Genomic DNA, 57,037 nt, shown 5'->3' with positions numbered 1-57,037 from the left:
CACGGGTGATGCTGTACAGCGCCAGCAGGCTGTCCTGGCGCGGCTCGGCCAGGCGCAGCAGCGCGTAAGTCTGCTGGTCATCCGAGCCGGTCAGGGTGGCGTTGTCGAACACCGCGTTGGCCCACAGGCTGCTTGAGCCGCACTCGCGGCCCACACACCAGTAGAGCAATTCGGCATCCTCGGCTTGCAGGGTTTCACGGGCGCTGGCGAATACCTCATTGGCCGAATGAGTACGCGGCAACTCATAGGTCACCGCAGTGACACGGCCCTGAGCTGCTACTTCGCGCTCATATCGCAGGGTGCCGCTGATGCGCCGAATCGTCCCTTGCGGGTAGATGCGCTCCTGCTCGGCAACATCCTTGAAGCTGACAATCTTGCTCCCGGCAAAGCGCGGCAGCACGTCGAGGTCCTGGCTGCCGACCACGTCGGCCCAGACAACGGAGCTGGCCAGCAGCAGGCTCAGAGCGAGGCAGTAACGATTAAGGCGGCTCATTTGATCAACATTCCTTGGGCAGCTTTAACAATTTTCTCGCTGTCTTCCTCGCGCTGCGGCACCAGCAAACCGCGCTGCACCGCAGGGCGTTCAGCCAGCTCAGCCATCCAGCGCTGCAGATGCTCAAGGCCATCAACCGAGACGCCGGCCCAGTCATGGATGCGCACCCACGGGTAGGTGGCGATATCGGCGATGCTGTAGTCATCAGCCAGGTACTGCGACTCGCCGAGGCGCGTGTCGAGCACTTCATAAAGACGGCGGGTTTCATGCTGATAACGGTCGATCGGGCCCTGCAGCTTCTCCGGGAAATAACGGAAAAACACATTGGCCTGGCCCTGCATCGGGCCGACTCCGCCCATCTGGAACATCAGCCACTGGATTACCCGCGAGCGGCCCTTGGCGTCGCTGGGCAGCAGCTGGCCGGTTTTCTCGGCGAGATACAGCAGAATGGCGCCGGATTCGAACACGGCGAAATCATCATTAGCGCGGTCGACAATCGCCGGAATACGGCCATTGGGATTGATCTTGAGAAAGGCCGCAGCCTTCTGCTCCTGCTTGTCGAAACTCAAAGCCTGCACGCTGTACGGCAGTTGCAACTCTTCCAGTGCGATGGACGCTTTATGGCCGTTAGGGGTGGCGGCGGTATACAGGTCGATCATGCGAATCTCCGTGGGTATCGCCGACACCTTTCCCCAGTTGCCTTTAGCAAGTCAAGGCGCGCCCAGGAAAGCTTTGAAACAGTCTGCTACCAAGCCCGCGCCCGCATCGTCATCCAGGTGCAGATGGTGGCCGCCAGGCAGTTGCGCCACCTCGATGGCCAGGCCTTCGACCAGCTGAGTGATACTCGGCTGCGCGAGCAGCATGCCCTGCTGCGCCATCACCAGTTTGGCCGGGCAGTGCAGGTTGCGCACAAACGCCAGCGCATGGGCCTGGGTCAGACGCAGCGGCGACGGCAGGGTCAGGCGGCTGTCGGTACGCCAGGTGTAGCCACCGGGTACTGGCATTAGGCCGCGTTGGGCGAGCAACTCGGCGGCTTCACGGCTGACTGCACCGACGCCACGCATCCGTGCTTCCACGGCGCGAGCAAACTCGGCATACACCGGCTTGCTCTTGCCGGCCAGCGCCAGCTGCGCCTTGAGCGCTTCGCCGAGTTTCTGCGGCGCCGTGTCCGGCTCACCGGTATAGGGAATCAGCCCGTCAATCAGTGCCAGGCGCTCGATACGCTCCGGCATGGCCGCCGCCAACAGCACGGAGACAATCGCGCCCATGGAATGCCCGAGCAGGGAAAAGCGCTGCCAGCCGAACTGCTCGGCGACCTGCAGCACGTCGTGGGCATAGTCCCAGATGGCGTAACTGCTGCCCGGCGGGCGGTGATCGGAATGGCCGTGGCCGGCAAAGTCCAGGGCGACGATACGCAGCCCCGGCAACAGCGGCGCCAGGCGGGAAAAGCTGGCGGCATTGTCCAGCCAGCCGTGCAGGGCAATCACCGGCACGCCGTCTTCGGGGCCATACAGGTGGGCGGCCAGCTCGATATGCGGCAGGCGCAGACGGACTTCTTCGAAATTCAGGCTCATGCGCTTTGCTCGCTTGCAGGTTGTCCGGCCCAGCGCTGGAACAGCTTTTTCAGCAGCTCGGCGGTATCTTGCGGGCGTTCCAAGGGAAACATATGGCCGCCGGGTAACGTCAGGTATTCGCCCTTCGGCACGCGTCGTACCAGATGGGCGTGGTGCGGCAGTACCACCCGGCTGTGCCGGCCACGCACCATGGCCAGCGGCACTTTCAGCTGCTGCGGCCGCCCCGGACTGGTGTGCGGCACGCTGCGGTAGATGCTGATTTCCGTGGCGGGATCAAAACGCAGGCGCAGGTTATTGCCCGCCGCTTGCAGGCCGTGTTGCACATAGGCGTCCAGGCATTCGGGATCAAAGCGGCGGAACAGGCCTTTACCGGCGAAATAGCCGCGCGCCTCGGCCAGGTCGACAAACTCCTCACGCCGACCCAGGGTGCGCCCGGCCGGGGTGATGCGGTCGATAAAGCCGAAGCGTTTGGCCGCGCGAATCACCATCTTGTCGGCCAGGGTCAGCACTGGCGAATCGAGCATCACCACGCCCAGGTACAGCTCGGGGCGCAGCAAAGCGGCGTGGTAATGCAGCACGCCGCCAAGGGAATGGCCCACACCCCATACCGGCTGCTGGTTGGCTTCAAGGTGATGGATCAGCTCATCGACCAGGTTGCTCCAGTTGTCATTCACCGGAAAACGCGGGTCATGGCCGTGCTGCTCCAGGTGCTGCACCGAATAGTCAGGCGCCAGCGCGGCAAACAGCTTGCCGTAGGTGGCCGAGGGAAAGCCGTTGGCATGGGCGAAGAACACGGACTGGGTCATGGCGGCGGGCTTATCTGGAAAGTTGCCGATGATTGTCCGGCAGCACCAGCGATGCAGCAATGACAAAACGGCCAGTGAATGACGGCACTATAGCCAAAGCTGATGGGAGGCCCGCCAGCCGGAGCGGCAATGGCGGGTTTTACGGATTAACGCAGCGCCGGGCCATTTTCACCCAACGGCACAATGGCCATGGTCAGCCGGGAAATACAGCTGGCCTTACCATCCTCGCCACTCAGGCGGATATCCCAGACGTGGGTGGTGCGCCCCAGGTGCACGGCGCGCGCGACAGCCTTGACCCGACCGCTGCGCAAACCGCGCAGGTGGTTGGCGTTCACTTCCAGGCCGACGCAGTAGAACTTGTTGCTGTCGATGCACAGATGGCTGGCGGTGGAGCCGAGGGTTTCCGCCAGTACCACTGAGGCGCCACCATGCAGCAGGCCGTAGGGTTGGTGAGTGCGCGCATCGACCACCATGCTGGCGGTCAGCGATTCGTCATCGAACGACTCGAAGCGGATATCCAGTTGCTCGCCGATGGTGTTTTTCAGAAACGCGTTGAGCTGTTCGAGATTCGGGGTTTGCTGCCAGAGGGCCATGGTCAGTCCTTTAGGGTCGATTCAGCCAGAACGTGGCCGGCACACTGCATGCCGGCCACACGCCTGATCACTCGTGCCAGAGCACCGCTTCGCTGCGAGCGGTCCACTCGTCGAAGCGTTCGCCATAGGCGCCTTCAACCACCGCGCGCTTGATCTTCAGGGTAGGCGTGAGAAAGCCGTTATCCACCGCCCACACCTCTTTGACCAGCACCAAGCGCTGCAGCCGCTCGTGCTTGTCGAGACGTTGGTTGACCTCTTCCAGGAGCTTTTTCAGGCTGTTTTCCAGCTCACCACGCGCGCCGTTGAGAGCTTCACTGCGACCTACATCAGACAGCACACACAGGGCCATGGGCTGGGCCATACCATCGCCGACCACACACACCTGCTCGATGCGCGAATGCTCACCCAGGCGGTTTTCAATTGGCGCCGGGGCGACGTACTTGCCTTTGCTGGTCTTGAAGATTTCCTTGATCCGCCCGGTCAGGCGCAGGTTACCCTCGGCATCCTGTTCACCCTTGTCGCCAGTGCGCAGGAAGCCATCGGGGGTGATGGTTTCTGCAGTCTTTTCCGGATCTTTGTAGTAACCCTGCATGGTCGCGCCGCTGCGCACTTGCACCTCGCCATCCTCAGCGATGCGCACCTCAACGCCCGGGCTGTTCTGACCGATCCAGCCCTGTTTGAATTTGCCTGGCCGGCACACATGCGAGTAACCGCAGTTCTCGGTCATGCCATACACCTCCAGCACATCCAGGCCCAGGCGCTTGTACCAGTTGAGCAGCGCTTCAGGCACCGGCGCCGCGCCGGACAGCGCATAACGCACGGCATCCAGGCCCAGGCCGACCAGCACCTTTTTGCCGACGATGCGGCCGATGATTGGCAGCTTGAGCAGGAAATCCAGTTTCTCGGCCGGCATCTTGCTGTAGACGCCCATCTGGAACTTGGTCCAGATCCGCGGCACGCCAAACATTACCGTTGGCCGCGCGCGCTTGAGGTCTTCGAGGAAAGTATCCAGGCTTTCGGCGAAGAAGATTGTCTGCCCGGCGTAGATCGACGCCAGCTCGACAAACATACGCTCGGCCACATGGCACAGCGGCAGGTAGGACAGCACCCGATCCTGCTCACAGACGCCAAACAGTTCGATGGCGTGGCTGGCGGCAAAGCCGAAGTTATTGAAGTGATGCATCACGCCTTTCGGCGTGCCGGTGGTGCCGGAGGTGTAGATGATGGTGGCGAGCTGATCGGCCGCCGCCTTGGGGTTGTCCTGAATCGGCGTGCAGGCCTGCAGGTCATCCCAGGTAAAACTGAACTCGCCCTGCGGACGCAGTGGCAGGCCGATGGTCGGCACATCCTGCGGCACACCGGGGGCCATGGCCGGCCAATCATCCAGCTTGCCGACAAACACCAGCGCCGCTTCGGAATGGCGCAGCACCTGGCCGACAGACTCGGCAGTGAGATTGGGATAGAGCGGCACCGAGACGTGCCCGGCCATCCAGATCGCCAGGTCGGTGACGATCCAGTGCGCACAGTTTTTGGAAATGATCGCAATGCGGCTGCCCTGCGGCAGTTCGCGGCTGCGCAGCCAGTTGGCCGCACGGCGCGCCTGCTCGCCGACATCGGCCCAACTCAGTTCCTGCAGCTGACCGCCCGGCAGCGGCTGCACCATGTAGCGTTTATTCGGGTGCCGAGCCTCGCGCTCATAAAACACCTCAAGCGGCAAACGGATTGCATCAGCCACAGGGCTTCCTCCTTTGTTGTTTTTGTGGAGCCAACCAAGCAATTGCTTGGTTTGACTATTCCACGCACAAAGGCGGCCCGCAAGAGGAGAAATGTTTCGGTGTGTAGTGAGGCGTCAGGAACGGGCTGGGTGTTTATGGATAGCCAACGCCATCAACCCAGCGGCCAGCTCATCACCTTCCAGCAGCGCCAGGCTGGCAGTATTCATCGGCAGTGGTTGTTGGCGATGGCCGTGTATCAATAAACCCGCCAAAGCACCAACCAACGGCTGATGGGTGACCAGCAACAGCTCGTCGAAGGCATAGCCATCCAGTTCCCGCAGCGTTTGGCGTAGATCACTTTCCGGCGTCAGCCAGGACACGGTCTGCCGGACACCGGCAAATGCCAGCACATCGCAGATCAGGTCCGCCGTCTGCTGCGTCCGTACATAGGGGCTGACCAACACCGCGCGCAACGGCCGGCCCTGCAGCTGCACAGCCGCCTCACGCACCTGCTGCTGGCCATAGGCCGTCAAGTTGCGCGAGGCATCAGTGCGTGCAACCGGTTCGGCTTCACCGTGACGCAGGAGCCACAGCTTCACCGCCCGGCCCCCATCAGCCGACCAGTCAAAGCTTCGGCTCTTCGTCACGCACCGGGTGGGCCGCCGGCGGAATGCTGTGCGGGGTTTCACCCTGCGGCGCTTGCGGGGTTGGCCAGTCGGCAAACGGCCAAGGCTTTTCATCGCTATTAAAGGTGCCAAAGCGGCCGATCTGCGCCAGGTACTGGCTCAGACTGTCACCAAAGCCCAGCAGGCCGGCATTCGGCGCACCGTAAAACAGGCGATAACCCAGCTGCAGCAACACCACGGCGCCCAGGAGGATTTCCGCCAGTTGCCAGACGATGGTGAAGATCACCATCCAGAGGATGCGCAGCAGAATCGATTCGCGCTGCAGTTGCTGATTGTCATCACTCATGTTCATCTCCTTATAAGGTCTAGAAAGGTAAAACTCAGAAACCGCTGGTGGGGATAAAGTCGACATCGGTTTTCGGCTCGCCACGCATCAGCGCGCCGATCACCTGATCCAGGGTGCGCCCTTCGAACAGAATGGCATGCAGGCCCGCCACCAGGGGCATATAGACCTGCAATTCCTCGGCTTTGGCCTTCAGCACCTTGATCGTGTTCACCCCTTCCGCCACTTCACCCAAGCGCGCCACGGCATCCTCCAGACTCAGCCCCTCGCCGAGAGCAAAGCCGACCTGGTAATTGCGGCTTTTCGCCGAGGAGCAGGTGACGATCAGATCGCCCACCCCGGCCAGACCGAGGAAGGTCATGGGGTTGGCGCCCAGCTTGACCGCAAAACGGGTCATTTCCGCCAGCGCGCGGGTAATCAGCATGCTCTTGGTGTTTTCGCCCATGCCCATGGCCGCCGCCATACCAGCGATGATCGCGTAAACGTTCTTCAGCGCCCCGCCCAACTCGACGCCAAAGCGGTCGCCACTGGCATACACGCGGAAGGTGCGCCCGTGCAGCGCGGCCTGCACTTGCAGGCAAAGGTCTTCGTCCTCGCTGGCGACGACCGACGCGGTTAGCGCATGTTCGGCCACTTCACGCGCCAGGTTCGGTCCGGACAGCACGCCAATACGCGCCTGCGGAGCGATGTCTTCGAGAATCTGGCTCATCAGCAGAAAACTCTGCGCCTCGATGCCCTTGGTGGTGCTCACCAGCAACTTGCCGCTCAGCAACTCAGCCACCGGCTGCAGCGCCTGGCGCAATGCACTGGAGGGCAAGGCAACAAAGATCAACTGGCAGGCATTCAGGGTCGCGCTCAGGTCGGTTACCGGGTCAACGCCTGGGTGAATTTTGATGCCTTTGAGGTAACGCGGATTTTCACGGGTCAGCCGAATCGCCTGGGCCTGTTGTGGGTCGCGCATCCAGTGCAGGACGTGCTGGCCATTCTCGGCCAGCAAATTTGCAATCGCAGTGCCGAAGCTACCGCCGCCAAGCACTGCGATGGGGTGCTGATCAGTCATAACGCATCCGTGGTAAACCATTGAAAGTGGCGAATCGCTCGCATTATACGGCGGCGTCCGTATGCAGCCAGCTTTAGCTGCGCGGCTAGCACTGGCAAAGCCAAGCAGCTCAGTTAACATGCAGGCTTTCAAACGCAAACAAGGTTGTGGCGTGATCGATAGCACCCAAGCCCGGCTTCACCCTGAGACCGCGAAAAACCGGCCAGTTCTCCAGCGCCCGCACATTCTGCGTAGCAGCGGAGTGGCCCGATGATCCTGCGCCGTGGCTGGAATATCCATACCCGTACGCAATTGATCAGTGTCGGCCCCGCCCTGCTGCTGACCCTGCTGCTCACCGGCTTCTTCACCTTTGCCCGCCTGCAGGACCTGCGTCAGGAGCTCAACCATTATGGCCAGCTGATCGCCAGCCAGTTGGCGCCGGCCAGCACCTACGGGGTGATTTCCGGCAACCTCGATGTGCTCGATGCCCTGTTGCAAGCCACCTTGAAGACCCCGCATGTGCGTTTTCTGGAAGTGCGCGACCACACCGGCAAGATCCTCGTATACGTCGAACAAACGCCCGGCAGCGGCCACGCCAGCAGCCAGGTCGAAGTATTCCAGGCGCCGATCCATCTGCAACGTGCGGCGCTGAACACCCCCACCCAGCAGACGCTGACCGATGACTACCTGGGTTATGTCGTTGTGGGCATGTCCAACGATGCCTTCAACACCCGCCAGCAGGAAATCCTGTTCAAAGCCACCCTGCTCGCCCTGTTTGCCCTGGCCCTGACGTTTATTCTCGCCCGCCGCCTGGCCCGTCACTTGTCACAGCCGCTGAGCGCCATGGGGGAAGCCGTCAGCGCGATCCAGGCCGGCAACTACCAGACCACCCTGCCCGAAGTCGGTGAAGGCGAATTGCAGGCCCTGGCGCGGCATATCAACAACCTCGCCCACGGCCTGGCCAGCGCCAGTGAAGAACAGCAGCGGGCCATGACCCTACTGATTCAGGCCCGCGAGCAATCGGAGCTGGCCAACCGCGCCAAATCCGACTTTCTGGCGATGATGAGCCACGAGTTGCGTACGCCGATGAATGGCGTGCTGGGCATGCTGCAGCTGCTGGAAACCACCGAGATGACCCAGGAGCAGGCGGAATATGCGGCGCTGGCCACCGAATCCACCGAGCACCTGCTGAAAGTCATCAACGATATTCTCGACTTCTCACGCATTGAGCGCGGCGCACTGGAGCTGGAACGCATCCCCTTCAGCCTGCTCGATCTGCTGCAAAGCTCGATTCAGGTGTTCCAGCACAGCGCCCAGCAGCGCGGCCTGCAGCTGCTGCTGGACACCCAGAGCGGCCTGGAACAGCTGCAGGTACAGGGCGACCCGACGCGGATTCGGCAGATTCTGGTCAACCTGATCGGCAACGCCCTGAAGTTCACCGAAAACGGCAGTATCCGCGTACACAGCACCTGGCAGGCGCTGGACAACCAGGTGCTGTGGTTCAGCTGCGCGGTACACGACAGCGGCATCGGTATCTCCCCCGAGCGGCTGGAACATATGTTCGATGCCTTCCAGCAGGCCGACACTTCTATTTCAAGACGTTACGGCGGCACCGGGCTGGGTTTGCCGATTGCCCGTACCCTTGCCGAACGCATGGGCGGCACCCTGCGCGCGGTCAGCCAGGAAGGCCAGGGCTCGGTGTTTACCCTAGAGGTGCCACTGCCGTTTTCCCAGCAGGTCGCCCCCGCTGTCAGCGACACACCACTGCCGACTGACCAGGGCAACGGCCAGCCGGTGCTGCTGGTTGAAGACAACCCGGTCAACCAGACCGTTATCGAAGCCATGCTGCGTAGCCTGGGCTATCAGGTCAGCCTGGTCGGTGATGGCGCCCAGGCCGTGCATCAGGTCAGCCAGCAGAAATATGCAGCGATTCTGATGGATTGCCGCCTGCCGATCATGGATGGCTACGAGGCCACACGGCAGATCCGCCGCCTAGCCGGTTGCACTGAATTGCCGATCATCGCCCTGACCGCCAACGCCCTGCAGGGCGACCGCGAGGCCTGCCTGCAATCGGGTATGAATGACTACCTGGCAAAACCCTTTAAACGGGCAGATTTGCAGCGAATCCTACAGCGCTGGCTACCCCCTCGACCTTCGACGGGTAGTCAAGAAGGCTCAACTGCTGCAGGCTAGAGCCATAGGTCTATGACAGGCCAAGAAGAGCGGAGTACAACTGTACTCACAAGGCTGTGACTTTCACCACAACGCAACAGTCTATGACTAGGCTGTTGGCAGGCGCAGCAGACTGCGCCGCCAGCCAGGACGATTCGCCCAGCCTTGGCGCATGGGACATATTGAGGAGCTCGCATGACCAAACAAAACGCCTTCACCCGGGAAGAACTGCTCGCTTGCGGTCGCGGCGAACTATTCGGCCCAGGTAATGCGCAACTGCCCGCGCCGAACATGCTGATGATCGATCGCATCACCCACATCAGCGACACCGGCGGCAAGTACGGCAAGGGCGAAATAGTCGCCGAGCTCGATATCACTCCTGATCTGTGGTTTTTCGCCTGCCATTTCGAAGGCGACCCGGTGATGCCAGGCTGCCTGGGCCTGGATGCCATGTGGCAGCTGGTCGGTTTCCACCTCGGCTGGCAGGGCAACCCCGGCCGCGGCCGTGCCCTCGGTTCGGGCGAAGTGAAGTTCTTCGGCCAGGTTCTGCCGACCGCCAAGAAAGTCACCTACAACATTCATATCAAACGCACCATCGCCCGCTCCCTGGTCCTGGCTATTGCCGATGGCAGCGTCAGCGTTGATGGCCGCGAAATCTACAGCGCCGAAGGCCTGCGGGTTGGCCTGTTCACCTCTACCGACAATTTCTAAGGGACTCATCGCATGCGTCGCGTCGTGATTACCGGCCTGGGCATCGTTTCCTGCCTGGGCAATGACAAAGCCACCGTCTCTGCCAACCTGCGTGCTGGCAAGTCAGGCATCCGTTTCAACCCTGCCTATGCCGAAATGGGCCTGCGCAGCCATGTATCCGGCTCGGTTGATCTCAACCTGGAAGAGCTGATCGACCGCAAGGTCTATCGCTTTATGGGTGATGCCGCAGCCTTCGCTTACCTCTCCATGGAGCAGGCGATCAAGGATTCGGGCCTCAGCGCGGAAGACATCTCCAACCCACGCGTGGGTCTGATTGCAGGCTCCGGCGGCGCGTCGACCTTCAACCAGATGGAGGCCATGGACATCCTGCGCGAGAAAGGCGTCAAGCGCGTCGGTCCGTACCGTGTACCGCGCACCATGGGCAGCACCGTATCCGCCTGCCTGGCTACGCCATTCAAGATCAAGGGCGTCAACTACTCGATCTCTTCGGCCTGCGCCACCAGCGCCCATTGCATCGGTAATGCCATGGAGCAGATCCAGCTGGGTAAGCAGGACGTGGTATTTGCCGGCGGCGGTGAAGAAGAGCATTGGAGCCAGAGCTTCCTGTTCGACGCCATGGGCGCCCTCTCCACCCAGTACAACGAAACCCCGGAAAAAGCCTCGCGTGCCTACGACGCCAAGCGTGACGGTTTCGTCATCGCCGGCGGTGGTGGCATGGTGGTAGTCGAAGAGCTAGAGCATGCCCTTGCTCGCGGCGCGAAGATCTACGCGGAAATCGTCGGCTACGGCGCAACCTCCGACGGCTACGACATGGTTGCCCCAAGCGGTGAAGGCGCAGTGCGCTGCATGCAGCAGGCCCTGGCCACCGTCGATACGCCCATCGACTACCTGAACACCCACGGCACCTCGACCCCGGTCGGCGACGTCGCAGAAAGCCGCGCAGTACGTGAAGTGTTTGGCGCCAAGGCGCCCGCCATCAGCTCGACCAAAAGTCTGTCTGGTCACTCCCTGGGCGCCGCCGGCGTACAGGAAGCGATCTACTGCATGCTGATGATGGAAGGCAACTTCATCGCCGGCTCGGTCAACATCGACGAAGTCGACCCGGAAATCGCCGACCTGCCGATCCAGCGCAGCACCGTCGAAAACGCCAAGCTCGACACCGTGATGAGCAACAGCTTCGGCTTCGGCGGCACCAACGCCACCCTGGTACTCAAGCGCTGGGCTGGCAAGTAAGCCTCACCCTGCGTTTGCAGCATAAAAAAGGCCATCCCTCGGGATGGCCTTTTTATTGTGGCTGTTTCCTTGATTAGATCGAGAAGCGCGCCACCAGTGCATTCAGGTCCACGGCTAGCCGTGATAATTCCTGGCTGGCCGCACTGGTCTGATTAGCGCCCGCCGAAGACTGCATCGACAGATCACGGATATTCACCAGGTTACGGTCGACTTCGCGGGCCACTTGGGCTTGTTCTTCCGAGGCGCTGGCGATCACCAGATTACGTTCGTTGATCTGCGAAATGGCGGCCGCAATCTCATCCAGTGCCTGGCCGGCCGCCTTGGCCACATCCAGGGTTGAACGCGCGCGGCTGTTGCTGTTCTGCATGGCGTTAACCGCCTTGTCGGTGCCCTGCTGAATACCGCTGACCATTTGCTCGATTTCACGGGTCGACTGCTGAGTGCGATGCGCCAAGGCCCGCACCTCATCGGCTACCACGGCAAAACCGCGCCCGGCTTCACCGGCTCGCGCCGCTTCAATCGCTGCGTTCAGCGCCAGCAGGTTGGTCTGCTCAGCAATCGAGCGGATCACATCCAGCACCTTGCTGATGTCGCGCACCTGACCGGCCAGTTGCTCAACTTCGGAAGCGGTATGGGTCACGTCATCCGCCAGGTGACTGATCGACTCGACAGTCTGGCGCACCTGCTCGCGGCCATGCTGCGCTGTGCGATTGGACTCGCTGGAGGCTTCAGAGGTGCTGACGGCGTTGCGTGCCACCTCTTCCACCGCGCTGGTCATTTCATTAACCGCTGTAGCCGCCTGCTCGATTTCATTGTTCTGCTGATGCAAGCCGCGGGTCGAATCTTCGGTCACCGCGCTGAGTTCTTCTGAGGCCGAGGCCAGCTGCGTGGAGGAGTCGGAAATATTCTGGATGGTGCTGCGCAAGCTCTGCTGCATGCTTTTCAAGGCGCTCAGCAAACGCGCCGGTTCATCACTGCCCTGCACCTCGATTGACTGGGTCAAGTTGCCGCTCGCCACCACTTCAGCCACCCGCACCGCTTCGGTCAGCGGCGCGACGATGCTGCGGGTCAGCAGCAGTGCCAGAATCACCGTCAGGCCCAGCGCCAGGGCGATCATCACCATGAACCACAACCGTGCGCTGGCGAATACCGCATCAGCCGCGTCAGCGGCGGCATTGGCGCCAACCCGGTTCAGTTCAGAAAGCTCGACCAGCGCCTTGGCCATACTGTCGGCGTGACCGTTAAGCGGACCGTTGGCGACCGCCAGGGCCGCATCCCGATCACCTTGCCGTATTGCATCGACGATCTTGCTCTGCTCTTGCAGATAGTTGCCTTCAGCCTGCTTGAAACGCCCATAAGCGCTCTTTTCTTCTGCACTGGAAATCAGCTTTTCATAAGTGCCTTGCGCCTTGCCCAACATGCCTTTGAGCTCTTCGACACGGGCCAGATTCTGTCGAGTCATGGTCTCATCGGTATTGAGCATCAAGCGCAGGGTCAGCGCACGCAGTCGCAGAACATCCTGGTTCATCTCACCCAGACTCAGAATGCTGGGCAACCAGTTTTGGTTTACCTGCTCCGACTGCTTGTTCATTTCTGCCATCTGCAGCAGCGAAAAGCCGCCGAGTATCAGCACCAATAGCGCCACCAGGCCAAAGCCCAGCGATGCTCTGGGCGCAATATTGAGATTTCTTAGGGTCATCACGGCCGTCCTTTAGGGTTCTGAAGCAGCTTGTTCGATAGCATATGGCCACTATCCTTATGAATGCCTTAAGACCTTCAGCCAATATCTACAGACTCCGTATCGACTCTAGCACTAGATTCTTGACCGCTTGCACATAAAAAAACCCGAGCCTGGGCTCGGGTTTAGGGTTACGACTTCAGGTAATTTCAGCGCACGGTAAACCGCTGCTCCAGCAATTTGCGGTCATCCTGAAACACCATAAAGTGCCACTCACCTGGCACCACTTCATGTTTTTCAGTGAATTCAAAGGCCATGACATCCTGCGGTGCGCCGGGGACCAGCTTTTGCGTCACCACGAACTTGTCGTGGCGCGTGCCTTGCGGAGTGACCACGCCGGGGGTGAGATAGAGCAACGTCAGCGGCGAATCATCGGCCACCTTGCCGGCCAGGCTGTAGCGCAGGCCGAATTTGGTGCCGAGCTTGGCGGGAATCACCTCGCCCTGCTCAATTTGCTGGTTGCTACGGGTTAACACCCGCTCGCCTTCCTGGAAGTCCTGATAGTTGCTGGCGAAAACGCCGTACTCGACCGGGCCTTCTACCCGGACTTCGGCCTGCGCCAGGCTGCTGCTCAATACAAGTGCGGCCAGGGCACTAAAACGGGTGTATTGCATGTCGCGCTCCTTTTTTAGATGGCGCGAGCCTATGACACCCGTGTGACAAGGCTATGACAGCTCTACTCCAGCAGCTCAGCCTGCACTTGGCGCGGCAGCACCGCGAGGAAGTTATCGCGCGCCACCTGATGGGCAACCTTCTCCGGCAAGGCATCGAGAAACGGCTTAAAGCCGTTCATATAACCCGCCAATCCATTAAAACGGCCAACCACATCGGAGCCGAGCATAAAGCGCGCCGGGTAGCTGCTGACCAGCTTTATCCAGGCCGCATCAGGCTGGCCGTTGGCATCCAGTAAATACGGCTGGAGCATGGTCCAGGACAGATCGATATACAGATTGGGGTACTGCTTGAGCATCCGCGCAAGGGTGGGCAGGAGGAAATCCAGCTTTTCCTGATGCCGATGAATTTCCATGCTGGTGCCAGCATGCGCCCAGATAAATCGCACATGCGGATGATTGCGCAGTGGGTCCTCGATTTCCTGCAGGTAGAGCGGATTGCGCTCACGCTTGGAGGTGATATTGGAATGCAGCATCACCGGCAAGTCGTACTCGGCAGCCAGATGGAAGACTCGCGCCAGAGCTTCGTTGTTAGCCCGTGGCGCATCACCATGAATCAGCGCAGTGAGGTCGTCATGCCGGGTAAAAATCTCGCCGATGCCTTGCCACAACCCTGGGTCGAGTTCGAGCATACGGCGGATATGCGCATCGGCATTCTTGTCATTCGGGTTGAAGCCGGAGAGAAACGGATGCAGGCGCTTGCGCTGCTCGGCGGGCACCTGTTTGTAGGCATGTGCCACCAGCACATCGGTGGCGCTGTACCAATAGGCATTGGCATCGTCGCCGGCGTAGTAACGCGGGCGCTTGGGTTCGTCTTCATCCCACTTCTTCGCCACCGGAATGCCCGAGAGCATCACATGCTCGATATTGCCGGCAGCCATCTGCTCGAACAGCTCGGTCATGCCCGCGCTTTCCTGAAAGAAATCCACGTAATGCAGATGGGCATCACTAAAACGGTAATCACGGGCCAGCGCCAACGGGCTGCAAACAGTGACTAAAGCCGCAAGACTCAATGCAAGTCGCCTCAAACCTCAATCCTCCTTGAAGACGTGAGCACAATTGACTCACTACACTGAGGTCTAGTTCAGAAACCAGGATTGCTGCAATGGCTTCAGCCTCGACCCACCGGCAACGCACCTGGCCCAACTACCTGCAGGCACTGCTGATTGTTGCGCTGTGCAACCTGGCAACAGCCCATGCCGCAGAGCGCTTGAACTACCCGCTGCACTCGGACGGCATTGATCCCGAAGCCTATGCCCTGGCACTGCTAACCGCGGCGCTGGAGCGCACACCCGGACGCTACCAGCTACAAGCCACACCCGTGCCCATGGCGCAAAGCCGCGCCTTGCTGGCCATCGAGCACGACAGCAAAAGCGTGCAGGTGATGTGGACCATGACCACCCGTGAGCGTGAAGCACGCTTGCTACCGATCCGCATCCCGATCTACCGAGGCCTGATCGGCTGGCGTGTGTTGCTGCAGCGCAGCGCGGATGCCGAGCAACTGGCTACGGTGGAGAACCTCGATGAACTTAAACGCTTCAGCTTCGGCCAACGCCACGACTGGCCGGACACGGCGATCCTGCGGGCCAATGGCCTGAAGGTGGTGACCAGCCAGCACTATCGCGGTTTGTTCCAGATGCTCGCCGCCGGGCGTTTCGATCTGTTTCCCCGTGAAGTCGTGGTGGCCTGGCAGGAGCAGGCGCGCGCGGCGGAAAGCGGGCTGGCGCTGAGCATCGACAACCACCTGCTGCTGCATTACCCAACAGCGTTCTATTTCTTCACCTCACGCAACCGCCCGGACCTGGCTGCCGACATTGAGCGCGGCCTGGAGGCGATGATTGCCGATGGCAGTTTTCAGCGCCTGTTCGAGCAGTACCATGGCGACACGTTGCGTCAGGCCAATTTGCATAAGCGGCGCATCATCGAATTGCACAACCCCGACTTACCCCCTGCAACGCCATTTTCCCGCAAGGAATTATGGTTTCAGCCCAAGGAGCTCAAATGATCAGCATCAGCAACGACAAAGGCCTGCTGCAGCGCATCAGCATTGGCCCGCACACCCTGCACAGCGACGTGTCAGTGGAGCTGGGCGGTGCAGGTTCAGCGCCTGAACCCCATGACCTGTTCGATGCTGCGCTCGGCGCGTGCAAGGCACTGACCCTGGCGCTGTATGCCAAGCAACGTGGTTTGCCGCTGGAAGGCCTCGACGTAAAGCTCAACCGCGATGACAGCCAGGAACGCCAGGGCATCTACCGCCTGGATGTCGAACTGACCCTGCACGGCGCGCTGGATGACGCACAACGCCAACAGCTGCTGCGCGTCGCCGACAAATGCCCGATCCACAAACTGATGACCAGCAGCGAAGTTCAGGTCAATACCCAGCTGAGTGAGGGCGCGTAATGAGCGATTTTCTGCTGATCCAGCCGCGCCCGGAAAACCTCGGCGGTCAACCTATCCTGCGCCCCCTGCCCTCGGCCAAGTGCCGCAGCGTTGGGCCGTTCGTGTTCTTCGACCATATTCTGGAAAACACCTACCCAGCCGGCAGCGGCATGAATATCAACCAGCACCCGCATATCGGCCTGTCCACCCTCACCTACCTGTTCAAGGGGCAACTGCAACACAGGGACAGCCTCGGCTCAAATCAGCTGGTCAGCCCCGGCGAAGTCAGCTGGATGACCGCAGGCCGTGCCGTCGCGCATGTCGAGCGCACCCCGCAGGATTTGTGGGAAAACGGCTCGCACATGCACGGCCTGCAGGTCTGGCTGGCCATGCCCGCCGCAGAGGAGCAAGGCGAACCCAGCTACAGCCATCACCCCACCGACAGCCTGCCGCGCAGCACCAGCATGGGCGTGGACATCTGCCTGATCGCCGGCACCGGCTTCTGCCTGCAATCACCGGTGCCCGTGCTGTCGCCCACTATCTATGCCGAAATCAAGCTGGCCGCAGGCAGCGCACTGCAGATACCCGCCGAGCATGCCGAGCGCGCGCTGTACCTGATTGACGGCGAGGTGACACTGGACGATCAGCAACTGCCGCTGCGGGGCCTGCAGGTGCTACCCGAAGGCGAGACCTACACCCTCAGCGCCTGCGGCGAGAGCCGCCTGGTATTGATTGGCGGTGCGCCGATTGGTCCACGGCGGATCAACTGGAATTTCGTCGCCAGCGACCCGGCCTTGATTGATCAGGCGCGTGAGCGCTGGGCGGCGCAGGACTGGCCAACAGTGCCAGGCGAGACCGAGCGCATCGAGCTGCCGCGCTGACGGAGAAGATTTGTTGCACTCCCGAGACATCCAAAGCGCAGGTGCTCGGGTATAACCCTTGGCACGCTCACACACTCAGGAACCCAGTGCATGGCGCAGCCGCTGTTTGATTACGAAAGCCATCTGGAAGCCTGCGCCCGGCAGGACGACCGCGCATTCCAGGCGCTCTACCAACAGGAGGCCGCGCAAATGCTCGGGTTGGCCATCACCCTGCTCGGCCGCCGTGACCAAGCCGAAGACTGCGTGCACGATGCCTTTGTGCAGATCTGGCGCAACGCCCAGCGTTTTCAGCGCGCGCTTGGCAGTGGCCGTGCGTGGATCTACAGCATTCTGCGCTACCGCGCGCTGAATCAGTTGCGCAGCCGTGGTCGCACGGTGGAGATGGATGACGACTTTATCGAACGTGCCGCTGACGACAGCCCGCAGGCCGCCGAACTGCTGGAGCAGCAAGGTGAACAGCAGCAACTGCGCCGCTGCCTGCAGGGCATCGAACGCAACCGCCGTCACCCGATTCTGCTGGCCTTCTACCGCGGCCTGACCCATGAACAGATCGCCAACCGCCTGACCACCCCGCTGGGCACCATCAAAGGCCGTATTCGCGCCGGTCTGCGCGCACTGCAGGAGTGTTTGCAAGCATGATTACGCAGCAACCTGCCGAACGCCGCGCCTTGATTGGCGAATACGTCCTGGGCCTGCTTGATGAGGCCGAAGCCGCTGAAGTGCGCGAGCTGATCGAGCACGACAGTGAAGCCGCGCAAATGGCCCTGCAGTGGCAACAGCACTTTCTTGAACTGAGCGATCAGCTGCCACCGCAGACACCCTCGGCGCAATTGTGGCAGCGCCTGCAGGACAGCCTTGGCCTGACCCCAGCCGTCAGTCGGGTGAATGCTTGGCTGGCTTGGTGGCAGAGCCTGACCACCTGGCGACTTACCAGTGCTGCGCTGGCATTCGCCCTAATCGTCGCGCTCATGCCTAACCTGTGGCGCACTGACATGGCTGGAGATAGCTACACCGTGGTGCTGCAAGCCCCGGGTGAAGCCGCCAAGCCAGGCTGGGTGGTGCATGTGGATGGCACTGGCAGCCTGCGCCTGCAACCGCTGCTGGACGATCAGATCCCGGCCGACCGCTCGGTGCAGTTCTGGACGTTGATCGACCCAGCGATCGGCCCACGCTCCCTAGGCCTGGTCGAACCGGGTAAGCCGCTGCAACTGTCTGCCGAGCAGATTGGCGCGGTACAAGCCGGCCAGCTGTTCGAACTGACCCTGGAACCGGCCGGCGGCTCGCCGAAGGATCGGCCAACCGGCAAGGTGCTGTATATCGGCCGCGCGGTTATGGCATCGGTTAACTGAGGTCGTTTGCAAAAAAACTGAATTTATTTTCAGTCGGCGACATCCAGACGTTCTCTCGTGGGTATAGCTATCAGGTGTTTCATCGAGGCACCTGCAAGGCGGGCTTTACCCGGCCTTGCATCGATGCTGGATAACCACAGATGAGAGAACGCATATGAACAGCCTCAATACCCTGCTGACCGCTGCCGTTACCACTGCCACCCTCAGCCTCGCCGCCGGCACTGCCAGCGCAGCGACCCTACTGGCCCTGGGTGCCGACGGTCAGCTGTTCAAGATCGACAGCGCCAGCCAGAAAATCACCGCAAGCATGCCCGCCAGCAGCCCAAGCCCGTTGCGCGGCATCGATGTACGCCCGGCCAACGGCATGCTCTATGCGCTGGGCAACGATCATCAGCTCTACACCCTGGACCTGGCTACAGGCGCAGCCAGCAAGGTTGCCAGCCTGAACAAGCAGCTGCCGGGCAGCGGTCAGGCGGTCATCGACTTCAATCCGGTCGCCGACAAACTGCGCATGCTCGCCGCCGATGGCACCAGCTTCCGGGTCAATGTCGAAACAGGTGAAGTGGTTGTAGACGGTTCGGTGGCCTACGCCGCAGAAGGCCCCTACGCCGGCAAGAGCGCCCAGGTGGTAGCCGGTGCCTATAGCAATGCCTACGCTGGCGCTCAGGCCACCGCGCTGTACAACGTCGACCTGGCCAGCAGCAGCCTGATGCTGCAGAACCCGCCGAACGATGGCGTTCAGCAAGCCGTGGGCAAGATCGTTGATGGTTTGCAGAATGCGGCCCTAGATATCGCCAGCGACGGCAAGGGCGGCAACACCGCCTACCTGCTCACCGGCACCACGCTGCATACCTTGGACCTGGCCACGGGCAAACCGACCACCCTGGGTGAGATCACCGATCTGCCGGGCAATATCATCGATATCGCCGTACTGCCGGAATAAGTGCGGACGCGGGAAGGCCACCCGGCCTTCCCGCTACGCCTTAATCGGCGAAGGTTTCCGCAAACAGATCATCCATGGCCTTGAAGGCACGCGCGGCGACCACCGGGTGGTATTCATTGCGCCCCGGCACATTGGCCACCGGGCTGGTGAAGGAATGCACCGCGCCGCCGTAGCTGACCAATTGCCAATCGGCTTTGGCCGCTTTCATTTCCGCAATAAAGCCATCGACCTGCTCCTGCGGCACCGCCGGATCATCCGCGCCATGCAGCACCAGAACCGGTGCTTTGATGTTCTGCGCGTCATTCGGGTTGGACGTATCCAGGTTGCCGTGGAACGAGACAAAACCTTTCAAATCAGCGCCGGAACGCGCCAGCTCCAACACCGCACCGCCACCGAAGCAGAAACCAATCGCCCCCAGTTTGCTGACATCCAGCGCCACCTGCGCAGTTTGCGCCTTGAGCACCTCCACCGCAGCTTGCGCACGTTTGCGCATCAGCGGCCGGTCACTGCGCACCAGGGTTGCAGCGGCCTTGGCTTCATCGGCATTAGTCGGACGCACGGCTTTGCCGTACATATCGGCCATAAACACCACGTATTTATCGCCAGCGGCGCGGGCGGCCTTCTTCGCCGAATCCTCGGTAACGCCCAGCCAATTGGGCACCATCAGCAGGCCTGGGCGCGGCGTGGTCACCGCATCGTCGTAGATCAGCAGGCCTTCGAAGGCTTCACCATCGATTTCATAAGGCACCGGTTTGACCACCACGGCGGCTTCAGCAAAACCGATCATGCCGGCACACAGCAGTGGCAACAGGGATTTCGTGGACATGGCGAGGCTCCTCTGGATGGATTAAGCGCAGCCACAACCATAGTCCGCAGCGCCGTGATGACCAAGCGCGGGCGCCGCCTGGAGCAGCCGCAAAGGTTTCAGCCTGTTACCGCCTAGCCCTGCTCTGCCCAGCGCTCCTTGATTTCCAGGATCAAAGGCAGCTGCTGAATAAACAGCTCGACCAGCTGCGGATCGAAATGCCGACCACTTTCCTCCTGCAGCAGGCCGACTGCATCTTCAACCGACCAGGCCGCCTTGTAGGGGCGCACGCTGGTCAGTGCATCAAACACATCGGCAATCGCCACAATGCGCCCTTCCAGCGGGATGTCCTCGCCACTCAGGCCATTGGGGTAGCCCGTACCGTCCCACTTCTCGTGGTGCGACAGAGCAATGCGCTGCGCCGTGCGCAGCAGGCCGGAAGCATGCTCACCAATAATCCGCGCACCGATCTCGACGTGCTGGCGCATCACCGCCCACTCCTCCTCATCGAGCTTGCCCGGTTTGCGCAGCACCGCATCGGGAATGCCGATCTTGCCGACATCGTGCATCGGCGCAGCGTTAAGCAGCTCTTCGGCAGCCGCTTCACTAAAGCCTGCGGCCAGGGCCAGCACCTTGGAAAAATGGCTCATGCGAATCACGTGCAGGCCAGTCTCGTTGTCCTTGTACTCGGCGGCCATGCCGAGGCGCTGAACGATCTGCAGGCGGGTCTGGCGCAGTTCATCCATGCGCACCAGCGACAGGTGCGTGCGCACCCGAGCGCGCACGATCGGCGGGCTGACCGGCTTGGTGATGTAATCGACCGCCCCCACCGAGAAGCCGCGCGCCTCATCTTCAACATCGGCCAGCGCGGTGACAAAGATCACCGGAATGGCCTCCAACTGGGGCTGCGCTTTGAGTGCCTGGCACACTTCATAGCCGGTCATGCCCGGCATCATCACATCCAGCAGGATCAGGTCCGGTCGCTCACGTTCGGCCATTTCCAGGGCTTTGCCGCCGTCCTTGGCAAACAGCAGGCGGTAGTCCTCCTGCAGGATATGCCGCAGCACCTGCAGGTTGGTGGCCTCATCGTCGACCAGTAAAAGCAGCGGCCGAACATCGACTGGGGTGATCATGGTGTCTGGCTTTCCTCATCATGCAACTGCTGCAGCAGCTCGCTAAGCGACTGCTGCGCCAGGTCAAAGTCAAAATCATCCAGCGCCTGGCGCATACGCGCCAGAGCCTCTTTCTGCTGCGCGCCCTGCAGCCCCAGGCTCAGGTAAGCCAGCGCCTGATCATCCAGCCCGCCACGGCTGACGGCTTGCTGCAAACGCAGCAGCGCTGCCCGCAGCTGCTGGCTATCCTGGGTCTGCGTCTGGGTGATCGCATCCGGCACCAGCGGCAGGGCCTCGGCAACAGCCGCCAGGGCGCGTGACAACTCCAGCAGCAGGCTGCGCAAATGCAGGCCCTCGCGCTGGTTGAACGCCTGCTCGATTGCCAGCCCTAGACCGGACAAATGGGTCAACGCCAGATTGGCCGCCGCGCCGCGGAAACGGTGCGCCAGGCTGCGCCCGGTATCCCAGTCATTCTTCTCCAGCATGCTGTTCAACTGCTCGACCAGGGCGCCCTGCTCACTCAGGAAGCGTTGAATCGCCTGACTCATCTGCACCGGCCCGCCCCACAGGCTGGTGCCGCGCTGCCAGTCGAACAAGCCGGTCGTTGCCGCTGCAGTGTTCTCGACGCCCCCGTGGCCCTGAGCCACGCCCAGCAGACGCGCCATTTCCGCCAGCAAAGCCGGTAAATCGAGGGGTTTTGAGGCAAAGCCGTTCATCCCGGCATCCAACGCGGCCTGGCGGTCCTGATCCAGCACGCTGGCCGTCAGGGCGATAATCGGGATGGGCGCACGCTGCTGAGTGGCCTCCAGCGCACGGATACGCCGGGACGCTTCCAGACCGTCGACCAGGGGCATCTGCACATCCATCAGCACCAGATCAAAGCGGCCACTGATATAGGCCTCAACTGCCGCCTGCCCATCAGCCACGCACGTGACCTGATGACCCAGACGCTGCAGGTTGAGCTGCAACAGCTCCAGGTTCTGCGGCACATCGTCGGCGGCCAGAATGTGCAATGCCGCCAGTTGCGGCAGCGCCTGGCGTACCTGTGGGGCCAGGCGTTGACCGGCACGCAGGGGCAATTCGACGATAAAGCGGCTGCCCTCGCCCAGGGTACTTTCCACGCGCAAGCGCCCGCCCATCAGCTCGACCAGCTGCCGCGAAATGGTGGTGCCCAGCCCCGTGCCGCCAAAACGCCGGCTCATCGAGGCATCGGCCTGGGCAAAGGGCTCGAAGATTTTCTCCAGGCGGTCGGCAGCAATGCCGATGCCGCTGTCTTCGACGATCAAACGAATCGCGCCGACCTCGCCCTGCACGCGCAGGCAAACCCGGCCCTGGGCGGTGAATTTCACTGCATTGCCCAGCAGATTGGTCAACACCTGCTGCAGGCGCAGGGCATCGCCACGGAAGAACTCCAGCAGCTGCGCCGGGTACTCCAGCTGCAACGCCAGGCCCTTGTTTTCTGCCGCCAGACGCTGGGTGGCGCAGACCTGTTCGCACAGCTCGCGCAGGGAGAAATCCAGGTCTTCCAGCTCAATCGCGCCCCGGTCGAGCTTGGCGGTATCGAGGATGTCATTGAGCAAGCCGAGCAGCGAGCGTGAAGCCTGCTGCACGGTCTGCAGATGACGGCGCTGGTCATCGGCCAACTGCGTGCCGATCAGCAGCTCGGTGAAGCCGATAATGGCGTTCATCGGCGTGCGAATCTCATGGCTCATATTGGCCAGGAAACTGCTGCGCGCCGCCGCTGCCGCCTCGGCACGGTCGCGGGCTGCGCGGGTTTCCTGCTCCATCAGGCGACGCGGCGTGAGGTCAGTGGCCAGCTTGACCACCTTGAAGGGTTTGCCATCGGTATCGAGAATCGGGTTGTAGGTCGCCTGAATCCACACCTCACGCCCACCGCGGGCAATACGCCGGTATTCCCCGGCGGAGAACTGGCCATTGCCTAACGCCGCCCAGAACAGCCGGTAGTCGTCACTGTCGGCATACAGCGGGTCGCAGAACAGGCGGTGGTGCTGGCCGATCACTTCGGCACGCTGATAACCGAACAGATCCAGGGCGTTGTCATTGATCTCCAGCACATGGCCGTGCAGGTCAAACTCGATCAGTGCCATGGCCTTGCTAATGGCGTTGACCTTGCCTTCGTACTCGGCGTTACGCAGTTTGCTTTCGGTCTGATCGAGCAGTACACCGTCGATCCAGCGTGGTATGCCCTGCTCATCACACACGGCACTGCCGCTTTCCCAGATCCAGTGTTCCTTGCCATCGCGGTCGAACAAACGGTACTCGACGGTGTAATTGCGCCGCTGCTCGATGGCGGCCAGCACCTGCTCCGCCACTGGCTGGTAATCGTCCGGGTGATAGAGCGCAGCAATCGACTGGCGCTTGCTGATGAAGTCGTCAACACTCCAGCCGGTCAGCACCTGCACTGCATCGCTGACAAACAGCATGGTCCAGTCGTCATCCAGCAGGCAGCGGAAGGAAACCCCGGGGATATTGCTGATCAGCGAGCGGTACTGCTGTTCGCTCTCACGCAGCGCCTGCTCCATCTGGATGCGCCCGCTGATGTCGTTGACGAACACCACGAACAGCGGCTGATTGCCCGAGCGGGTTACCCCGACGCTGATGCGCACCGGCTTGGCCTGGCCATTGCTGGCAATGCAATGCAACTCCTGCTCGGCGCCCGACAATGCCAGAGTGCCGCTGTCCAGGTAGTTGCGCAGATGCGCCGCATAGAGGTTGCCATCGTGCTCGTTGAGCAGACGGCGGATCGGCAAACCGACCAGCTCATCCGGCTGCCAACCCAACAGACGGGTAGCGGCGCGGTTAGCCGAGCGAATGATGCCGGCATGGTCGACCGTCAAAATCGAGTCGAGCGCGGTATCGAAGATCGAGCGTAGATGCTGCTCGCTGGCCTGCAGCTGCAGGCTCAGGCGGCGATAGCGTAGCAGCGCATTGGCCGCCACCACAAAGACCGTCAGGGCAATGGTGATCAGCGAAATCGCACTGCCCAGGTACAGGCTGTCGACCATGGCAATCGGCTGCGCAGACTCGGCCACGCCAACAAAGCGAGCCGCCTCCATACCGGTGTAGTGCATGCCACTGATCGCCAGGCCCATCACCAGTGCGCTAATCAACAAGGCCCAGAGCGCCGGCAAGCGCCCCTCCAGACCAAAGCGCACCCACAGGGCAAGAATGGCCAGACCGACCGCCACCAGAATCGACAGGGCAAACATCCAGGGGTCGTAGCGCAGTAGCGGCGCCATCTGCATCGCGGCCATGCCGCTGTAGTGCATCGCGCCAATCCCCGCGCCCACCAGCACCCCGCCGATACACAGCTGCAACAGGTTCAGGTTGCGCCGTGCCAACACAGTCAGGGCCACCCAGGACGCCGCCAGGCTCGGCAGCATCGACAACAGGGTTACGTCGAGATCAAAACGTACTTCGGCGCACAGCTGAAACGCCAGCATGCCGATAAAGTGCATCGCCCAAATACCAGCCCCCAGGGCCAGCGAACCTGTGGCGATGGTGACGTGCCGCCACCAGGCTGTATCACTGTCACGGGCCACACCGGCCAGTTGCAGAGCCATGCCCGAGGTGAACACGGCAATGCACAGCGACATCAGCACCAGTAGCGGATCATGGTTGCTGAGAATCAGAACACTGGGATCGGCACTGGCGATAAACAACTGATCAAGAAACTGCATACCACCCCAAGACTGCATCGGTTGTGCATGCGCACCAGTGGCGCAATGACAGCATGACAAACGAGCCTGCCCGGCCTGTCAATCAAACGCCGACAAAAAAGCCCGCTTTCGCGGGCTTTTTGGGGTTTACGCAGATCAGGCGGAGAGTTCGACCAGCAGCTTGTTCAAACGCTGCACGTATGCGGCCGGGTCCTTCAGGTTGTCGCCTGCGGCCAGGGCAGCCTGGTCGAAGAGGATATGACTGAGGTCGGCAAAGCGGTCTTCATCGGCCTCGGCATCCAGCTTCTCGATCAGCGGGTGGCTCGGGTTGAATTCGAAGATCGGCTTGGAATCCGGCACCTTCTGCCCGCTGGCTTCAAGAATCTGGCGCATCTGCAAGCCCAGGTCCTGCTCGCCAATGGCCAGAATCGCCGGCGAGTCGGTCAGGCGATGGGATACGCGCACCTCGGCAACCTGCTCGCCGAGTGCGGTTTTCAGACGCTCGACCAGGCCTTCTTTGGCCTTGGCAACTTCTTCCTGGGCCTTTTTGTCTTCTTCCGAATCCAGCTTGCCGAGGTCAAGATCACCACGGGCCACGTCGACGAAATGCTTACCGTCGAACTCGGTCAGGTAGCTCATCAGCCACTCATCGATACGGTCGGTGAGCAGCAGCACTTCGATGCCTTTCTTACGGAACACTTCCAGGTGCGGGCTGTTCTTCACCTGGGCGTAGGATTCGCCGGTGAGGTAGTAAACCTTGTCCTGACCTTCAGCCATGCGACCGATGTACTCGCCCAGGCCAACGCTCTGCTCGCCATCTTCAGTACGAGTAGAGGCAAAGCGCAGCAGGCCGGCGATCTTCTCCTTGTTGGCGAAATCTTCCGCCGGACCTTCCTTGAGCACCTGGCCGAAGTTCTTCCAGAAGCTCTTGTAGTGCTCAGGCTCGTTCTTCGCCAGTTTTTCCAGCATGTCCAGCACGCGCTTGGTCAGCGCCGACTTCATCGAGTCGATGATCGGATCTTTCTGCAGGATTTCACGGGAGACGTTCAACGACAGGTCGTTGGAGTCGACCACGCCCTTGATAAAACGCAGGTACAGCGGCAGGAACGACTCAGCCTGATCCATGACAAATACGCGCTGCACATAGAGCTTCAGGCCACGCGGCGCTTCACGCTGATACAGATCGAACGGCGCTCGGGCCGGGGTGTAAAGCAAGGAGGTGTATTCCAGCTTGCCTTCGACCTTGTTGTGGCTCCAGCTCAGCGGGTTCTCGAAATCGTGACCGATGTGCTTGTAGAACTCCTGGTATTCCTCGTCCTTGATTTCGGTACGCGGACGGGTCCACAGGGCGCTGGCGCGGTTGACGGTTTCCCACTCGACTTCGGCGGGTTTGTCCTTCTCTTCGCCATGGGATTCTTTCGGCAGTTCGATAGGCAAAGCGATATGGTCGGAATACTTCTTGATGATATTGCGCAGACGCCAGCCATCGGCGAACTCGTCTTCGGCGGCTTTCAGGTGCAGGACGATACGGGTGCCACGCTCGGCTTTTTCAACGGTGGCAACTTCAAACTCGCCCTCGCCTTTGCTCGACCAGTGCACGCCTTCGCTGGCCGGGCTACCGGCACGGCGGCTGAACACATCAACCTTGTCGGCAACGATAAAGGCCGAGTAGAAGCCCACACCGAACTGACCGATCAGGTGCGAATCCTTCTTCTGGTCACCGGTCAGGTGCTGCATAAAGTCAGCCGTACCGGACTTGGCGATTGTGCCCAAGTGGGTAATGGCGTCTTCACGGCTCATGCCAATGCCGTTGTCTTCGAGGGTGACGGTCTTGGCGTCCTTATCGAAGCTGACGCGGATTTTCAGCTCAGCGCCGCCTTCCAGCAGCTCAGGCTTGGCCAGCGCTTCGAAACGCAGCTTGTCGGTGGCATCCGATGCGTTGGAAATCAGTTCGCGAAGGAAGATTTCCTTGTTCGAATACAGCGAATGGATCATCAGGTGAAGCAGCTGCTTCACCTCGGTCTGGAAGCCCAGGGTTTCTTTTTGAGTTTCCACACTCATGCTCTCTTACTCCACGTTGTTGACGAAGCCGCAGCGCGGCGGATGTCATACAGGTGGGGGCATGTTGTGAGATTTCAAGTGCTTGGCTTAAGGCTCAAGCAACTCGATACGGGTAATCTCTTCCGGCAGCAGGCTGTAGCTGACTTCGCCCTGCCCGCTCATGCGCTGACGCAGAATGATCCGGCCGTCCTGGTCGATACCGTGGAAGCGACCCTCGGCGCTGTTACCGCGCTCGGTGGTCGCGCGCATGCTGAGGTTTGCATAGCGGTTGGGGCTGCRCAGCAAGCCGTCAAGGCTGAAGCGCACGCGTCGATCCAGAGGCCGGCTGACGCGCTCCGGAGCGACCGCCGCCACTGCTGCCGGTTTGGCCTCGGCAACGGCCGGCGCCACWGCGCTAGGCAATGGCGGAAAACTATCGGCAGCAACGTGCCAGCCACGCTGCTCCTGTTTCTGCAGCAGGATCGGCAACTGTTGCAGCTCGCCATTGATCCGCGCCTGGACGTTCAGATCAAGGCTCTGCAGTGGGAAGTTCAGATTACCGATGGGCTGCAACTGCACCTGGCGAGTGGCAAAGCGGCGCTCCAGGTAGTCCTGAATCACATGGCTGACGGTATCGACCGAGTCGAACTGGCGATCGACTTTATCGCCCTGATAACGCAGGCCATTGCGGAACAGCTCAAGCTTGCCGCTCAGGGTGGTCTTGAACTGCGGCGGCAGCACCAGGTGGAAATCACCGGCGAGCTTGTTCGGCGGCAGCGGCTGCAAATCCAGGTGCAGGGTATAGCCACGGCTCAAGCGCCGCGCTTCAGGCAACTCCTGCTCGGGCAGTAACCAGCTGATTTCCACTTCCGGCAGAATGCCTTCATCGGCCGGCAGCACATCGACCCGCACCGGGCCTTTGTCGACTTTCGGCAGACGAATCACCAGCTCGCTCTGGGCGAAGAAATCCTGGCCCTCACGCAAGCTCAGCACGCCATCAAGCAACTCGGCCTGTTGCGGCGCGAATGGCCTACCATTCAACTGGCCGCGCAGGTCGATGGCCAGCTCGGCTGGCGCCTGCACTTCGGGCTTGAGCCATTTGAGGCTGAGGATGGCCTCCAGACGCTGCGCATCGTGACTGGCCAGCAAGGTCAGGCCGACCACCAACGGAATAATCCCCAAACTGGCCAAGGCCAGGGCTGGCCGCGCCGAACGCCAATGGCGCAACACATACAGCAAGGTGAACGGCGGGATGAAACTGGCCCAGCCCCACAGCAGGCTGGTAGCAAAGGCGCGCATCACCAGCCAGACCAACCCGGCGAGTATCAGCAGCAAGCCACCCAGAATCAGCAGCGCATCCATTCAGTATTCCTTAGCGATGGTTAAACGAGGGGTTATCCGCAGACCCGGCTGCCTTAAGGCTCATCGACCTTAAAGTGCGCCCGCGCCGTAGCAATCGGCTCGGTCTGGTTGGTTTGCCAGGCGGTAATGGCCACGTTGGCGACCCGACGCCCCTGGCGCCACACCTGGCACTGCACGAAGGTGTCACGATAATGGCCGGCGCGAAGGTAATCTATCGAGAAGTCGATGATTTTCGGCAAATGTGGAATGCCCATAAACATCAACAGGTGCAGCATCGCCGAATGCTCCATAAAGCCGGCGATCACTCCGCCATGCAATGCGGGCAAGGTCGGATTACCGATATTGTCCTGGTTGGCCGGCAGGCGAAACACCATGTCATCGCCCAGGCGCAGGCACTCGATACCGAGCAACTTGGCGTAGGGAATCAGGCTGATCAATGAGTCGTAGTTGTTCTGCTCGTGGGCTTCGCGCACCAGTTGGTTGAGGTTCAGCGTGCTCATTGGCCAGTCCCCTTGGCAGTGCGTTGCAGATCGGCGGGCTTACCCATGCGCATAAACGCCCCAACCACATGGGCAATCGGCTCGTCGGGGTTGTCCTGATAGGCATAGCCGCGGGTGAAGATGATGTTCTCGGTCACCCGATAGCACTCGGCGAAACCAAATACATCCTTGTTCGGCTCGGCCGAGCGCATGTAATCGATGCGCAGGTCGAGGGTCGGGCAGATTTCGAACTCAGGCAGCACGCACACGGTGGAAATGCCGCAGGTGGTATCCATCAGCGTGGTGATAGCACCACCGTGGATCACTCCGGTTTCCGGGTTGCCGACAATCTGCGGGCTGTAGGGCAAGCGCAGGATCAGCCCCTGCGCATCGGCGCTGTGCACACTGATGCCGAGCACCTGGCAATGACGCAGGACCGATAGAAAACGCTGCGCCCGCGCAACAATAGGGGAATCGCTCATGACTTCAGACTCAGGACAACTGTACAAAGGGTGAGCATGATACCCCCTGACACAGAGCCCGACACCACGAAGACAGCCCGCTGATGAGAACACCAGCAAATTAATGGGGAACTTCGGCGAAACCGCGCTGTTTAATGGCCATGGCTGGGAAACCAGGCATTGATTTCCACATTACAAGGAGTACTAACCGTGCAAAAGCCATTCACCTATGCCCTGCTTCTCGCCGCCATGCTCGGCCTGGCAGCTTGCGAAAAAACCCCGGAAGACAAAGCAGAGTCGGCCAAGGAATCCGCTGCTGAAGCCATCGAATCCATGGGTGATGCCATTGAAGAAACCGGCGAAGCCATTGAGCAGAAAGCCGATGAAGTGATGGGCACCGAGCCAACCACTGGCGAGAAAATCGAAGATGCTGCCAATGATGCAGCTGATGCCATCGAAGACGCTGGCGATGAAGTCAAAGACGCTGTCGACGGCCAGTAAGCCCTCCAGCTAAAACAAACAAGCCCGCTTAATGCGCAATGCTGTTCATTTAAGTGGGGCCGCTTTACGCCCTCTAGAACGGCGGGCTTTGAAATCTTCCTCGCTCTAAGTCTTTGGCAGTGGTTCAGGCCGTAGGATGGGTGCTAACCCATCAGCCAATTGATGGGTTAGCACCCATCCTACGGTGGTGAGCACAAAGAAATGCCGCTTCCCTGGCAAGGGCGAAGCGGCATTTTCCTTATGTGAACAGCATTACGCCGACTGGCGGGTTTGTTTATGGCGCAATCAAAGCACCGGAACCAGCATCAGCAGCAGGCTGCACAGCAGCCCAACCACCCAAACCACACTGCGCTGCCAGTGCAGGTCAGCCCAGTAGAAAAACAGATAGAGCACCCGCGCCACGACGAAGGTCACCGCCAATATATCCACCAGTACGCCGTGGTTATTGGTCACATGGGCCATCAGCACACCTACGGCAAACAGCGGAAACGCCTCGAAACTGTTCAGATGCGCGGCCAGGGCACGCGCGCCAAAGCCGGTCAGGCGCGCTTGCTGAGCGCGTGGATGGTGGTTGTCGTAGTGACCGTCACCCTCCTTCGCCATGGCCTTGGCCACAGGGGCTTTGGCGATAAAGATCAGTAATGCGCTGATAAAGATGCACCAGAATGGGATGCTCATTCGCTTTTCTCCTTGGGCGATTCGAACGCCGGGGTCTGGGTGTAGACCATCACTTCCAGTACATCGGAATGAAACTCGCGGCGGTACAACACCAATACCACACCTGCGCTGACCAGCATGAAAAACCATGGGTTGATAAACCAGGCCAGCGTCGCCATGCCAAAGTAATAGGCACGCAAACCCTGGTTGAACTGGTTGGCGGCCATAGAGATCACTCGCGCGGTGCGCTCGGCAAAGGCTTTGCGTTCCTGCTCCGTCACATGCCGTTCGCCGACCATCGGCGCAGAGCCCACCAGCACGGCAGCGAAGTTGTACTGCCGCATGCACCAGCTGAAGGTAAAGAAGGCGTAGACGAACACCACCCCCAAGCACAGCAACTTAACCTCGGACAGCTCACGACTGGCCGCCTGCACAAAGGGCAAATCGGCCAGCAGCGACACCGCGCGATCAGAGGCGCCAAGCACGGTGAGGATACCGGCGAGGATGATCAGGGTGCTGGAAGCAAAGAACGACGCGTTGCGCTCCAGGTTGCCGATCACGTTGGCATCGGCGATACGGTTGTCGCGCAGCAGCATGCGGCGCATCCAGTCTTCGCGGTACAGGTGCAGCACGCTGGCCAGACATGGCGTGGTGCGGCCCTTGGCCTGGGCGTAGCGGGTGTAGCCGGCCCAGCAGACGACGAACCAGAGAACGGCCAGCAGGTGCGGCAGGTAGTAGTCACTGATTGGCATGCAAACTCCTTGTTAACCTGCGCCGATTATAGACAGGCCTGGCTTTCAGCTGGCCAACAAAAAGGCCGCTCAGTGAGCGGCCTTTTGTAAACAACGGGGAGCTAAACAGCGGAACTCAGGCTGCAGCGGTTTTCGGCGCACCCAGCACGCGATCCACTGCAACAGCCAGCAGCAGGGTCAGCAGCACCGGCAACAACCAACCGAGGCTCTGGTCGGCCAATGGCAATTGGCTGAAGAAGCTCGGGATCAGCGCCTTGCCGCCGGCTGCGGCAATCCCGTCAACCAGGCCAAACACCAAGGTCACGGCCATCACCGGGCGAAATACCCGCGCAGGCGAACACCACAGATTATCCAGCAGACTCAGCGCCACCAGCACAATAGCCAGCGGATACAAACCGACCAGCACCGGAATCGAGAAGCTGATCAACTGCGTCAAGCCTTGGTTGGCTACCAGCAGGCTGAACAAACCGAAGGTGATAACCACCGTGCGGTAGGAAACCGGCAACAGGCTGCTGAAGAACTCGCCACAGGCGGTCAACAGACCAACAGCCGTGGTCAGGCACGCCAGGGTGATAACTACCGCCAGAAGCAGGCTGCCAGCCGTGCCAAAGGTGTGCTGCACATAGGCGGTAAGCACCTGCACGCCATTCTGCGCTTCACCGGCAATGCCCTGGCTGGTTGCGCCGAGGTAGAACAGCGCCAGATACACCAGCGACAAGCCGACTGCGGCGATCAGGCCAGCGATCACCGAGTAACGGGTAATCAGCTTGCCATCGGTCACGCCGTGGTCGCGAATTGCGGTGGCAATCACGATGCCGAACACCAGTGCACCGAGGGTATCCATGGTCAGGTAGCCCTGCAGAAAACCCTGCACAAAGGGCGTGCTCTGGTAATCCGGCGAAACCTGACCGATCTCCCCCGCCGGGATCAGCAGCGCGGCGCCGCCCAATACCAGCAGCGCCGCCAGCAGCACCGGGGTAATGTACTTGCCGATGCGATCAACCAGTTGCCCAGGATTGAGGGACAGGAACAACACCGCTGCAAAGTAGGCCAAGGTGTAGAGCAACAGCGCCGTGCTGCTATTGCCGCTGAACGGCGCGACGCCCATCTCGAACGACACCACAGCGGTGCGCGGCGTGGCAAACAAAGGGCCGATAGCCAAATACACCGCGACCGCAAACAGCACGCCCGCACGCTTGCCTAGCGGTGCGGTGAGCAGCGCCATGCCGCCACCGACGCGCGCCAGGGCAACGATGGTCAGCAGCGGCAAACCGACGCCAGTAAGCAGAAAGCCCAGAGCCGCCAGGCCGATGTTCTCACCCGCAGCCATACCGGCGCTGGGCGGAAAGATGATGTTGCCGGCGCCCAGGAACAGCGCAAAAGTCATAAAGCCGAGGGCCAGGAGATCCGAGCCTTTCAAACGAGTCATAGAAGGGAATACCACAGGCAGAAAGTTGCAAGTTAAAAACCGAAAGTTCCGAGGGTTTCCCGATGGATCGGGGGAAACGTCACCTAGCCGGTTAAGCGGGGCCACTGCAGCGCCCTGAGCCGCTTGTGACGGAGCAGGCGCTAATAGTTGCAAGCCTAACGAAATTGACACGCCAGCGGCACTGGCACAGGTCAGGCTGTCGGACTGGTGAAAAAAGCTGTCGCATCAACAACAGTTCATCCCTGGCCGCAATAAAAAAAAGGCCACCCGAAGGTGGCCTTTTCTCAGGTCAAAAAGCCTTAGGCTTTTTTCACTTCCCAACCGGTCAGCTCGGCCAGGGCCTTGCCGATGTCAGCCAGGGAACGCACGGTTTTCACACCAGCGTCTTGCAGGGCTGCGAACTTCTCGTCTGCAGTACCCTTGCCGCCGGAGATGATTGCGCCGGCGTGGCCCATACGCTTGCCCGCAGGAGCGGTCACACCAGCGATGTAGGACACTACTGGCTTGGTCACGTTGGCCTTGATGTAGGCTGCCGCTTCTTCTTCAGCCGAACCGCCGATCTCACCGATCATCACGATCGCTTCGGTCTTCGGGTCTTCCTGGAACAGCTTCAGGATGTCGATGAAGTTGGAACCTGGGATCGGGTCACCACCGATGCCGACGCAGGTGGACTGACCGAAACCGGCGTCAGTGGTCTGCTTAACGGCTTCGTAAGTCAGGGTGCCGGAACGCGACACGATGCCTACTTTGCCTGGCAAGTGGATGTGGCCCGGCATGATGCCGATTTTGCACTCGCCCGGAGTGATCACGCCTGGGCAGTTCGGGCCGATCAGGACCACGCCCAGCTCGTCACACTTGACCTTGGCTTCGAGCATGTCGATGGTCGCGATGCCTTCGGTGATGCAAACGATCAGCTTGATGCCGCCCATGGCCGCTTCAAGGATCGAGTCCTTGCAGAACGGAGCCGGAACGTAGATCACGCTGGCGGTGGCGCCAGTCTGCTCAACTGCTTCACGCACGGTGTTGAACACGGGCAGATTCAGGTGAGTGGTGCCGCCTTTGCCCGGAGTCACGCCGCCAACCATCTTGGTGCCGTAGGCGATGGCTTGTTCGGAGTGGAAAGTACCCTGCGAGCCGGTGAAGCCCTGGCAGATAACTTTGGTGTCTTTATTGATCAGGACGCTCATTACTTGCCCTCCGCAGCTTTGACGACTTGCTGAGCAGCGTCGGTCAGGCTGGTTGCCGCGATGATGTTCAGGCCGCTTTCTGCCAGGACTTTAGCGCCCAGCTCAGCGTTGTTGCCTTCCAGACGAACGACAACCGGGATTTTCACGCCGACTTCTTTCACTGCGCCGATGATGCCTTCGGCAATCATGTCGCAACGAACGATACCGCCGAAGATGTTTACCAGTACGGCAGCCACGTTGCTGTCGGACAGGATGATCTTGAAGGCTTCGGTCACGCGCTCTTTGGTTGCGCCGCCACCTACGTCGAGGAAGTTGGCTGGTTTGCCGCCGTGCAGGTTGACGATGTCCATGGTGCCCATGGCCAGGCCAGCACCGTTGACCATGCAACCGATGTTGCCTTCCAGCGCGACGTAGTTCAGTTCGAACTTGGCAGCGTGGGCTTCACGCGGATCATCCTGGGACGGATCGTGCATGGCGCGCAGCTTCGGCTGACGGTACATGGCGTTGCTGTCGATGTTGATCTTGGCGTCGAGGCAATGCAGGTTGCCATCAGCCTTGATCACCAGCGGGTTCACTTCCAGCAGAGCCAGGTCATAGTCCTGGAACAGCTTGGCCAGGCCAACGAAGATCTGGGTGAACTGCTTGATCTGATCACCTTCCAGGCCCAGCTGGAATGCCAGCTCGCGGCCCTGGAACGGCTGAGCGCCGACCAGCGGGTCGATGGTCGCCTTGAGGATTTTTTCAGGGGTGTCGTGCGCAACTTTCTCGATGTCCACGCCACCTTCGGTGGAGGCCATGAACACGATGCGACGGCTGGAACGGTCAACGACCGCGCCCAGGTACAGTTCCTTGGCGATGTCGGTGCAGGACTCGACCAGGATCTTGGTCACTGGCTGACCGTTGGCATCTGTCTGGTAAGTCACCAGACGCTTGCCCAGCCAGTTGGCGGCGAAGGCTTTGGCGTCTTCTTTGTTCTTCACCAGCTTCACGCCGCCCGCTTTACCGCGGCCACCAGCGTGGACTTGAGCCTTGACGACCCACTCGGTGCCACCGATTTTTTCGCAGGCTGCTGCGGCTTCTTCCGGGGTGTCTACCGCGAAGCCCTTGGATACGGGCAGGCCGTATTCAGCGAACAGCTGCTTACCCTGATACTCGTGGAGATTCATGCTTGTCTACCGTCTTCGTTTAGGTATTGCGCATACGGTGCTGCACTTGTGATGCCGCACCACCTGTGACTGCTTCTGCAGCAATCCGGCTGACGTTCCGCGCAGAACCTGAGCTGTACGCGGGCAGTCGGCCGTGGTTCTTCCTGTTGAACTGCACCTTCACCGGTACACAACGCCGGTGAAGGCATCCGCTCAAACAAACAACGTCTTAACGCTTCTTACGGTTGGCGATGTGGATGGCATGGCCATTCACTGCCAGAGCAGCTTCGTGCAGTGCTTCGGACAGCGTCGGGTGGGAGAACACCATCATCCCCAGATCCTCGGCGCTGGTGCCGAATTCCATACCGATTGCACCCTGCTGAACCAGTTCGGCAGCGCTTGGGCCAATCACGTGTACACCGAGAACGCGGTCGGTGGCGGCATCAGCGATGACTTTAACCATACCGCCGGTGTCGTTGGCTGCCATGGCGCGACCGCTGGCAGCGAACGGGAAGGTGCCGACGTTAACGGCAACGCCTTCGGTCTTCAGCTGCTGCTCGGTTTTACCAACCCATGCGATTTCCGGGTGGGTGTAGATAACCGACGGGATCAGGTCGTAGTTCATCTGGGCTTTGTGGCCGGCGATGCGCTCAGCAACCATGATGCCCTCTTCCGAGGCTTTGTGGGCCAGCATCGCGCCGCGCACCACGTCACCAATGGCGTAAACGCCCGGTACGCTGGTGGCGCACTGGTCGTCAACAAAGATGAAACCACGCTCGTCCATGTCAACGCCGCTGTCGGCAGCCAACAGGTCGGTGGTCACCGGACGACGGCCAACTGCAACGATCAGCTTGTCGAATACGATCTTCTGCTCGCCTTCGGCGTCGGTGAAGTTGACAGTTACCTGCTTCTTCTTCACTTCCGAACCGGTCACACGAGCGCCCAGACGGATTTTCAGACCCTGCTTGGTGAAGGTCTTCAGCGCTTCTTTGGCGATCTGCTCATCGGCCGCCGGGAGGAACTTGTCCAGGGCTTCCAGTACGGTCACTTCAGCACCCAGGCGCGCCCACACCGAACCCAGCTCCAGACCGATGACGCCAGCGCCGATCACGCCGAGCTTCTTCGGTACGCTCTGGAATTCCAGGGCGCCGGTGGAGTCGACGATCACGTCCTGATCAACCGGGGCCGGTGGAATGTCGATTGGCTTGGAGCCGGAGGCGAGGATCACGCTGCCGGCTTCAACGATCTGCGTCTTGCCGTCGGAACCGGTGACTTCAACCTGCTTGTTCGCCAGCAGCTTGCCGTGACCTTCGAGCAGGGTCACGCCATTGGCCTTGAACAGGGTGGCAACGCCGCCAGTGAGGTTTTTTACGATGTTGGCCTTACGGCCGATCATCGCAGGTACGTCGATGGTCACGCTCTTGGCTTCGATACCGTGAATGGCAAAGCCTTCGTGCGCTTCGTGGTATTTCCAGGAGCTGTCCAGCAGCGCCTTGGACGGAATGCAGCCGACGTTCAGGCAAGTACCGCCGAGGGCGGCTTTGCCCTCTTTGTCCTGGTACTTCTCGATGCATGCAGTCTTCAAACCAAGCTGAGCTGCTTTGATGGCGGCTACATAGCCACCAGGGCCGGCACCGATGACTACCACGTCGAATTTCTGGGTCATAACGTATTCCTTCTCGAATAAACCGGACGGCCCTGGTTAAAGGGCCGCCGTGGGAGAAACTGGCTTTTAGATGTCCAGCAGCAGACGCGCCGGGTCTTCCAGCAAGTTCTTGATGGTCACCAGGAAGGTCACGGCTTCCTTACCATCAATCAGGCGGTGATCGTAGGACAACGCCAGGTACATCATTGGGCGGATTACCACCTGACCATTCACGGCCATCGGGCGCTGGATGATGTTGTGCATCCCCAGGATCGCGGCTTGCGGCGGGTTGACGATCGGCGTCGACATCATCGAACCGAACGTACCACCGTTAGTGATGGTGAAGGTGCCACCGGTCATTTCTTCGATCGACAGCTTGCCGTCTTTGGCTTTCTTGCCAAAGGTGGCGATGCCGTTCTCGATTTCAGCCAGGCTCATCAGCTCGGCGTTACGCAGCACCGGAACGACCAGGCCACGGTCGCTGGACACGGCAACACCGATGTCGGCGTAGCCGTGGTAAACGATGTCGGTACCGTCGATCGAGGCGTTAACTGCAGGGAAACGCTTCAGCGCTTCGGTGGCGGCCTTGACGAAGAACGACATAAAGCCCAGGCGCACGCCGTTGTGGCTCTTCTCGAACAGGTCCTTGTACTTTGAACGCAGCGCCATGACTTCGCTCATGTCCACTTCGTTGAAGGTGGTCAGCATGGCCATGGAGGACTGTGCTTCGACCAGGCGCTCGGCGATCTTGGCGCGCAGACGGGTCATCGGCACACGCTTCTCGGTGCGGTCGCCGGTGGCGAATACCGGAGCGGCAGCAGCAGGTGCGGCTGGCTTGGCGGCAGGTGCAGCAGCCGGGGCGTTCTTCTTCGCTTCAACGGCAGCCACCACGTCTTCCTTGGTGACGCGACCGCCTTTACCGGTGCCAGCGATGCTGTTCGGATCGATGCCGTTTTCTTCAGCGATCTTGCGCGCGGCTGGGGACAGGATCTGATCGTCGCCCGCGGCAGCGGCCGGAGCAGCGGCAGCAGGTGCAGCAGCCTGAGCAGCAACGGCTGGTGCAGGAGCAGCAGCGCCGCCCTCACCCAGGGTGCCGAGCAGTTCGTTGGACAGAACGGTGTCGCCTTCATTCTTGATGATTTGCGCGAGGACGCCATCGGCCTCGGCCAGCACTTCGATCACTACCTTGTCGGTTTCGATGTCGACGATCAGTTCGTCGCGCTTGACCGCATCGCCCGGCTTTTTGTGCCAAGTGGCCACGGTGCCGTCGGCAACCGATTCCGGGAAAGTAGGGGCTTTGATCTCGATAGCCATTATGTGTGGTTCCTTAAATTCGGTTTCTTCTAGCAGGCGGCCCAGTTGGCCGCCTGTTGCGCGAAGGCGTTAAACAGTAAAGGCGTCTTGCAGGAGTTTTTCCTGCTGTTCGGCGTGCATCGATGCATAACCACAGGCAGGTGCGGCAGACGCATCACGACCGGCGTACTCGAGGAACAGCGCTTTCTTGTGCGCTGTCGCCACGCGACGCATGTGATGCTGACTGCAGTACCAGGCGCCCTGGTTCATCGGCTCTTCCTGACACCAGACGATGTGCTTGAGGTTCTTGTACGGGGCAATTGCCTCGGCCAGATCATCTTCCGGGAACGGATAGAGCTGCTCGATACGCACGATGGCGATGTCTTCGCGGCCTTCGTTGCGGCGCTTCTCCAGCAAGTCGTAGTAAACCTTGCCGCTGCACAGAATCAGACGCTCGACTTTCTTCGGATCGATGGTATCGATCTCTGGAATCACGGTCTGGAACGAGCCTTCGGCCAGATCTTCCAGGGTCGAGATGGCCAATTTGTGGCGCAGCAGCGACTTCGGCGTCAATACGACCAACGGCTTGCGAAGTGGGCGAATCACCTGACGACGCAGCAAGTGGTAGATCTGCGCCGGGGTGGTCGGTACCGCAACCTGCATGTTGTGCTCGGCGCACAGCTGCAGATAACGCTCCAGACGCGCCGAGCTGTGCTCAGGCCCCTGCCCTTCATAACCGTGCGGCAACAGCATGGTCAGACCGCAGAGACGGCCCCACTTGTGCTCGCCACTGGAAATGAACTGGTCGAACACCACCTGGGCACCGTTGGCGAAGTCGCCGAACTGCGCTTCCCAGATCACCAGCGACTGCGGCTGGGTGGTGGCGTAGCCGTATTCGAAAGCCAGTACGGCTTCTTCCGAAAGGAAGGAGTCGTACAGGTCGAAACGCGGCTGACCCTGGTAAAGGTTCTGCAGCGGCAGATGGGTGCCGGCGTCCTTCTGGTTGTGCAGCACCGCGTGACGGTGCGAGAAGGTGCCGCGGCCGATGTCCTGGCCGGTCATGCGGATCGGATGGCCTTCGAACAACAGGGTGGCGTAGGCCATAGTCTCGGCGTAGCCCCAGTTGATCGGCAGCGCGCCTGCGCTCATCTTCTGGCGGTCTTCGAGAATTTTCGCGACCTGACGCTGCACGACGAAGCCTTCTGGAATTTCCAGCAACTTGTTGGACAGTTCCTGCAGGGTTTTCAGCTCGAAACGCGTGTCGTGACGCGCAGTCCAGGCATGGCCCAGGTAGGGACGCCAATCGACGAACAGCTCTTTGTTCGGCTCTTTGACCAGGCTCTTGACCACATGCTGACCGTTATCCAGTGCAGTGCGGTACTCGTCGATCTTGGCCTGCACCTCATCGGCCGACTGACGCGCGGCAGCGGTCAGAACTTCGGCATACAGCTCACGGGTGGTGCGCTGTTTGCTGATTTGCTGATACATGATCGGCTGGGTGCCGCTCGGCTCGTCGGCCTCGTTGTGGCCGCGGCGGCGGTAGCAGACCAGGTCGATGACCACGTCACGCTTGTACTGCATGCGGTAATCGACAGCCAACTGGGTGACGAACAGCACCGCTTCCGGGTCATCACCGTTAACGTGCAGGATCGGCGCCTGGATCATCTTGGCAACGTCCGTGCAGTACTCGGTGGAACGCGAGTCCAGCGGGTTGCTGATGGTGAAGCCGACCTGGTTGTTGATCACGATGTGGATGGTGCCGCCCGTCTTGAAGCCACGGGTCTGCGACATCTGGAAGGTTTCCATGACCACACCCTGACCGGCGAATGCCGCGTCACCGTGCAGGGAAACTGGCAGCACTTTCTCGCCAATCGCGTCGTTGCGACGATCCTGACGGGCGCGTACCGAACCTTCGACCACCGGAGAAACGATCTCCAGGTGCGACGGGTTGAACGCCATTGCCAGGTGCACTTCGCCGCCAGCGGTCATCACGTTGGAGGAGAAACCCTGGTGGTATTTCACGTCGCCGGAAGACAGACCTTCGGTTTTCTTGCCTTCGAACTCGTCGAACAGATCGCGCGGGTTCTTGCCGAAGGTGTTGACCAGCACGTTGAGGCGGCCACGGTGGGCCATGCCGATGACGACTTCCTTGGTGCCGTAGGAGCCGGACCGCTGGATCACTTCATCGAGCAGCGGAATCAGGCTCTCGCCACCTTCCAGACCGAAACGCTTGGTGCCCGGGTACTTGGTGCCCAGGTACTTTTCCAGACCTTCAGCTGCGGTCAGGCGCTCAAGCAGGTGGCTCTGCACCTCAACCGAGAATTGTGGACGACCACGGACGCTTTCCAGGCGCTGCTGGAACCAGCTGCGCTGCTCGGAATCAACGATATGGGTGAACTCGGCGCCAATGGTGCGGCAATATGTCTGCTGCAACGCATCGCGAATTTCGCGCAGAGTAGCCTCTTCCTTGCCAATGAACAGCCCACCGGTACGGAAGGTGGTGTCCAGGTCGGCATCGGTCAGACCATAGTGATTGATTGCCAGATCAGCCGGCACAGGACGCTTCCAGAGGCCAAGCGGATCGAGCTGGGCAGCCTGATGGCCGCGCATGCGATAAGCCTGAATCAGGCGCAGCACTTCGACTTGCTTCTTCTCGTGCTCACTGCTCACGCTACCAGCGGACACCGGTTGGGCGCGGCGCTGATTTTTAGCGAGCAGGACGAAATGATCGCGAATCGTTGAGTGCGATACGTCTGTGGCGGCGCTGCCGTCAGTCGGCAACTTCTGGAAGTAAGTGCGCCACTCTTCTGGCACAGCGTTGGGATCGTGCAGGTAAAGCTCATAGAGCTCTTCCACATAGGCAGCGTTACCACCGGATAGGTGGGCACTGTCCCACATGCGCTGCATCACGCTTTCTTGCATGCTTGGTCACCCTCGGTAAGGGGACACCACCGGCGAAGAAACCGCATGGCTGTCAGTCCTGAAGCAGCGACTGGTAAGCCACTACGGATCCCGCAGATAGTCCGGGCACCAGCCCGGATGCCCCTGCTGGTCGTCATATTTTTCAAATTAAGAACCACCGCTTTGTGAGCAGCAGCCCTGGCTAAAACTACGGCGCTGGGTTGAAAGCAGCGCCGCAGGTGTTACAGGTCTAGCAAACAACCGTGAATCAGGTACCGCTCTGCAGCAACATGTTGCGTACGTGGCCGATTGCCTTGGTCGGGTTGAGACCCTTAGGGCAAACGTTCACGCAGTTCATGATGCCGCGGCAACGGAACACACTGAACGGATCATCCAGCGACGCCAGACGTTGTTCGGTCTGGGTATCACGGCTGTCCGCCAGGAAACGATAAGCCTGCAGCAGCGCAGCTGGGCCGAGGAACTTGTCTGGATTCCACCAGAACGACGGGCAGCTGGTGGAGCAGCAAGCGCACAGGATGCACTCGTACAGACCGTCCAGCTTCTCACGCTCTTCCGGCGACTGCAGACGCTCGATGGCCGGCGCCGGCGTGTTGTTCTGCAGGTATGGCTGCACCTTCTCGTACTGCTTGTAGAAGATGCTCATATCAACAGCCAGGTCACGGATGACCGGCAGGCCAGGCAGCGGGCGCACCACCAGCTTGCCGCCTTTCAGGCCAGCCGCCGAGATCGGCGTGATACAGGCCAGGCCATTCTTGCCGTTGATATTCATGCCATCGGAACCGCACACGCCTTCACGGCAGGAGCGACGATAGGAGAAACCCTCGTCCTGTTCCTTGATCAGCGCCAGTACGTCAAGAACCATGATGTCCTTGCCGCCGGTGTCGACCTGGAAGTCCTGCATAAACGGCGCAGAATCTTTTTCCGGGTTGTAACGATAAACGCTTACTTGCAACAGATTGGCTTGCGACATATCAGGCACCCTTAATAAGTCCGGACCTTGGGTTCAAACGCTGGAACTGTCTTCGGCGAGAAGTTGACCGAACGCTTGCTCACGCGCTTTTCACCTGGGATATACAGGGAGTGGCACAGCCAGTTTTCGTCGTCACGTTCTTCGAAGTCTTCACGAGCGTGAGCACCACGGGATTCTTTACGAACCTCGGCAGCGATCGCGGTGGCTTCTGCCACTTCGAGAAGGTTTTGCAGTTCCAATGCTTCGATACGCGCAGTGTTGAATGCCTGGCTCTTGTCCGCGATCTTGACAGTCGCGATCCGCTCACGCAGGTCGGCCAGTTGGGCAATGCCCTTCTGCATGTACTCGCCGGTGCGGAACACACCGAAGTAATTCTGCATGCAGTTTTGCAGCTCTTTACGCAGCGGCGCGACATCTTCGCCGGTGGTGCGTTCGTTGACGCCCGCCAGACGCTTGAGCGACAGCTCGATGTCGGTTTCGCTGGCACCACGGACTTCCACGCCTTCTTTCAGCGCTTTTTCCAGGTGAATACCAGCAGCACGACCGAACACCACCAGGTCGAGCAGCGAGTTGCCGCCCAGACGGTTGGCGCCGTGTACCGATACGCAGGCCACTTCGCCGACAGCGAACAGGCCTTCGATGATCTTGTCGTTGCCGTTGGCATCCTGAGTGATGGCCTGACCGTGAATGTTGGTCGGCACACCGCCCATCATGTAGTGGCAGGTCGGAATCACCGGAACCGGCGCAACCACCGGGTCAACGTGGGCGAAGGTCTTGGACAGCTCGCAGATGCCTGGCAGGCGGCTGTGCAGCACGTCCTCGCCAAGGTGGTCGAGCTTGAGCAGTACGTGGTCCTTGTCCGGGCCACAGCCGTTGCCGGCGAGTACTTCTTTAACCATCGAGCGTGCGACTACGTCACGGCCAGCCAAGTCTTTGGCGTTCGGCGCATAACGCTCCATGAAACGCTCGCCATGGGCGTTGATCAGGTAACCACCTTCACCACGGCAACCCTCAGTAACCAGTACACCAGCGCCGGCAATACCGGTCGGGTGGAACTGCCACATCTCGATGTCCTGCACCGGCACGCCGGCACGCAGGGCCATGCCCACGCCGTCACCGGTGTTGATCAGGGCGTTGGTGGTGGAAGCGTAGATACGACCCGCACCGCCAGTTGCCAGAACTACAGCCTTGGAGCGGATGTACACGGTCTCGCCGGTTTCGATGCAGATGGCGATGGTGCCAACTACGGCGCCGTCCTGGTTCTTCACCAGATCGACCGCGTACCACTCGTTAAGGAACGAGGTGCCAGCCTTGAGGTTGGCCTGGTACAGGGTGTGCAGCAGTGCATGACCGGTACGGTCAGCAGCAGCGCAGGTACGCGCAGCCTGAGTCGGGTTGTTCGGGCCTTTGGACTGGCCACCGAACGGACGCTGATAGATGCGGCCCTGCTCGGTACGGGAGAACGGCAGACCCATGTGTTCCAATTCAAATACAGCTTCCGGACCGACGGAACACATGTATTCGATAGCGTCCTGGTCTCCGATATAGTCGGAACCCTTGACGGTATCGTACATGTGCCAGCGCCAATCATCGTTCGGATCGGCCGAAGCGATGGCGCAGGTGATGCCACCCTGAGCGGACACAGTGTGCGAGCGGGTCGGGAAGACCTTGGTCACGACTGCGGTTTTATGACCACCCTGAGCCAACTGCAGTGCAGCGCGCATACCCGCGCCGCCGCCACCAACGATGATGGCGTCATAAGAAAGAGTGCGAATGCTTGTCATGGATCAGTTACCCCAAAAAATCTGCACGCCCCAGACGAAGAACGCGAACATGGCAACGCCACACGCAGCCTGGAACAGAAAACGCACGACAGTAGCCCACTTACCCAGCGCCATTGGCGTCAGGTAGTCGGTGGAAATTGTCCACATGCCAACCCAGGCGTGAACGCTGAGCGCCACCAGGGTCAACAGGCTGAAGATACGCATTGCGTTATTGGAGAACAGCGCCTGCCATTCGGCATAGCCCAGACCCGGGTTGCACACGACAAAGCCAAGCAGAAACAGCACATAAACCGCGAGGACGACAGCAGAAACACGCTGCGCCATCCAGTCATAAAGACCCGAACGCGAGAAGTTCGTGACGTTGGTTACCATATCCACACCCCCAGCAGCACGATCACGATCGTCGACACGACGAGAACGATTTTCGAACCCAGCTTGCCGCCTTCCAGCGTCTCACCGATGCCCATGTCCATGATCAAGTGGCGAATACCGGCCACCAGGTGGTACAGCAGAGCGGACAACAGACCCCAAATCACAAATTTGGCCAGCGGGCTGGTCAAGCACTCTTTCACCTCGGCAAAACCTTCTGCAGATTCCAGCGATTTGTCGAGCCCGTACAGCAGCACGGCAATGCCGAAAAACAGAATGATTCCAGAAACACGATGAAGGAATGACGTAACGCCAGTGATAGGAAGTTTGATCGTCCTAAGGTCGAGGTTTACAGGTCTTTGGCTATTCACGGCTTTTATCACACTGAGAGCCCCTAACTATCAGGGCAAAGTTGTCGGGAAGTGCACTGGTCAGGTACCCATCACCCAAGGAGTGACAACTACCAAAAGACAGGCTAAAGCCCTTGGTAGCTGGGCGCAGAGTATAGACAGTTAGGTTACTAATGACAACGCAAAGCCCCCTACCTAAAAGCGCATTGCACACCTCTAATAAATGGCGTAAAGAGCCGCTTTAAAAGCCCGAAAACCACCCGCAAACCCTTCTGCCGCCTGGGTTTTCGCAAATTGACATTCGAATTTATCTCACTATAGTGGTGCGGGCCCTGCGTGGGGGGCAGTCAGATGATTTCAAGCATAACTAGGAGGCCAAACATGGCTGACAAAAAAGCGCAGTTGATCATCGAGGGCGCAGCCCCCGTCGAGCTGCCCATTTTAACCGGCACCGTTGGTCCCGATGTAATTGACGTGCGGGGCTTAACCGCCACGGGCCGTTTCACATTTGATCCTGGCTTTATGTCCACCGCCTCGTGCGAGTCGAAGATCACCTACATCGACGGCGACCAGGGCATCCTGCTGCATCGCGGCTACCCCATCGAACAGCTGGCAGAGCAATCCGATTACCTGGAAACCTGCTACCTGCTGCTGAACGGCGAACTGCCGAACGCAGAAGAGAAAGCCAAGTTCGTCAGCACCATCAAGAACCACACCATGGTTCACGAGCAACTGAAGACCTTCTTCAACGGCTTCCGCCGTGACGCTCACCCGATGGCCATCATGTGCGGTGTAGTCGGCGCCCTCTCGGCCTTCTACCACGACTCGCTGGACATCAATAACCCGCATCACCGCGAAGTGTCGGCCATGCGCCTGATCGCCAAGATGCCAACCATCGCCGCCATGACCTACAAGTACTCCATGGGTCAGCCGATGATGTATCCGCGTAACGACCTGAACTATGCGGAAAACTTCCTGCACATGATGTTCAACACACCGTGCGAGATCAAACCGATCAGCCCGGTGCTGGCCAAGGCCATGGATAAGATCTTTATCCTGCACGCCGACCATGAGCAGAACGCTTCGACCTCCACCGTACGTCTGGCGGGTTCCTCGGGTGCCAACCCGTTCGCCTGTATCGCCGCCGGTATCGCCGCCCTCTGGGGCCCGGCGCACGGCGGCGCCAATGAGGCCGTACTGAGCATGCTGGATGAGATTGGCGATGTTTCCAACATTGACAAGTTCATCGCCAAGGCCAAGGACAAGAACGATCCGTTCAAACTCATGGGCTTCGGTCATCGCGTTTACAAAAACCGCGACCCGCGCGCCACCGTGATGAAGCAGACCTGCGACGAAGTACTGAAAGAGCTGGGCATCAAGAACGATCCACAGCTGGAACTGGCGATGCGTCTGGAAGAAATCGCCCTGACCGACCCGTACTTCAAAGAGCGCAACCTGTACCCGAACGTCGACTTCTACTCGGGCATCATCCTCAAGGCCATCGGTATTCCGACCAGCATGTTCACCGTGATCTTCGCCCTGGCGCGGACTGTCGGCTGGATCTCGCACTGGAAAGAAATGCTCTCCAGCCCGTACAAGATTGGCCGTCCACGCCAGCTGTACACCGGCTACCCGCAGCGCGACCTGAAGAAGTAATTCAGTTCTCGCCGCACGAAAAGGCTGCCCTCGGGCAGCCTTTTTTATTGCGCTGAATAGCCAGCTTTACGGCTGTTCAGCCAACTGACGCAGCCCCTGCAAGGTATTGAACGGCGCATCCACGACAAAGCTATTGGCCAACCAGGCCGGTACGCTGCCGCCCGGCTCAGAATGCACCTCGTAGATCACCTCGATTTCACCTTCGTGCGGCGTAAGGCTCCAGAAGCCTTCCACCTTACTCACCCGCACAAAGCCTTGCTGCGGCGGCAAATAGTCGGCAACCCCGTGTAGGGTGCGGGTTACCCGACCATCGGCATCACGCGTGGTAGTGACCTGCAGGATCGAATCACGCGGTTGCACCGGCCAGGGCGTGTGGAAGCGGCTGTAGGCCCAGCTTAGATCGCCCTCATGCTTGAGCAGCTTCTGCTCGCTGCAGGCATGAATCCAGGCGCAGGCCGCGCTGACATCATCCTGCAGGGCCAATAATCGCGGCATATCCGCCCGTATACGGGTGATGCCACGAAACGCCTGAAAGCTTGAACCGGGTATTTGCTGCAAATAGACCTGAATTCCCGCCTCATCCTTGACCAGACGCCATTGCGCCGCCTGCGCCCCGCCCACCGCCAGCAACGCGGCAACTCCCAAGAGCAACCCTGTAAACCGCACCATCATGCCTCCGGCAGCAGATAACCCTGAGTCACAGTATCAGACTGCAACGGCCGTACTCTGCTCCAGCCAGCCAATCAATTGCAGGGCCTCTGCCGTAGTGCTGCCGCACACATACTCGGCGGCATGAAACGCCGAACACACCGCCGGCCGCTCGGGCTGGCCGAAGATCAGGCAGTAGTTATTCGCATCCAACTGCACGCAACGCACACCAGCCGGTTTGCCATCGGGCATACCCGGGATGGGGGAACTGATCGAAGGGGCAATGCAGCAGGCGCCGCAGCCGGCACGGCAATTCATGACAGGAGAACCTCAAAACAACAGCACGGGGCACAGGCCGACAATTCTACGTGGGCGCAGACGGCTTGGCAGCCGTCCATCTATAGATTCAGGCGAGCGGTAAGCGCAGGCGAAACTGCGTGCCCTGCCCTGGCGCGCTGCGTACCTGCAGCTCTGCACCGAGAATATCCACCGCCAACTGATGGGTGATATGCAGACCAAGCCCAGTGCCGCCGCGTCCACGCCGGGTGGTAAAGAACGGATCGAAGATCTTCGCCAGCACGTCATCACTCATGCCGTCGCCGTTATCGCTGACTGCAATCACGCATTCGTGGCGCATTTCATCGTGCTCAACCCTGACCGTCACCACGCCGTTCATGCCCGAATCGAAAGCATGGATCAGCGCATTGTCGATCAGGTTCTGCAGAATCTGCCCCAGAGGCCCTGGATAGCTGTCGAGCATCAGACTCTGCGGTAACTCCAGCTGCACCCGATGGTTTGACTGCTTGAGCTTGGGGGTGAACAGCAACATGACTTCGCCAACCAACTCGACCAGATCAAAGCGGCGCCGCTCGGTACTCGCACGGTCACTGGCCAGTTGCTTGAAGGCCCGGGTCAGCTGCGCCATGCGCGTCAGGCTGTTGAGGATGATTGCCAGACCTTCATCATTGCGCTGCACAAAGCGCTCCAGCGCCGAACGCTGAAGTCCCTCACCGAGGCTCTTCTGCAGACTCTGATTGCCTTTATCGAGGGTGGACGCTGCCATGCTGGCGGCGCCAATCGGCGTATTCAGCTCATGCGCCACACCAGCGACCAAGGTGCCCAGCGAGGATAGTTTTTCCGCCTGGATCAAGGCACCGCGCGTGCGCTGCAGCTGTTCCACCGTGTCACGCAGCTCAGTATTGCTCTGCTGCAACGCCTGGCTGCTGACTTCCAGCGCCTCGCGCACCTGATTACGCTCGAACTCCGCCAATCCCAGACGCAAGACCACCAGCAGACCGAGAGAGAGCATCACACAAACGAACAGCAACACCTGCCAGAGCACTTGCCCACGCAACCCTTGGATTTGCTCCAGAGGCAGGTGCGAGACCAGCAACCAGTACTCACCCGCTGCCGCGTCTTGGCCACTGCCCTGGTAGGGATCGAACGTATTGAAAGCCCAATAGCCGCCACTGTCGCTAAACACGCCATTGCGTGTGGCCTGCATACGTCGCCAGCTATCGGGAAAGCGGCTGGCCAGGGTCGCCTCAGGCTTGCCCAGGGCAAAGCCCCAGGCATCCTGCGCATCGGCGGCGAGCATCCAGTAGCCTTCATGATCGACCAAGGTCAGGTTGTTGCCATAACTCTTGGACACCTGGGCCAAACGCTGCAGCAGCACTTGCCCCAGGTAATTGAGGATCAGAATGCCGCGGCGCTTGCCCTCATCATCAAAAATCGGCTCAGCGCCGCGCAGGGTGGGCTTGAGCGGTTGCTCGACGACGCCGGAGTCGGCATTCAGATCAAAACGCGAGAGGTAGAACGCGTCCTGGGGCAGGTTCATGGTTTCCACGAAGTAGTACTGTTGCGCCTGGTTGTGCAATTGCGCCTGATCGCGCGCCTGCGACTCACCATCGCGCCAATCGACCCGCACCTGCTCTGCGCCGCGCTCATCCAGCCAACGAATTTGGTCGTAAACCCTGCTGCTGCGGGCGAACTCGACAAACAGCTGACTCAGGGCATGCCGGTTGTCCGCACTAGGGTCACGCAGCACCTCGGCCAGCAGCGGTTGCTGCGTAAGAAACTGCAGATTGCCGCGCAAGGTCGCCAGATGCCGATTGAGCACGCCGACGCCCTCGTTCAGGCTGATCTGCTGATCACGCAACAGCGGCTCAAGCCGCGCATCCAGCAAGCGCTCATAGAGCAGCGCCATCAACAGCAGAATCAGCAGCGTCCATGGCACAAATAGCAGCAACAGGTTGCGCCTGACCGGCTGCGACAACAGCCTGCTGCGCCAGGATTGCTGCATCAGGCCGGGCGCTCCGGCCAGTCACTCAGCCAGTTGAGTAAGTCGGCGCAGGCCATCGGTTTGGCAAACAGATACCCCTGCGCCTGCCGACAGCCATGGCCGAGAATCCAGTCGGCCTGCTGCTGGGTCTCCACGCCTTCGGCAATCACCTGCATGCCGACCCGTGCGGCGATCTGGATCACCGCCTCGGCGATCATCTGCTGGTCACTGACTTCGCCGATTTCCAGAACAAAACTGCGGTCAATTTTCAACCGATCGGCCGGCAGCAAACGCAGGTAGCTGAGCGATGAGAAGCCGGTACCGAAGTCATCAATGGCCACTTCAACGCCCATGGCGCGCAGCGCCCGCAGTTTTTCGCAGACCGTATCAAAGGTGCGCATGGCCACCGATTCGGTAATTTCCACCTCGATCTGCTCAGGCAATACCCCGGCCGCCTGCAGGTGCGAATTGAACCGCTCGATAAAATCATGCTGCAGCAGCTGCGGCGCGGAAACGTTGACCGCGACGCGGATCTGCGGGTAACCGGCATCAGCCAGCTGTTTGGCCACCTGCAGGGCCAAACGCATCAGCAGATCGCCCAGCGGCAAGATGTAACCGGTGGCCTCGGCCAGGGGGATAAAACTCAGCGGCGGGACCATCTTGCCGTCGGCCTTGCGCCAGCGCGCCAGGGCTTCCACACCGGTAACGCGGCGGGTTTTCAGGTCGATCTGCGGCTGCAACTCGACGCTGATCTGCCCAGCCTCCACCGCATCGCGCAGGGCCAGCAGCATGCGGTAGGACTCGGCATGCGCACCCTGCAGGCGCGGATCATAGACACCGTGCTGGTCATGCCCCAGGCGCTTGGCCTGCTTCAGAGTCAGCAGCGCATCCTGCAGAGCCACGCTGGCACTGCCGGTAAAGTCGGCCAGGTGCATGGTCACGCTGCTCAGGCTATGCACCTGGCCCAGCTCATAGGGGCGTTTATGCCGGCGAAACAGCGCCACCACTTCAGCGGCATTGACCTGCGTTTGCGGGCCGAGGATGGCAAACAGGTCGTCACGCACCCGCGCAATCAGCACCTCATGGTTGAAGGCATCGCGCAGCTTCTTCGCCACCAGACCGAGGATAAAATCGCCATAACCGGTGCCAAAGGCAGTGTTGGCGCCGGAAAAATTGTCGATATCGATAAGCACCAGCACGCGCTGATCCTTGGCTTCGGACTTCAACGTCATGTCCAGCATGCGGATCAGCGCATTGCGGTTGGGGATCTTCAGCAGGTCGTCCTGGTAGGCCATTTCCTCCAGGCGGCTGAACAGCGCGACGTTGTACAGGCCACGGCTGATACTGGCGCTGAACACCTTGAGCAGCTCCAGCTCGGTGTCATCCAGCGTCCGCGCACTGTCGATATAGCAGGCGTAGTCCGAACCCGCCTGAAAGCGCGGAAAGAACAATACCGTGCAGTCGCTCAGACGCAGGGTCTGTTGCGCCTGCAGGCATTGGCGCACCGCCGCTGCGACCTGCGGCTGCAGCACGTCCAGATCGGCGTCGATGCTGTCGAAGAAGCGCCCGCTGGCGCTGACAATCCGCGCATTCGGCTCGGCCGTGGCGTCCACTTCATCGGCGCGCACACAAACGATGCCCTCAGTCTGCAGATTAAGCAGCGAGGTGATTTCCGACAGAATCTTGGCCGACAGCTCGCGGGTATTTTTTGAGCAGAACAACGCATTGCTCGATTCGACGATCATCTGCAAGCCACGCCGGGCGCTGGCTACAGCCCGGAGCTGAGCATAACCGCGCACCGCGGCGGTGAGCACCGTCAGCAAGCGCTCGGCGCTGAGTTCACTCTTGGTCCAATAGTCGTTGATGTCGTAATCACGCATCACTTCATGGGCCGGCGCCAGGCCTGGCTCGCCGGTCAGCATCACCACGCGGGTTTCGCGGTTGCCGATCACCTCACGCAGCGCCTTGATCAGGCGCAGGCCGGCGTCTTCGGTTTCCATCACCACATCGAGCAACACCAGGGCGATGTCATGGTGCTTGGCCAGGAGCATCGAGGCTTCACGGCAACTAAACGCCTGAATCAGCTCAATGCGCCCGCCCAGCAGTTCCAGCTCGCTCAGGGCAAAGGCGGTGGCGCGCTGGAAGTCGGCGTCATCATCAACCGCCAGTACGCGCCACACGGGCTGGCTGGTAGTGCCGGGAAGGTCGTCGCTGAATGCAAATTGATCATCCATGAACAGTGCCCGCATGCCTGAAGAGTGAGAACAGCGCCGAATCCTTACTGGCTTTGAAGCCAGTATAGACGGCTGTCCTCAGCTGCCAGTCAACGCTTGTTCAGGCGGGCAAACAGGCTGGACGTGTCCCAACGGCCGCCGCCCATGCCCTGCACATCGGCGTAGAACTGATCGACCAGCGCGGTTACCGGCAGCTGAGCGCCATTGCTACGGGCCTCGGCCAGCAGGATCGACAGGTCCTTGCGCATCCAGTCCACAGCAAAACCGTGCTCGAATTCGCCGGCCAGCATGGTTTTGTGGCGATTTTCCAGCTGCCAGGACTGCGCTGCGCCCTTGCTGATCACTTCCATCGCGCCGTGCGCGTCGAGCCCGGCGCACTCGGCAAAATGCAAAGCCTCGGACAAGCCCTGCACCAGGCCGGCGATGCAAATCTGGTTGACCATCTTGGTCAGCTGGCCGCTGCCGGCTTCGCCCATCAAGCGGGCCATGCGTGCATAGGCCTGAATAATCGGCTCGGCCTTGGCGTAGGTTGCAGCCGTACCGCCGACCATGATGGTCAGCGCGCCGTTCTGCGCGCCGGCCTGACCGCCGGATACCGGTGCATCGAGAAAACCCAGCTGGCGCGCAGCGGCCTGTTCGGCCAGCTCGCGTGCAACCTGCGCCGAGGCGGTGGTGTGATCGACCAGCACCGCGCCGGGTTGCATGCCGGCGAAGGCGCCCTGCTCGCCCAGTACCACACCGCGCAGATCATCATCATTGCCCACGCAAACCATCACAAACTCGGCGCCTGCGGCCGCTTCACGCGGGGTTGCCGCGTGGCTGCCGGTATATTCGGCAGCCCACTGCGCAGCCTTGGCGACAGTGCGGTTGTACACACACACCTGGTGCCCGGCGCGCGCCAGATGCCCGGCCATCGGATAACCCATTACGCCCAGCCCGATAAACGCCAGCTTTGCCATATCCACCTCTACCTTTGAACGCCATCCACAGCGCGCGTCTACTTAACCGCATATCCGCGCTGCATGGCGGATACGAACCCGACTGCAAGCATGCCCGCCACATGGGGCCAGCGCCAGTACAGCCATAGGGCAAAACTGTATGGATGCACCCGACCAATAGACTTTACCCAACACCGATCCTGCTTCCATACTCGCTGCACGCTAAGGAGGGCTTATGCAGCATTGGCTGGTAATCGACCTGGAAGCCACCACTGAAGAAGGCGGTTGGCCGGTCACAGATATGGAAATCATCGAAATCGGCGCCAGCCTGGTCAACGCTGGCGGCCATGAGATCGAGTATTTCCAACGTTTTGTGCGGCCCACCCGGCGCCCGCATTTGACCCATTTCTGCCGTCAGCTCACCCAGATCAGCCAGGCCGATGTCGATGCCGCCGCGCCACTCAGTGCGGTGTGGGCACAATTCGAACGCTGGCTGCTGGCCCATCAAGCACAACTGGCGGGCTGGGCCAGCTGGGGCGACTACGACCGCCGCCAGTTCGAGCAGGAATGGCGCGCCCATGGGCTGGAGAGTTACCTGAGCCAGATCCCGCACATCAACCTGAAAAAGCGCTTCGCCGAAGCCCGCCAGCTGCCCAGCCCGATTGGCTTGAAAATGGCGCTGAATCTCGCCGGCCTGCAGTTCCAAGGCCAGCAGCATCGCGCCCTGACCGATGCGCGCAATACCGCCCGGCTGCTGCCACTGGTTTTGCCTGCGCAAAGCAGATGACGAAGAAAAAACGCTTGGGCATACTGGCTGGCCTTTTTCTATGGCCTGTCGCTACTGGCGGCCAGCCTTTTTAATCCCCTATTGAGGAACTGCAGATGTTCAAGGTCAATGAATACTTCGACGGCACCGTCAAATCCATCGCCTTCGGCATGGCTGAAGGCCCGGCTACCATTGGCGTGATGGCTGCAGGCGAGTATGAATTCGGCACCAATCAGCTGGAAATCATGCACGTGGTCGCCGGCGCCCTGACCGTGAAACTGCCAGGCAGCGACAGCTGGGAAACCTTCACCAGCGGCAGCAAATTCACCGTACCGGCCGACAGCAAGTTTCAACTAAAGGTCGCAGCCGATACTGCCTACCTGTGTGAATACCGCTAAGCCTTAGCCGTGGTGCATAAAAGCCGGCCTCCGTGGCCGGTTTTTTATTACTGGATAGATAATTCAAAGGAACAGCCATGCCGCGCTCAACGCAATTCTCTCTGGTGATCCTGCCGATCATATTGCTGCTGATTGCCATGACCTCGATCCAGAGCGGCGCGTCACTGGCCAAGGGGCTGTTTCCAGAAATCGGTGCCAGCGGCACCACCGCGCTGCGCCTAAGCCTCGGCGCGCTGATCCTGTGCGTGCTGATGCGACCCTGGCAGGCCAAGCTGACGCTGAAATCCTGCCGTTCGCTACTGGCCTATGGGCTGTCGCTGGGCAGCATGAACCTGCTGTTCTACCTCTCGCTGAAAACCATACCCCTGGGCATCGCCGTGGCCCTGGAATTTACTGGGCCGCTGGGCCTGGCCTTGCTGTCGTCGCGGCGTTTGCTGGATTTCGTCTGGATCGCCCTAGCTGTTTTCGGCCTCTGGCTACTGCTGCCCACCGGCCAAAGCGATGTGCCGCTGGACCCGGTCGGCATGGCCCTGGCCCTGGCTGCCGGCCTGTGCTGGGCGCTGTATATCGTTTTCGGGCAAAAAGCTGGCGCCGAGCACGGCAAGCAGACCGTGGCCCTCGGCACCATAGTCGCGGCCCTGCTGGTGTTTCCGATTGGCCTGTGGCAAGCCGGTAGTGGTCTATTTTCAATCGACCTGCTGCCCATCGCCCTCGGCGTAGCCGTACTGTCCTCGGCACTGCCCTACAGCCTGGAAATGGTCGCCCTGACCCGCCTGCCCGCGCGCACCTTCAGCATCCTGATGAGCATGGAGCCGGCGATTGCCGCCCTCTCCGGCCTGCTGTTCCTTAGCGAGCGCTTGACGCTCAGCCAATGGCTGGCGATCAGCGCGATCATCCTCGCCTCGGCCGGCGCGGCGGCGACCATCAAACCGAAAGCCAAGCCGCTTTAAGTTCCAGCGCGTGCCTGCTGTGGGAGGGGCTTTAGCCGCGACAAAGCAAAACCGCAGCGCCCCTGATCGCGGCTAAAGCCCCTCCCACAGCATCAATTAACCGCTTCCGCCTCATTGCTAAATTGCAACTCGGCCAGGCGCGCATACAGCGGGCTGCTGTTGACCAGCTCGCTGTGCGTGCCAATCGCGGCCAGTTTGCCATGCTCGATCACTGCAATGCGGTCAGCACTTTTGACCGTGGCCAGGCGATGGGCGATCACCAGGGTGGTGCGCCCCTCCATCAGTGGTGGCAAGGCTTGCTGAATCAGATGTTCGCTCTCGGCATCCAGCGCACTGGTCGCCTCATCGAGCAGCAGAATCGGCGCATCCACCAGCAATGCCCGAGCAATCGCCAGGCGTTGACGCTGTCCGCCGGATAGCCCCAGCCCGGCATCGCCCAGGTGAGTCTGGTAGCCATTCGGCAACTTCATGATGAACTCATGGGCATGCGCAGCTTTGGCTGCCGCTTCGACTTCAGCCAGCGTCGCGCTGGTTTTGCCATAGCGGATATTGTCCTCCACCGAGCCGAAGAACAGCGCGGGGTTTTGCGACACCAGGGCAAAGCTGCTGCGCAATTCGCGCGGATCAAGCTGCGGGATCGGCACGCCATCAATCAGGATGCGACCCTGTTGCGGGTCGAAAAAGCGCAGCAACAGATCAAACAGAGTCGATTTACCTGCACCAGACGGCCCAACCAGGGCCAGGGTTTCCCCTGCCGCGACCTGCAGATCAATGCCATCCACGGCAAAGCTGCTGGGGCGCGACGGATAAGCGAAGCGCAGCCCTTGCAGTTCGATACGGCCCTGCACTGGCTGGATCAGATGCAACGCATCCGTAGCTGGCGGAGTGATTTCATTGCGTGCCTGTAGCAGCTCGGCGATGCGCTCAGCGGCGCCGGCAGCGCGTTGCAGCTCACCGATCACCTCGCTCAGGGTGCCAAAGGCCGAACCGACAATCAGGCTGTAGAACACAAAGGCAGCCAGCTCGCCGCCACTGATGCGGCCAGCAATCACGTCCATACCTCCGACCCAGAGCATCACCCCCACCGCGCCGAGCACCAGCACGATCACCACAGTAATCAGCCAGGCGCGCTGGGCGATGCGCTGGCGTGCCGTGTCGAAGGCCGCCTCGGCGGACAGACCGAAACGGCGCTTGTCCTCATTCTGGTGGTTATAGGCTTGTACGGTCTTGATCTGCCCAAGCACCTCACCGACGTAACTGCCGACATCCGCCACCCGGTCCTGGCTCTGCCGCGACAGCGCGCGCACGCGGCGGCCGAAGATCAGAATCGGCGCGACCACCAGCGGCAGCGCCATCAACACGATGCCGCTGAGCTTGGCGTTGGTCACCACCAGCAGCACGCTGCCGCCAACCAGCATGATCAGGTTGCGCAGCGCCATCGACAGCGACGAGCCGATCACCGATTGCAGCAGCGTGGTATCGGCGGTCAGCCGCGACTGAATCTCCGAGCTGCGGTTGCTCTCATAAAAGCCCGGATGCAGCTCAATCAGGTGGTTAAACACCCGCTTGCGGATATCGGCGACAAAGCGCTCGCCAATCCACGACACCAGGTAGAAACGGGTAAAGGTGCCGATGGCCAGCGCCAGCACCAGTACGAAGAACAGCCCGATCGACTGCTGCAGCGCCGCTGGCGACTGAGTAGCCAGACCCTGATCGACCAGCAGCTTGATGCCCTGGCCCATCGACAGGGTGATGGCGGCGGTAAACATCAGCGCCAGCAAGGCCCCGAACACGCGACCACGGTACGGCGCAATAAAGCGCCAGGCCATACGCAGGGCATTGCGCTGACGGGAAGACAGGATCGAAAGCATGGAGGCTCGCTGAGGCGCTGACGCCCGTTAATTAGAAGGCGATTGCGGCGTTTCCGCCCGCCAAGCCACCCAACACAGCGCCAGGGCGGCTAGGTTGGTGCTCAGCGGATTAAACGCCTGCAGCAGTAGATGGGGACTGAATAGCGCCACATCAAGCAGCAGCCCAATCAACAGCACACCGGCCAGCAGCAAGGGCCAGCGCTGACGCCGCCACAGCAGCAACACACCCAGGATGATTTCCGCCAAACCGGCGATGCGCGCCACCCATTCGGGGGCTGGCAGATTGTGGGCCTGGATCATCGCCAGCTCATCCGGGCTCAGCCAGAGAATCTTCGGCACCAGGCCGTGCCAGATAAACACAAGCGCCAGAGCGATACGCGCCAGCCAAGCAATCTGCGGTAAACGCTGATCAGTCATGCAGGAAGCGCCGTGCATGGTCGGCACTGGGTATTAGGCAGCTGTCATAGCGCCCAAACAGCCGGTAGCGATTGAGCGCAATACGGTCATAGCACCAATCACGTATAGGCCTTGGGATCAGCCGCAGCCAAGCCAACCAGCGCCATGGCTTAGGCAGCTGGGCGACGATGCGCAGCACTGCATCCGAACGCAGCAGCATCTGGCCATTCTCAATCAAGGCCATGGTATCGAAGCGCTCGGTGGGCAAACCGCCCCAGGCCAATAGCGCCTGGCCCTCAGCAGACTGCACCGAGGCCAGGCGAAAGCGCTGCTCAGGGTCATGGCGAATCAGAAACTTCGCCCAGCCGTTGCACAGTTTGCACACCCCATCAAACAGCACCACACGCTCGCCGGGCTGGATAAGGGGTGGAGGTGTTTGTGTTTGCGCCTGCATGCCCAACTCCTTCTGTGCGGCCCTCAGGCTGCGGGAATACGGTAATGGCCAGTAATCTTAAAGCTGAAGAGAATGTCCTCTTCCTGAGTGCCACGGCCGATATTGTGCAGCACCAGGGGCACGCCGCTGCCGGCCTGGCGGTCGCTGATAATGCCGATATGGGTCAGGCCGCCACCCAGATCCCAGGTGACGATATCGCCAGGACGATAGCGCTCAGCATCCTGGCCAAGCGGCAG

General features: G+C 60.5%; 54 protein-coding genes (2 of these 54 running past the window's edge). 14 read left to right on the top strand and 40 right to left on the bottom strand.

The genetic code is table 11. The features are described from left to right. From P3C18_RS15925 to P3C18_RS15885, 9 genes are all read right to left on the bottom strand, one after another. Positions 1–493 carry the 5' portion of a DUF4892 domain-containing protein gene (locus P3C18_RS15925; RefSeq protein WP_275962821.1) on the bottom strand. It extends 320 nt beyond the left edge of the window, so 493 of the gene's 813 nt are visible here — the first part of the coding sequence; its start codon is at positions 491–493; the stop codon falls past the left edge of the window. Continuing rightward, positions 490–1,152, bottom strand: coding sequence for a glutathione S-transferase N-terminal domain-containing protein (locus tag P3C18_RS15920; protein WP_275962820.1), 663 nt, complete (start codon positions 1,150–1,152; stop codon positions 490–492). The genes P3C18_RS15925 and P3C18_RS15920 overlap by 4 nt, the downstream gene beginning before the upstream one ends. A gap of 51 nt (positions 1,153–1,203) precedes the next feature. Beyond that, positions 1,204–2,067 (bottom strand): alpha/beta hydrolase, encoded by an 864-nt coding sequence (locus P3C18_RS15915; protein ID WP_275962819.1) that lies wholly within the window; start codon positions 2,065–2,067, stop codon positions 1,204–1,206. Then, positions 2,064–2,873: an alpha/beta hydrolase gene (locus P3C18_RS15910; RefSeq protein WP_275962818.1), complete on the bottom strand. Its 810-nt coding sequence runs from the start codon at positions 2,871–2,873 to the stop codon at positions 2,064–2,066. Before P3C18_RS15910 ends, P3C18_RS15915 begins: the two co-directional genes overlap by 4 nt. 146 nt (positions 2,874–3,019) lie before the next feature. Then, entirely contained in the window at positions 3,020–3,466 is a 447-nt protein-coding gene (locus P3C18_RS15905; RefSeq protein WP_275962817.1) for a hotdog fold thioesterase, read from the bottom strand. Between the two features lie 67 nt (positions 3,467–3,533). Next, on the bottom strand, positions 3,534–5,201 hold the full coding sequence (locus P3C18_RS15900) for an AMP-binding protein (protein ID WP_275962816.1): 1,668 nt from the start codon (positions 5,199–5,201) through the stop codon (positions 3,534–3,536). 114 nt (positions 5,202–5,315) lie between these two features. After that, complete coding sequence (gene sixA / locus P3C18_RS15895) at positions 5,316–5,780, bottom strand: phosphohistidine phosphatase SixA (RefSeq protein ID WP_275962815.1); 465 nt, start codon at positions 5,778–5,780, stop codon at positions 5,316–5,318. 25 nt (positions 5,781–5,805) lie between these two features. Then, on the bottom strand, positions 5,806–6,153 hold the full coding sequence (locus P3C18_RS15890) for a DUF4389 domain-containing protein (RefSeq protein WP_275962814.1): 348 nt from the start codon (positions 6,151–6,153) through the stop codon (positions 5,806–5,808). 34 nt (positions 6,154–6,187) lie between these two features. After that, positions 6,188–7,210 (bottom strand): NAD(P)H-dependent glycerol-3-phosphate dehydrogenase, encoded by a 1,023-nt coding sequence (locus P3C18_RS15885; RefSeq protein WP_275962813.1) that lies wholly within the window; start codon positions 7,208–7,210, stop codon positions 6,188–6,190. Positions 7,211–7,459: 249 nt separating this feature from the next. Here P3C18_RS15885 and P3C18_RS15880 point away from each other — a divergent pair, with 249 nt between their 5' ends. The 3 genes from P3C18_RS15880 (at position 7,460) to fabB (ending at position 11,305) form a co-directional block, all read left to right on the top strand. Beyond that, positions 7,460–9,382 (top strand): ATP-binding protein, encoded by a 1,923-nt coding sequence (locus P3C18_RS15880; protein WP_275962812.1) that lies wholly within the window; start codon positions 7,460–7,462, stop codon positions 9,380–9,382. Between the two features lie 174 nt (positions 9,383–9,556). Beyond that, complete coding sequence (fabA, locus tag P3C18_RS15875; RefSeq protein ID WP_090253349.1) at positions 9,557–10,072, top strand: 3-hydroxyacyl-[acyl-carrier-protein] dehydratase FabA; 516 nt, start codon at positions 9,557–9,559, stop codon at positions 10,070–10,072. A gap of 12 nt (positions 10,073–10,084) precedes the next feature. Then, positions 10,085–11,305: a beta-ketoacyl-ACP synthase I gene (gene fabB / locus P3C18_RS15870; RefSeq protein ID WP_275962811.1), complete on the top strand. Its 1,221-nt coding sequence runs from the start codon at positions 10,085–10,087 to the stop codon at positions 11,303–11,305. A gap of 73 nt (positions 11,306–11,378) precedes the next feature. On the opposite strand, the gene P3C18_RS15865 is transcribed toward fabB, so the two are convergent. The 3 genes from P3C18_RS15865 to P3C18_RS15855 form a co-directional block, all read right to left on the bottom strand. Then, positions 11,379–13,004 (bottom strand): methyl-accepting chemotaxis protein, encoded by a 1,626-nt coding sequence (locus P3C18_RS15865; RefSeq protein ID WP_275962810.1) that lies wholly within the window; start codon positions 13,002–13,004, stop codon positions 11,379–11,381. Between the two features lie 188 nt (positions 13,005–13,192). Beyond that, positions 13,193–13,657: a DUF3859 domain-containing protein gene (locus P3C18_RS15860; RefSeq protein ID WP_275962809.1), complete on the bottom strand. Its 465-nt coding sequence runs from the start codon at positions 13,655–13,657 to the stop codon at positions 13,193–13,195. 62 nt (positions 13,658–13,719) lie between these two features. Beyond that, a complete protein-coding gene (locus tag P3C18_RS15855; protein ID WP_275962808.1) occupies positions 13,720–14,742 on the bottom strand; it encodes an amidohydrolase family protein in 1,023 nt (340 codons plus the stop codon). Positions 14,743–14,819: 77 nt separating this feature from the next. Between P3C18_RS15855 and P3C18_RS15850 the strand changes: the two genes are divergently transcribed. From P3C18_RS15850 to P3C18_RS15825, 6 genes are all read left to right on the top strand, one after another. Beyond that, positions 14,820–15,719 (top strand): ABC transporter substrate-binding protein, encoded by a 900-nt coding sequence (locus P3C18_RS15850; RefSeq protein WP_275962807.1) that lies wholly within the window; start codon positions 14,820–14,822, stop codon positions 15,717–15,719. Then, the gene (locus tag P3C18_RS15845) at positions 15,716–16,114 is read left to right on the top strand and encodes an OsmC family protein (RefSeq protein ID WP_275962806.1); all 399 of its coding nucleotides are present in this window, start codon (positions 15,716–15,718) and stop codon (positions 16,112–16,114) included. The genes P3C18_RS15850 and P3C18_RS15845 overlap by 4 nt, the downstream gene beginning before the upstream one ends. Further along, positions 16,114–16,974, top strand: coding sequence for a pirin family protein (locus P3C18_RS15840; RefSeq protein WP_275962805.1), 861 nt, complete (start codon positions 16,114–16,116; stop codon positions 16,972–16,974). The genes P3C18_RS15845 and P3C18_RS15840 overlap by 1 nt, the downstream gene beginning before the upstream one ends. A gap of 90 nt (positions 16,975–17,064) precedes the next feature. Beyond that, positions 17,065–17,613 carry a sigma-70 family RNA polymerase sigma factor gene (locus P3C18_RS15835; protein WP_275962804.1) on the top strand — a complete coding sequence of 183 codons (549 nt, stop codon included), beginning with the start codon at positions 17,065–17,067 and terminating at the stop codon, positions 17,611–17,613. Then, the gene (locus tag P3C18_RS15830) at positions 17,610–18,323 is read left to right on the top strand and encodes an anti-sigma factor (RefSeq protein ID WP_275962803.1); all 714 of its coding nucleotides are present in this window, start codon (positions 17,610–17,612) and stop codon (positions 18,321–18,323) included. The genes P3C18_RS15835 and P3C18_RS15830 overlap by 4 nt, the downstream gene beginning before the upstream one ends. Positions 18,324–18,477: 154 nt before the next feature. After that, positions 18,478–19,266, top strand: a complete 789-nt coding sequence (locus tag P3C18_RS15825) for a DUF4394 domain-containing protein (protein WP_275962802.1) — start codon at positions 18,478–18,480, stop codon at positions 19,264–19,266. A 40-nt stretch (positions 19,267–19,306) separates the two neighbouring features. On the opposite strand, the gene P3C18_RS15820 is transcribed toward P3C18_RS15825, so the two are convergent. The 7 genes from P3C18_RS15820 to P3C18_RS15790 form a co-directional block, all read right to left on the bottom strand. After that, positions 19,307–20,092 (bottom strand): dienelactone hydrolase family protein, encoded by a 786-nt coding sequence (locus P3C18_RS15820; protein WP_275962801.1) that lies wholly within the window; start codon positions 20,090–20,092, stop codon positions 19,307–19,309. A 113-nt stretch (positions 20,093–20,205) separates the two neighbouring features. After that, a complete protein-coding gene (locus P3C18_RS15815) occupies positions 20,206–21,204 on the bottom strand; it encodes an HD domain-containing phosphohydrolase (protein ID WP_275962800.1) in 999 nt (332 codons plus the stop codon). Then, positions 21,201–24,902 carry a PAS domain S-box protein gene (locus tag P3C18_RS15810; RefSeq protein ID WP_275962799.1) on the bottom strand — a complete coding sequence of 1,234 codons (3,702 nt, stop codon included), beginning with the start codon at positions 24,900–24,902 and terminating at the stop codon, positions 21,201–21,203. Before P3C18_RS15810 ends, P3C18_RS15815 begins: the two co-directional genes overlap by 4 nt. 117 nt (positions 24,903–25,019) lie before the next feature. Next, entirely contained in the window at positions 25,020–26,924 is a 1,905-nt protein-coding gene (htpG, locus tag P3C18_RS15805; protein ID WP_275962798.1) for a molecular chaperone HtpG, read from the bottom strand. Positions 26,925–27,011: 87 nt separating this feature from the next. Further along, entirely contained in the window at positions 27,012–28,265 is a 1,254-nt protein-coding gene (locus P3C18_RS15800; RefSeq protein WP_275962797.1) for an MFS transporter, read from the bottom strand. Positions 28,266–28,318: 53 nt separating this feature from the next. Next, on the bottom strand, positions 28,319–28,765 hold the full coding sequence (locus tag P3C18_RS15795; RefSeq protein WP_090253305.1) for a PaaI family thioesterase: 447 nt from the start codon (positions 28,763–28,765) through the stop codon (positions 28,319–28,321). Next, the gene (locus P3C18_RS15790; RefSeq protein ID WP_275962796.1) at positions 28,762–29,226 is read right to left on the bottom strand and encodes a PaaI family thioesterase; all 465 of its coding nucleotides are present in this window, start codon (positions 29,224–29,226) and stop codon (positions 28,762–28,764) included. The genes P3C18_RS15795 and P3C18_RS15790 overlap by 4 nt, the downstream gene beginning before the upstream one ends. Before the next feature lie 189 nt (positions 29,227–29,415). Here P3C18_RS15790 and P3C18_RS15785 point away from each other — a divergent pair, with 189 nt between their 5' ends. After that, positions 29,416–29,706: a hypothetical protein gene (locus P3C18_RS15785; protein WP_275962795.1), complete on the top strand. Its 291-nt coding sequence runs from the start codon at positions 29,416–29,418 to the stop codon at positions 29,704–29,706. Positions 29,707–29,991: 285 nt separating this feature from the next. Here the strand turns inward: P3C18_RS15785 and P3C18_RS15780 are convergent, their stop codons facing one another. From P3C18_RS15780 to sdhC, 12 genes are all read right to left on the bottom strand, one after another. Beyond that, a complete protein-coding gene (locus tag P3C18_RS15780; protein ID WP_275962794.1) occupies positions 29,992–30,384 on the bottom strand; it encodes an MAPEG family protein in 393 nt (130 codons plus the stop codon). Further along, complete coding sequence (locus P3C18_RS15775) at positions 30,381–31,115, bottom strand: DUF599 family protein (protein WP_090253295.1); 735 nt, start codon at positions 31,113–31,115, stop codon at positions 30,381–30,383. Before P3C18_RS15775 ends, P3C18_RS15780 begins: the two co-directional genes overlap by 4 nt. A 115-nt stretch (positions 31,116–31,230) precedes the next feature. Beyond that, complete coding sequence (gene brnQ / locus P3C18_RS15770; protein ID WP_275962793.1) at positions 31,231–32,544, bottom strand: branched-chain amino acid transport system II carrier protein; 1,314 nt, start codon at positions 32,542–32,544, stop codon at positions 31,231–31,233. 299 nt (positions 32,545–32,843) lie between these two features. Beyond that, positions 32,844–33,731 carry a succinate--CoA ligase subunit alpha gene (gene sucD / locus P3C18_RS15765; protein WP_090242057.1) on the bottom strand — a complete coding sequence of 296 codons (888 nt, stop codon included), beginning with the start codon at positions 33,729–33,731 and terminating at the stop codon, positions 32,844–32,846. Beyond that, positions 33,731–34,897: an ADP-forming succinate--CoA ligase subunit beta gene (gene sucC / locus P3C18_RS15760; protein ID WP_090253289.1), complete on the bottom strand. Its 1,167-nt coding sequence runs from the start codon at positions 34,895–34,897 to the stop codon at positions 33,731–33,733. The genes sucD and sucC overlap by 1 nt, the downstream gene beginning before the upstream one ends. Positions 34,898–35,105: 208 nt before the next feature. Beyond that, positions 35,106–36,542, bottom strand: a complete 1,437-nt coding sequence (gene lpdA / locus P3C18_RS15755) for a dihydrolipoyl dehydrogenase (protein WP_275962792.1) — start codon at positions 36,540–36,542, stop codon at positions 35,106–35,108. 66 nt (positions 36,543–36,608) lie between these two features. Continuing rightward, positions 36,609–37,835 (bottom strand): 2-oxoglutarate dehydrogenase complex dihydrolipoyllysine-residue succinyltransferase, encoded by a 1,227-nt coding sequence (odhB, locus tag P3C18_RS15750; RefSeq protein WP_275962791.1) that lies wholly within the window; start codon positions 37,833–37,835, stop codon positions 36,609–36,611. 69 nt (positions 37,836–37,904) lie between these two features. Beyond that, complete coding sequence (locus tag P3C18_RS15745; protein WP_275962790.1) at positions 37,905–40,736, bottom strand: 2-oxoglutarate dehydrogenase E1 component; 2,832 nt, start codon at positions 40,734–40,736, stop codon at positions 37,905–37,907. A gap of 247 nt (positions 40,737–40,983) precedes the next feature. After that, on the bottom strand, positions 40,984–41,691 hold the full coding sequence (locus tag P3C18_RS15740; protein ID WP_275962984.1) for a succinate dehydrogenase iron-sulfur subunit: 708 nt from the start codon (positions 41,689–41,691) through the stop codon (positions 40,984–40,986). 26 nt (positions 41,692–41,717) lie between these two features. Further along, positions 41,718–43,490: a succinate dehydrogenase flavoprotein subunit gene (gene sdhA / locus P3C18_RS15735; RefSeq protein ID WP_275962789.1), complete on the bottom strand. Its 1,773-nt coding sequence runs from the start codon at positions 43,488–43,490 to the stop codon at positions 41,718–41,720. 3 nt (positions 43,491–43,493) lie between these two features. Continuing rightward, positions 43,494–43,862 carry a succinate dehydrogenase, hydrophobic membrane anchor protein gene (gene sdhD, locus P3C18_RS15730; protein ID WP_275962788.1) on the bottom strand — a complete coding sequence of 123 codons (369 nt, stop codon included), beginning with the start codon at positions 43,860–43,862 and terminating at the stop codon, positions 43,494–43,496. Then, the gene (gene sdhC, locus P3C18_RS15725) at positions 43,856–44,242 is read right to left on the bottom strand and encodes a succinate dehydrogenase, cytochrome b556 subunit (RefSeq protein WP_275962787.1); all 387 of its coding nucleotides are present in this window, start codon (positions 44,240–44,242) and stop codon (positions 43,856–43,858) included. Before sdhC ends, sdhD begins: the two co-directional genes overlap by 7 nt. A gap of 348 nt (positions 44,243–44,590) precedes the next feature. Here sdhC and gltA point away from each other — a divergent pair, with 348 nt between their 5' ends. Continuing rightward, positions 44,591–45,865, top strand: a complete 1,275-nt coding sequence (gltA, locus tag P3C18_RS15720) for a citrate synthase (RefSeq protein WP_275962786.1) — start codon at positions 44,591–44,593, stop codon at positions 45,863–45,865. Between the two features lie 66 nt (positions 45,866–45,931). Here the strand turns inward: gltA and P3C18_RS15715 are convergent, their stop codons facing one another. The 5 genes from P3C18_RS15715 to P3C18_RS15695 all read right to left on the bottom strand — a co-directional run bounded on the left by P3C18_RS15715 (position 45,932) and on the right by P3C18_RS15695 (position 51,993). Then, on the bottom strand, positions 45,932–46,534 hold the full coding sequence (locus tag P3C18_RS15715; RefSeq protein ID WP_275962785.1) for an START domain-containing protein: 603 nt from the start codon (positions 46,532–46,534) through the stop codon (positions 45,932–45,934). Positions 46,535–46,570: 36 nt separating this feature from the next. Then, positions 46,571–46,831, bottom strand: coding sequence for a YkgJ family cysteine cluster protein (locus P3C18_RS15710; protein WP_090386115.1), 261 nt, complete (start codon positions 46,829–46,831; stop codon positions 46,571–46,573). Positions 46,832–46,919: 88 nt separating this feature from the next. Next, positions 46,920–48,815: a sensor histidine kinase gene (locus P3C18_RS15705; RefSeq protein WP_275962784.1), complete on the bottom strand. Its 1,896-nt coding sequence runs from the start codon at positions 48,813–48,815 to the stop codon at positions 46,920–46,922. Next, positions 48,815–51,028 (bottom strand): EAL domain-containing protein, encoded by a 2,214-nt coding sequence (locus P3C18_RS15700; protein ID WP_275962783.1) that lies wholly within the window; start codon positions 51,026–51,028, stop codon positions 48,815–48,817. The genes P3C18_RS15705 and P3C18_RS15700 overlap by 1 nt, the downstream gene beginning before the upstream one ends. Positions 51,029–51,117: 89 nt before the next feature. Next, complete coding sequence (locus P3C18_RS15695) at positions 51,118–51,993, bottom strand: NAD(P)-dependent oxidoreductase (protein ID WP_275962782.1); 876 nt, start codon at positions 51,991–51,993, stop codon at positions 51,118–51,120. 208 nt (positions 51,994–52,201) lie between these two features. On the opposite strand from P3C18_RS15695, the gene P3C18_RS15690 reads away from it, so the two are divergent. The 3 genes from P3C18_RS15690 to rhtA all read left to right on the top strand — a co-directional run bounded on the left by P3C18_RS15690 (position 52,202) and on the right by rhtA (position 54,080). Further along, positions 52,202–52,753, top strand: coding sequence for an exonuclease domain-containing protein (locus P3C18_RS15690; protein ID WP_275962781.1), 552 nt, complete (start codon positions 52,202–52,204; stop codon positions 52,751–52,753). Between the two features lie 95 nt (positions 52,754–52,848). Then, a complete protein-coding gene (locus tag P3C18_RS15685) occupies positions 52,849–53,130 on the top strand; it encodes a pyrimidine/purine nucleoside phosphorylase (protein ID WP_269381113.1) in 282 nt (93 codons plus the stop codon). 77 nt (positions 53,131–53,207) lie between these two features. Then, a complete protein-coding gene (rhtA, locus tag P3C18_RS15680; protein WP_275962780.1) occupies positions 53,208–54,080 on the top strand; it encodes a threonine/homoserine exporter RhtA in 873 nt (290 codons plus the stop codon). 92 nt (positions 54,081–54,172) lie between these two features. Here rhtA and P3C18_RS15675 read toward each other — a convergent pair whose 3' ends face one another. The 4 genes in view from P3C18_RS15675 to P3C18_RS15660 are tightly spaced (at most 27 nt apart) and all read right to left on the bottom strand, a layout consistent with a single transcriptional unit that may run on beyond the window. Next, on the bottom strand, positions 54,173–55,951 hold the full coding sequence (locus P3C18_RS15675; protein WP_275962779.1) for an ABC transporter transmembrane domain-containing protein: 1,779 nt from the start codon (positions 55,949–55,951) through the stop codon (positions 54,173–54,175). Between the two features lie 27 nt (positions 55,952–55,978). After that, positions 55,979–56,368: a DoxX-like family protein gene (locus P3C18_RS15670; RefSeq protein ID WP_275962778.1), complete on the bottom strand. Its 390-nt coding sequence runs from the start codon at positions 56,366–56,368 to the stop codon at positions 55,979–55,981. Beyond that, positions 56,361–56,801 (bottom strand): thiol-disulfide oxidoreductase DCC family protein, encoded by a 441-nt coding sequence (locus P3C18_RS15665; RefSeq protein WP_275962777.1) that lies wholly within the window; start codon positions 56,799–56,801, stop codon positions 56,361–56,363. Before P3C18_RS15665 ends, P3C18_RS15670 begins: the two co-directional genes overlap by 8 nt. 23 nt (positions 56,802–56,824) lie before the next feature. Beyond that, positions 56,825–57,037: the end of a DUF1287 domain-containing protein gene (locus P3C18_RS15660; protein WP_275962776.1), read on the bottom strand. 363 nt of this gene lie beyond the right edge of the window; the window shows 213 of its 576 coding nt (coding positions 364–576); its start codon lies beyond the right edge, outside the window — the gene reads right to left on this strand; the stop codon is at positions 56,825–56,827.

The organism is Pseudomonas sp. 1928-m, assembly GCF_029269135.1.
Taxonomy (GTDB): Bacteria; Pseudomonadota; Gammaproteobacteria; order Pseudomonadales; family Pseudomonadaceae; genus Aquipseudomonas.
The sequence above is the reverse complement of the archived record's forward strand: the minus strand, read 5'-3'. Positions and strand labels throughout refer to the sequence as shown.

What these genes read in the sequence shown, in the direction of transcription:
- P3C18_RS15890 (WP_275962814.1), bottom strand. Translation starts at nt 6,153, where the DNA reads ATGAGTGATGACAATCAGCAACTGCAGCGCGAATCGATTCTGCTGCGC.
- P3C18_RS15780 (WP_275962794.1), bottom strand. Translation starts at nt 30,384, where the DNA reads ATGAGCATCCCATTCTGGTGCATCTTTATCAGCGCATTACTGATCTTT.
- P3C18_RS15910 (WP_275962818.1), bottom strand. Translation starts at nt 2,873, where the DNA reads ATGACCCAGTCCGTGTTCTTCGCCCATGCCAACGGCTTTCCCTCGGCC.
- P3C18_RS15685 (WP_269381113.1), top strand. Translation starts at nt 52,849, where the DNA reads ATGTTCAAGGTCAATGAATACTTCGACGGCACCGTCAAATCCATCGCC.
- P3C18_RS15715 (WP_275962785.1), bottom strand. Translation starts at nt 46,534, where the DNA reads ATGGTGCGGTTTACAGGGTTGCTCTTGGGAGTTGCCGCGTTGCTGGCG.
- P3C18_RS15820 (WP_275962801.1), bottom strand. Translation starts at nt 20,092, where the DNA reads ATGTCCACGAAATCCCTGTTGCCACTGCTGTGTGCCGGCATGATCGGT.
- P3C18_RS15865 (WP_275962810.1), bottom strand. Translation starts at nt 13,004, where the DNA reads ATGACCCTAAGAAATCTCAATATTGCGCCCAGAGCATCGCTGGGCTTT.
- fabB (WP_275962811.1), top strand. Translation starts at nt 10,085, where the DNA reads ATGCGTCGCGTCGTGATTACCGGCCTGGGCATCGTTTCCTGCCTGGGC.
- P3C18_RS15915 (WP_275962819.1), bottom strand. Translation starts at nt 2,067, where the DNA reads ATGAGCCTGAATTTCGAAGAAGTCCGTCTGCGCCTGCCGCATATCGAG.
- P3C18_RS15675 (WP_275962779.1), bottom strand. Translation starts at nt 55,951, where the DNA reads ATGCTTTCGATCCTGTCTTCCCGTCAGCGCAATGCCCTGCGTATGGCC.
- P3C18_RS15745 (WP_275962790.1), bottom strand. Translation starts at nt 40,736, where the DNA reads ATGCAAGAAAGCGTGATGCAGCGCATGTGGGACAGTGCCCACCTATCC.
- P3C18_RS15810 (WP_275962799.1), bottom strand. Translation starts at nt 24,902, where the DNA reads ATGCAGTCTTGGGGTGGTATGCAGTTTCTTGATCAGTTGTTTATCGCC.
- odhB (WP_275962791.1), bottom strand. Translation starts at nt 37,835, where the DNA reads ATGGCTATCGAGATCAAAGCCCCTACTTTCCCGGAATCGGTTGCCGAC.
- P3C18_RS15880 (WP_275962812.1), top strand. Translation starts at nt 7,460, where the DNA reads ATGATCCTGCGCCGTGGCTGGAATATCCATACCCGTACGCAATTGATC.
- P3C18_RS15860 (WP_275962809.1), bottom strand. Translation starts at nt 13,657, where the DNA reads ATGCAATACACCCGTTTTAGTGCCCTGGCCGCACTTGTATTGAGCAGC.
- brnQ (WP_275962793.1), bottom strand. Translation starts at nt 32,544, where the DNA reads ATGACTCGTTTGAAAGGCTCGGATCTCCTGGCCCTCGGCTTTATGACT.
- P3C18_RS15885 (WP_275962813.1), bottom strand. Translation starts at nt 7,210, where the DNA reads ATGACTGATCAGCACCCCATCGCAGTGCTTGGCGGCGGTAGCTTCGGC.
- sdhA (WP_275962789.1), bottom strand. Translation starts at nt 43,490, where the DNA reads ATGACAAGCATTCGCACTCTTTCTTATGACGCCATCATCGTTGGTGGC.
- P3C18_RS15710 (WP_090386115.1), bottom strand. Translation starts at nt 46,831, where the DNA reads ATGAATTGCCGTGCCGGCTGCGGCGCCTGCTGCATTGCCCCTTCGATC.
- lpdA (WP_275962792.1), bottom strand. Translation starts at nt 36,542, where the DNA reads ATGACCCAGAAATTCGACGTGGTAGTCATCGGTGCCGGCCCTGGTGGC.
- rhtA (WP_275962780.1), top strand. Translation starts at nt 53,208, where the DNA reads ATGCCGCGCTCAACGCAATTCTCTCTGGTGATCCTGCCGATCATATTG.
- sdhD (WP_275962788.1), bottom strand. Translation starts at nt 43,862, where the DNA reads ATGGTAACCAACGTCACGAACTTCTCGCGTTCGGGTCTTTATGACTGG.
- sucC (WP_090253289.1), bottom strand. Translation starts at nt 34,897, where the DNA reads ATGAATCTCCACGAGTATCAGGGTAAGCAGCTGTTCGCTGAATACGGC.
- P3C18_RS15665 (WP_275962777.1), bottom strand. Translation starts at nt 56,801, where the DNA reads ATGCAGGCGCAAACACAAACACCTCCACCCCTTATCCAGCCCGGCGAG.
- P3C18_RS15920 (WP_275962820.1), bottom strand. Translation starts at nt 1,152, where the DNA reads ATGATCGACCTGTATACCGCCGCCACCCCTAACGGCCATAAAGCGTCC.
- P3C18_RS15670 (WP_275962778.1), bottom strand. Translation starts at nt 56,368, where the DNA reads ATGACTGATCAGCGTTTACCGCAGATTGCTTGGCTGGCGCGTATCGCT.
- P3C18_RS15905 (WP_275962817.1), bottom strand. Translation starts at nt 3,466, where the DNA reads ATGGCCCTCTGGCAGCAAACCCCGAATCTCGAACAGCTCAACGCGTTT.
- P3C18_RS15840 (WP_275962805.1), top strand. Translation starts at nt 16,114, where the DNA reads ATGAGCGATTTTCTGCTGATCCAGCCGCGCCCGGAAAACCTCGGCGGT.
- P3C18_RS15835 (WP_275962804.1), top strand. Translation starts at nt 17,065, where the DNA reads ATGGCGCAGCCGCTGTTTGATTACGAAAGCCATCTGGAAGCCTGCGCC.
- P3C18_RS15700 (WP_275962783.1), bottom strand. Translation starts at nt 51,028, where the DNA reads ATGGATGATCAATTTGCATTCAGCGACGACCTTCCCGGCACTACCAGC.
- P3C18_RS15790 (WP_275962796.1), bottom strand. Translation starts at nt 29,226, where the DNA reads ATGAGCGATTCCCCTATTGTTGCGCGGGCGCAGCGTTTTCTATCGGTC.
- htpG (WP_275962798.1), bottom strand. Translation starts at nt 26,924, where the DNA reads ATGAGTGTGGAAACTCAAAAAGAAACCCTGGGCTTCCAGACCGAGGTG.
- P3C18_RS15825 (WP_275962802.1), top strand. Translation starts at nt 18,478, where the DNA reads ATGAACAGCCTCAATACCCTGCTGACCGCTGCCGTTACCACTGCCACC.
- P3C18_RS15690 (WP_275962781.1), top strand. Translation starts at nt 52,202, where the DNA reads ATGCAGCATTGGCTGGTAATCGACCTGGAAGCCACCACTGAAGAAGGC.
- gltA (WP_275962786.1), top strand. Translation starts at nt 44,591, where the DNA reads ATGGCTGACAAAAAAGCGCAGTTGATCATCGAGGGCGCAGCCCCCGTC.
- P3C18_RS15830 (WP_275962803.1), top strand. Translation starts at nt 17,610, where the DNA reads ATGATTACGCAGCAACCTGCCGAACGCCGCGCCTTGATTGGCGAATAC.
- P3C18_RS15845 (WP_275962806.1), top strand. Translation starts at nt 15,716, where the DNA reads ATGATCAGCATCAGCAACGACAAAGGCCTGCTGCAGCGCATCAGCATT.
- sucD (WP_090242057.1), bottom strand. Translation starts at nt 33,731, where the DNA reads ATGAGCGTCCTGATCAATAAAGACACCAAAGTTATCTGCCAGGGCTTC.
- P3C18_RS15705 (WP_275962784.1), bottom strand. Translation starts at nt 48,815, where the DNA reads ATGCAGCAATCCTGGCGCAGCAGGCTGTTGTCGCAGCCGGTCAGGCGC.
- P3C18_RS15850 (WP_275962807.1), top strand. Translation starts at nt 14,820, where the DNA reads ATGGCTTCAGCCTCGACCCACCGGCAACGCACCTGGCCCAACTACCTG.
- fabA (WP_090253349.1), top strand. Translation starts at nt 9,557, where the DNA reads ATGACCAAACAAAACGCCTTCACCCGGGAAGAACTGCTCGCTTGCGGT.
- P3C18_RS15815 (WP_275962800.1), bottom strand. Translation starts at nt 21,204, where the DNA reads ATGATCACCCCAGTCGATGTTCGGCCGCTGCTTTTACTGGTCGACGAT.
- P3C18_RS15775 (WP_090253295.1), bottom strand. Translation starts at nt 31,115, where the DNA reads ATGCCAATCAGTGACTACTACCTGCCGCACCTGCTGGCCGTTCTCTGG.
- P3C18_RS15795 (WP_090253305.1), bottom strand. Translation starts at nt 28,765, where the DNA reads ATGAGCACGCTGAACCTCAACCAACTGGTGCGCGAAGCCCACGAGCAG.